At 65.2% G+C, this 41,644-nt stretch carries 43 protein-coding genes; 16 read left to right on the forward strand and 27 right to left on the reverse strand.

Annotation, left to right across the window (positions count from 1 at the left end):
- Positions 1-23 precede the first annotated feature (23 nt).
- From EKH81_RS15725 to EKH81_RS15760, 8 genes are all read right to left on the reverse strand, one after another.
- The gene (locus tag EKH81_RS15725) at positions 24-263 is read right to left on the reverse strand and encodes a DUF5816 domain-containing protein (RefSeq protein WP_132059950.1); all 240 of its coding nucleotides are present in this window, start codon (positions 261-263) and stop codon (positions 24-26) included.
- Between the two features lie 75 nt (positions 264-338).
- Positions 339-1,412: a Gfo/Idh/MocA family protein gene (locus tag EKH81_RS15730; protein WP_132059949.1), complete on the reverse strand. Its 1,074-nt coding sequence runs from the start codon at positions 1,410-1,412 to the stop codon at positions 339-341.
- 122 nt (positions 1,413-1,534) lie between these two features.
- Entirely contained in the window at positions 1,535-1,738 is a 204-nt protein-coding gene (locus tag EKH81_RS15735) for a DUF8005 family protein (RefSeq protein ID WP_132059947.1), read from the reverse strand.
- Positions 1,738-2,925, reverse strand: a complete 1,188-nt coding sequence (locus EKH81_RS15740; protein ID WP_132059945.1) for an ABC transporter ATP-binding protein — start codon at positions 2,923-2,925, stop codon at positions 1,738-1,740. Before EKH81_RS15740 ends, EKH81_RS15735 begins: the two co-directional genes overlap by 1 nt.
- Before the next feature lie 6 nt (positions 2,926-2,931).
- A complete protein-coding gene (locus tag EKH81_RS15745; RefSeq protein WP_132059943.1) occupies positions 2,932-3,855 on the reverse strand; it encodes a carbohydrate ABC transporter permease in 924 nt (307 codons plus the stop codon).
- A gap of 2 nt (positions 3,856-3,857) precedes the next feature.
- Positions 3,858-4,847, reverse strand: coding sequence for a carbohydrate ABC transporter permease (locus EKH81_RS15750; protein WP_132059941.1), 990 nt, complete (start codon positions 4,845-4,847; stop codon positions 3,858-3,860).
- 32 nt (positions 4,848-4,879) lie between these two features.
- Positions 4,880-6,349, reverse strand: a complete 1,470-nt coding sequence (locus EKH81_RS15755; RefSeq protein ID WP_368407719.1) for an extracellular solute-binding protein — start codon at positions 6,347-6,349, stop codon at positions 4,880-4,882.
- Positions 6,350-6,604: 255 nt separating this feature from the next.
- Positions 6,605-7,591 carry an aldo/keto reductase gene (locus tag EKH81_RS15760; protein WP_132059937.1) on the reverse strand — a complete coding sequence of 329 codons (987 nt, stop codon included), beginning with the start codon at positions 7,589-7,591 and terminating at the stop codon, positions 6,605-6,607.
- A 131-nt stretch (positions 7,592-7,722) separates the two neighbouring features.
- On the opposite strand from EKH81_RS15760, the gene EKH81_RS15765 reads away from it, so the two are divergent.
- Both EKH81_RS15765 and EKH81_RS15770 read left to right on the forward strand, forming a co-directional pair.
- Positions 7,723-8,688: a DUF8054 domain-containing protein gene (locus EKH81_RS15765; protein WP_132059935.1), complete on the forward strand. Its 966-nt coding sequence runs from the start codon at positions 7,723-7,725 to the stop codon at positions 8,686-8,688.
- 153 nt (positions 8,689-8,841) lie between these two features.
- Positions 8,842-9,264, forward strand: a complete 423-nt coding sequence (locus EKH81_RS15770; protein WP_238392214.1) for an HIT family protein — start codon at positions 8,842-8,844, stop codon at positions 9,262-9,264.
- An 86-nt stretch (positions 9,265-9,350) separates the two neighbouring features.
- Here EKH81_RS15770 and trmB read toward each other — a convergent pair whose 3' ends face one another.
- Positions 9,351-10,400, reverse strand: coding sequence for an HTH-type sugar sensing transcriptional regulator TrmB (gene trmB, locus EKH81_RS15775; RefSeq protein WP_132059933.1), 1,050 nt, complete (start codon positions 10,398-10,400; stop codon positions 9,351-9,353).
- Positions 10,401-10,602: 202 nt separating this feature from the next.
- On the opposite strand from trmB, the gene EKH81_RS15780 reads away from it, so the two are divergent.
- On the forward strand, positions 10,603-11,280 hold the full coding sequence (locus tag EKH81_RS15780) for a DUF4397 domain-containing protein (RefSeq protein WP_132059931.1): 678 nt from the start codon (positions 10,603-10,605) through the stop codon (positions 11,278-11,280).
- Positions 11,281-11,363: 83 nt separating this feature from the next.
- On the opposite strand, the gene EKH81_RS15785 is transcribed toward EKH81_RS15780, so the two are convergent.
- A complete protein-coding gene (locus EKH81_RS15785) occupies positions 11,364-12,113 on the reverse strand; it encodes a proteasome assembly chaperone family protein (RefSeq protein WP_132059929.1) in 750 nt (249 codons plus the stop codon).
- Between the two features lie 117 nt (positions 12,114-12,230).
- Here EKH81_RS15785 and EKH81_RS15790 point away from each other — a divergent pair, with 117 nt between their 5' ends.
- Positions 12,231-13,190 carry a mechanosensitive ion channel family protein gene (locus EKH81_RS15790; RefSeq protein ID WP_132059927.1) on the forward strand — a complete coding sequence of 320 codons (960 nt, stop codon included), beginning with the start codon at positions 12,231-12,233 and terminating at the stop codon, positions 13,188-13,190.
- Between the two features lie 10 nt (positions 13,191-13,200).
- Here the strand turns inward: EKH81_RS15790 and EKH81_RS15795 are convergent, their stop codons facing one another.
- Both EKH81_RS15795 and EKH81_RS15800 read right to left on the reverse strand, forming a co-directional pair.
- Positions 13,201-13,617: a universal stress protein gene (locus EKH81_RS15795; RefSeq protein WP_132059925.1), complete on the reverse strand. Its 417-nt coding sequence runs from the start codon at positions 13,615-13,617 to the stop codon at positions 13,201-13,203.
- A gap of 28 nt (positions 13,618-13,645) precedes the next feature.
- Positions 13,646-14,992, reverse strand: coding sequence for a bifunctional metallophosphatase/5'-nucleotidase (locus EKH81_RS15800; RefSeq protein WP_132059923.1), 1,347 nt, complete (start codon positions 14,990-14,992; stop codon positions 13,646-13,648).
- Between the two features lie 108 nt (positions 14,993-15,100).
- Between EKH81_RS15800 and EKH81_RS15805 the strand changes: the two genes are divergently transcribed.
- A complete protein-coding gene (locus tag EKH81_RS15805; RefSeq protein WP_132059921.1) occupies positions 15,101-15,301 on the forward strand; it encodes a hypothetical protein in 201 nt (66 codons plus the stop codon).
- Positions 15,302-15,713: 412 nt separating this feature from the next.
- Here EKH81_RS15805 and EKH81_RS15810 read toward each other — a convergent pair whose 3' ends face one another.
- The 3 genes from EKH81_RS15810 to EKH81_RS15820 all read right to left on the reverse strand — a co-directional run bounded on the left by EKH81_RS15810 (position 15,714) and on the right by EKH81_RS15820 (position 17,460).
- Positions 15,714-16,346 (reverse strand): uracil-DNA glycosylase, encoded by a 633-nt coding sequence (locus tag EKH81_RS15810; RefSeq protein ID WP_132059919.1) that lies wholly within the window; start codon positions 16,344-16,346, stop codon positions 15,714-15,716.
- Between the two features lie 78 nt (positions 16,347-16,424).
- Complete coding sequence (locus tag EKH81_RS15815) at positions 16,425-17,123, reverse strand: DUF7504 family protein (protein ID WP_132059917.1); 699 nt, start codon at positions 17,121-17,123, stop codon at positions 16,425-16,427.
- Positions 17,124-17,127: 4 nt separating this feature from the next.
- Positions 17,128-17,460, reverse strand: a complete 333-nt coding sequence (locus EKH81_RS15820) for a HalOD1 output domain-containing protein (protein WP_132059915.1) — start codon at positions 17,458-17,460, stop codon at positions 17,128-17,130.
- Positions 17,461-17,722: 262 nt separating this feature from the next.
- On the opposite strand from EKH81_RS15820, the gene EKH81_RS19790 reads away from it, so the two are divergent.
- Complete coding sequence (locus EKH81_RS19790; RefSeq protein WP_274380515.1) at positions 17,723-17,854, forward strand: DUF7503 family protein; 132 nt, start codon at positions 17,723-17,725, stop codon at positions 17,852-17,854.
- Here EKH81_RS19790 and EKH81_RS15825 read toward each other — a convergent pair.
- Positions 17,851-19,944, reverse strand: a complete 2,094-nt coding sequence (locus tag EKH81_RS15825; protein WP_238392215.1) for a hypothetical protein — start codon at positions 19,942-19,944, stop codon at positions 17,851-17,853. The two genes, EKH81_RS19790 and EKH81_RS15825, sit on opposite strands and share 4 nt — an antisense overlap.
- Before the next feature lie 196 nt (positions 19,945-20,140).
- Here EKH81_RS15825 and EKH81_RS15830 point away from each other — a divergent pair, with 196 nt between their 5' ends.
- The gene (locus EKH81_RS15830; RefSeq protein ID WP_132059911.1) at positions 20,141-20,746 is read left to right on the forward strand and encodes a plastocyanin/azurin family copper-binding protein; all 606 of its coding nucleotides are present in this window, start codon (positions 20,141-20,143) and stop codon (positions 20,744-20,746) included.
- Between the two features lie 28 nt (positions 20,747-20,774).
- On the opposite strand, the gene aroC is transcribed toward EKH81_RS15830, so the two are convergent.
- Both aroC and purM read right to left on the reverse strand, forming a co-directional pair.
- A complete protein-coding gene (gene aroC / locus EKH81_RS15835; protein ID WP_132059909.1) occupies positions 20,775-21,926 on the reverse strand; it encodes a chorismate synthase in 1,152 nt (383 codons plus the stop codon).
- A 529-nt stretch (positions 21,927-22,455) separates the two neighbouring features.
- Positions 22,456-23,436, reverse strand: a complete 981-nt coding sequence (gene purM / locus EKH81_RS15840; RefSeq protein WP_132059907.1) for a phosphoribosylformylglycinamidine cyclo-ligase — start codon at positions 23,434-23,436, stop codon at positions 22,456-22,458.
- 110 nt (positions 23,437-23,546) lie between these two features.
- Here purM and EKH81_RS15845 point away from each other — a divergent pair, with 110 nt between their 5' ends.
- Both EKH81_RS15845 and EKH81_RS15850 read left to right on the forward strand, forming a co-directional pair.
- The gene (locus tag EKH81_RS15845) at positions 23,547-23,786 is read left to right on the forward strand and encodes a PRC-barrel domain containing protein (RefSeq protein WP_132059905.1); all 240 of its coding nucleotides are present in this window, start codon (positions 23,547-23,549) and stop codon (positions 23,784-23,786) included.
- Positions 23,787-23,932: 146 nt separating this feature from the next.
- Complete coding sequence (locus tag EKH81_RS15850; RefSeq protein ID WP_132059903.1) at positions 23,933-25,225, forward strand: MFS transporter; 1,293 nt, start codon at positions 23,933-23,935, stop codon at positions 25,223-25,225.
- A gap of 127 nt (positions 25,226-25,352) precedes the next feature.
- Here the strand turns inward: EKH81_RS15850 and EKH81_RS15855 are convergent, their stop codons facing one another.
- Together EKH81_RS15855 and EKH81_RS15860 are read right to left on the reverse strand one after the other, a co-directional pair.
- Positions 25,353-25,994: a zinc metalloprotease gene (locus EKH81_RS15855; protein WP_238392216.1), complete on the reverse strand. Its 642-nt coding sequence runs from the start codon at positions 25,992-25,994 to the stop codon at positions 25,353-25,355.
- Positions 25,991-27,292, reverse strand: a complete 1,302-nt coding sequence (locus EKH81_RS15860) for a TraB/GumN family protein (protein WP_132059899.1) — start codon at positions 27,290-27,292, stop codon at positions 25,991-25,993. Before EKH81_RS15860 ends, EKH81_RS15855 begins: the two co-directional genes overlap by 4 nt.
- A gap of 274 nt (positions 27,293-27,566) precedes the next feature.
- Here EKH81_RS15860 and EKH81_RS15865 point away from each other — a divergent pair, with 274 nt between their 5' ends.
- Positions 27,567-28,058, forward strand: coding sequence for an acyl-CoA thioesterase (locus EKH81_RS15865; RefSeq protein WP_132059897.1), 492 nt, complete (start codon positions 27,567-27,569; stop codon positions 28,056-28,058).
- A gap of 21 nt (positions 28,059-28,079) precedes the next feature.
- On the opposite strand, the gene EKH81_RS15870 is transcribed toward EKH81_RS15865, so the two are convergent.
- Complete coding sequence (locus EKH81_RS15870) at positions 28,080-29,003, reverse strand: DUF4397 domain-containing protein (RefSeq protein WP_132059895.1); 924 nt, start codon at positions 29,001-29,003, stop codon at positions 28,080-28,082.
- A gap of 302 nt (positions 29,004-29,305) precedes the next feature.
- On the opposite strand from EKH81_RS15870, the gene EKH81_RS15875 reads away from it, so the two are divergent.
- Positions 29,306-30,196 carry a shikimate kinase gene (locus EKH81_RS15875; RefSeq protein WP_132059892.1) on the forward strand — a complete coding sequence of 297 codons (891 nt, stop codon included), beginning with the start codon at positions 29,306-29,308 and terminating at the stop codon, positions 30,194-30,196.
- Positions 30,154-30,459, forward strand: a complete 306-nt coding sequence (locus EKH81_RS15880) for a chorismate mutase (protein WP_132059890.1) — start codon at positions 30,154-30,156, stop codon at positions 30,457-30,459. Before EKH81_RS15875 ends, EKH81_RS15880 begins: the two co-directional genes overlap by 43 nt.
- Positions 30,460-30,526: 67 nt before the next feature.
- Here EKH81_RS15880 and EKH81_RS15885 read toward each other — a convergent pair whose 3' ends face one another.
- The 4 genes from EKH81_RS15885 to EKH81_RS15900 form a co-directional block, all read right to left on the reverse strand.
- Positions 30,527-30,913, reverse strand: coding sequence for a PIN domain-containing protein (locus EKH81_RS15885; RefSeq protein WP_132059888.1), 387 nt, complete (start codon positions 30,911-30,913; stop codon positions 30,527-30,529).
- Positions 30,910-31,155 (reverse strand): AbrB/MazE/SpoVT family DNA-binding domain-containing protein, encoded by a 246-nt coding sequence (locus EKH81_RS15890; protein WP_132059886.1) that lies wholly within the window; start codon positions 31,153-31,155, stop codon positions 30,910-30,912. The genes EKH81_RS15885 and EKH81_RS15890 overlap by 4 nt, the downstream gene beginning before the upstream one ends.
- 832 nt (positions 31,156-31,987) lie before the next feature.
- Positions 31,988-32,710: a ZIP family metal transporter gene (locus tag EKH81_RS15895; RefSeq protein WP_202935176.1), complete on the reverse strand. Its 723-nt coding sequence runs from the start codon at positions 32,708-32,710 to the stop codon at positions 31,988-31,990.
- 167 nt (positions 32,711-32,877) lie between these two features.
- Positions 32,878-33,558: a carbonic anhydrase gene (locus tag EKH81_RS15900; protein WP_132059884.1), complete on the reverse strand. Its 681-nt coding sequence runs from the start codon at positions 33,556-33,558 to the stop codon at positions 32,878-32,880.
- Positions 33,559-33,668: 110 nt separating this feature from the next.
- On the opposite strand from EKH81_RS15900, the gene EKH81_RS15905 reads away from it, so the two are divergent.
- The gene (locus EKH81_RS15905; RefSeq protein ID WP_132059882.1) at positions 33,669-34,133 is read left to right on the forward strand and encodes a PH domain-containing protein; all 465 of its coding nucleotides are present in this window, start codon (positions 33,669-33,671) and stop codon (positions 34,131-34,133) included.
- Positions 34,130-35,620 (forward strand): PH domain-containing protein, encoded by a 1,491-nt coding sequence (locus EKH81_RS15910; protein ID WP_132059880.1) that lies wholly within the window; start codon positions 34,130-34,132, stop codon positions 35,618-35,620. Before EKH81_RS15905 ends, EKH81_RS15910 begins: the two co-directional genes overlap by 4 nt.
- Before the next feature lie 22 nt (positions 35,621-35,642).
- Here the strand turns inward: EKH81_RS15910 and EKH81_RS15915 are convergent, their stop codons facing one another.
- On the reverse strand, positions 35,643-36,437 hold the full coding sequence (locus tag EKH81_RS15915) for a hypothetical protein (protein ID WP_162224653.1): 795 nt from the start codon (positions 36,435-36,437) through the stop codon (positions 35,643-35,645).
- A gap of 204 nt (positions 36,438-36,641) precedes the next feature.
- Here EKH81_RS15915 and EKH81_RS15920 point away from each other — a divergent pair, with 204 nt between their 5' ends.
- Positions 36,642-37,490: a phosphatase PAP2 family protein gene (locus EKH81_RS15920; RefSeq protein ID WP_132059876.1), complete on the forward strand. Its 849-nt coding sequence runs from the start codon at positions 36,642-36,644 to the stop codon at positions 37,488-37,490.
- An 89-nt stretch (positions 37,491-37,579) separates the two neighbouring features.
- Positions 37,580-39,073, forward strand: coding sequence for a globin-coupled sensor protein (locus EKH81_RS15925; RefSeq protein WP_132059874.1), 1,494 nt, complete (start codon positions 37,580-37,582; stop codon positions 39,071-39,073).
- Positions 39,074-39,658: 585 nt separating this feature from the next.
- On the opposite strand, the gene gatE is transcribed toward EKH81_RS15925, so the two are convergent.
- Positions 39,659-41,527 (reverse strand): Glu-tRNA(Gln) amidotransferase subunit GatE, encoded by a 1,869-nt coding sequence (gene gatE, locus EKH81_RS15930; RefSeq protein WP_132059872.1) that lies wholly within the window; start codon positions 41,525-41,527, stop codon positions 39,659-39,661.
- Positions 41,528-41,644 lie beyond the last annotated feature (117 nt).

The raw sequence follows: 41,644 nt of genomic DNA on the forward strand, positions 1-41,644 counted from the left end.
AGGTGCGACTCTGCGAGTCGCACCTACTCGTGGGCCGCGTCCCACTCGGTCGGCTTTCGGATGTTGCCACAGACGTTGCACTCGATGCGGCCCATCGAGTCCATCGCGTTGTCGATTCGCTCGCAGTTGTCGCAGAAGTAGCCGTAGCGATTCTCGCGGTCCTCGCCGCCGTAGACGACGAAAAAGGCACCTTTCGAACCACGCTCGGCCTCCTCGCGGGCGACGTACACCGTCCGGCCGTCTCCCGTCGTGGTCGTGTTCATCGTTCGGTCGTAGTCGGGCGCGGGATTTAGGCGTACTGCTCGGTCGGCGTCAAATACGGTCTCGGTCGGAGAAAGTCAGTCGAGTCGAATCGCGCGGTCCTCGTCGTTCGACCGGTAGATGGCGTCGATGACGCGCTGGACTTCGAGCGCCTGCTCGACCGTGTTTCGCTCGGGCGGCGACCCGCGCCGGACCGCGTCGAAGAACGCGCGCTGTTCGGCCTTGTGAGGGTCCTCGTGGCGCGTCTTGATTTCGGAGTCCGAGAAGTGGTCGGTGCCCTGCTGGCCCGTCTCGTACACCGTGAGCGAGTCGTCGGCCTTGTCGAAGGTCGCACCCGCTTCGGTCCCGCGGATGATGAACTCCTCGTCTGGAGAACGGTTGGCGGCCCACGCGACTTCGAGCGCGATGGTCTTGCCGCCCTCGCATCGCAGGAACGCGCTCACGGAGTCGTCAACCGAGAAGTCGCCCGACTGGGTGTCGTCGCCCCACATTTCGAGGTAGGCGTAATCCTCGCGAGTGCCGAACTGCGACCGAATCGTGCCCGAGACCTCCGTCACCTTCGGGAAGTCCTGGAAGTGGAGCGCGAGGTCGATGGCGTGAACGCCGATGTCGATGAGCGCGCCGCCGCCCGCGATGTCGCGGTTCGTGAACCACGACCCCCGGCCGGGAATCCCGCGGCGTCGGATGAAGTTGGCCTCGACGTGGCGGGTGTCGCCGAACCGACCCTCGTCCTGATACCCCTTGAGGACCTCGACGGGGTTGCGATAGCGGTTGTGGAAGCCGACCATGCAGAATCCCGAGGAGTTGTAGTCGGCCTCCGCGATGCGCTCGGCGCTTTCGAGCGAGTGGGCCAGCGGCTTCTCCAAGAGCACGTCGAGACCCGACTCGAGCGCCGCAATCGCGTACTCCTCGTGGAACTTGTTCGGCGTCGTGACGATGACCGCGTCCACGTCGGCTTCGTAGAGGTCCTCGTAGCTCTCGAACGACTCGACTCCGTACTTTTCGGCGAACCGGGCGCGCGCGTCGGGGTTGATATCGACACCGCCGACGATATCGACGCCGGGGATGTCCACGATTCTATCGGCGTGGTGGTGGCCGATGTTACCCAACCCGACGAACCCGACTCGAACCGTCTCATTCGAACTAGACATAGGTGCTATTGATAGCCAACCATGAGATGTTGTTAGGTTTTTCCCTTCTGCGTTCGTTCATCGCGCTGTCGCCTTTCTTTCCCGCGAAAATTGACTGAATAACGACGGAAGACGGCGTCGTCTCAGTACAACTGTCGCTCGGTCTCCTCGCGTTCGCTCTCGCGTTCGGCCTCCTTCTTGCGCTCCCTGCGAGCCGCAATCATCGCTCGAATGGCGGGGATGTACTTGTTCTTCACGTCGAGGACGAACGAGACGATACCGTACGCCCAGAAGAAAAACAGCACCGTCCCGCCGACCAGATACAGCCATCCGAGCGTCGTCACCATCAGTCGTCACCCTCCGCTTCGGTCCCGGCGGGTCCGGGTTCGACCGCGGCGAACTCCAGACTGTGACTGATGGCGTCGCCCGTCTCGGTGTCGAACAGGTGGGCGCGCTCGCGGTCGAGGACGACCTCCACGTCGGTGTCCTCGGAGATGTCCGAGGAGGGGTCCACGCTCATCAGGAGCTGATTCTGCGGCATCGCGTCGTCGGCCTCCATCGTCGGGTCGGCGTCGCCGGTCAGGAGGTAGACGAATATCTCGTCGCCCATCGGCTCCAGCACGTCGGTCCGGGCCGCAATCGGCTGGGTCGGATTCGAGACGTTCTCGCTCTTCTCGCGGAGGTACACGTCCTCCGGTCGGACGCCGAGCGTCAGCGCGTCGCCCGGCGTGACGCCCGAGAGCTGTCCGGGGTCGAACTCCACGTCGAAGTCGGGGGTCGAGAGACCGCTCGCGGTGACTTCGCCTTCGACGAAGTTCATCGACGGCGACCCGATGAATCCCGCGACGAACAGATTCTGGGGTTCGTTGTAGCAGACCAGCGGCGGGTCTATCTGCTGGAGTTCCCCGCCGTCGATGATGGCGATGCGGTCGGACATCGTCATCGCCTCGGCCTGGTCGTGGGTCACGTAGATGATGGTGGTGTCGAGTTCCTTGTGGAGTCGCTGGAGCTCGGTCCGCATGTGGACCCGGAGCTTCGCATCGAGGTTCGCCAGCGGCTCGTCCATCAGGAACACCTCGGGTTCGCGCACGATGGCGCGCGCGATGGCGACCCGCTGGCGCTGCCCGCCCGACATCTCGTCGGGCATCCGTTCGAGCATGCCCTCCAACTGGACGATGTCCGAGGCGCGCTCGACCCGGCGGTCGATTTCCTCTTTCGGGTAGTCCCGAAGTCGCAGGCCGAAGCTGATGTTGTCGTACACGTCCATGTGCGGGAACAGCGCGATGTTCTGGAACACCATCGCGATGCCCCGGTCTTTCGGCGGGAGGTTCGTCACCTCCTTTTCCGCGATGGTGATGGTTCCCTCCGTGGGCTTGGTCAGCCCCGCGATGGTCTCCAGCGTGGTGGACTTCCCGCACCCCGACGGGCCGACGAGCGTGACGAACTCGCCGTCCCTGATGTCGAGGTTCATGTCGTTCACTGCCGTTACGTCCGCGTAGCGTTTCGTGACGCCGTCTAAGATTACTTTACCCATTGTGAATCACTCCTTGAGTGCTCCCGCGGTGAGTCCGCTCACGATTTTCTCCTGTGCGACCACGACGATGATGGCGACCGGGAGGACGCCGACGATGCTCGCCGCGGCCATGAGGTTGTACAGCTCGGAGTACTGGCCCTGATAGCTCAGGATACCCCAGACCAGCGGTGCCCACTGGTCGGCCTCCCCGGTCGTCATGATGAACGAGAAGAAGAACTCGTTGTACACCGAAATAAAGGTTAGTACGCCCGCGGTGGCGACGCCGGGTGCCGACAGCGGCACGATGACCCGGAACAGCGCGCCGAGCCGCGTCGTCCCCTCGATTCTCGCGGCGTCCTCCAGGCCGTCCGGAATCTGGCCGTAGAACGTCGAGAGGATGAAGATGGACAGCGGCATGAACAGCGCGCTGAACGGGAGTATCATCGCGAACGGCGTGTTGAACAGTTCAGGTGGAGCGACCCCGAACAGCGTTACGTTCCCGGTGAACAGTCGGAACAGCGGGATGACGAACGCGGCTGGCGGGAAGTACGACACCGCGAGGATGAGCAACATCAGCGGCGCTTTCCCGGGGAAGTCGAGCCTGCCGAACACGTAGCCCGCGAGGCTCGCCAGCACCAACACGACCGCGGTCGTGACGATGCCGAGCACGAAGCTGTTGAACACGTAGAGGTGGAACGGCACCTGTTGGAACACCTCGATGAACGCGCCGGGGTTGAAGCCGTTCGGCACCGGCGGGAAGCCGAAGTTGGCGATGGCGTCGTTCGGCGTGAGCGCCAGCACCAGCAGCCAGTAGAACGGGAACAGCGTCGTGAACAGGAAGAAGATGGTGGCGACGTAGAACATCGCTCGGTACACCTTCTCGGGGTTCTGGATTGACGAGTCGACCCACCGCGAGAGCGGTCCTTGCTCGGTTTCTGATTCTGTAGCCATGGTTATCCGGAAGCCTCCTCGGTATCCGCGTATTTCACGATGTACACCGAGACGACGACGCCGATGAGCGCCGCGGTGATGAACGCGATTGCCGCCGACGTGCCGTACATCCGCGAACCGCGGAACGTCGAGACGACGAGACACGACAGCGACGGCACCGTGTTACAGCCCGAAACCGTCTCGATGATGCCGTACACCCGCATCGCGCCGATGGTTCGGAACAGCATCGCGACCAGCACCGACGGCAACACCAACGGCAGGGTTATCATCTTGAACTGCTGGAACTTCGACGCGCCCGCGACCCTCCCGACGTCGTAGAGGCTCCTATCGACGCTCTGGAGCCCCGCGAGGATGATGAGCGCCATGAACGCCGACGTCTTCCACACGTCGGCGACCACGAGGATGATGACCGAGTCAACCGAGTTGGTCAGCGGCGTCGCGGTGAATACGCCCCAGTTCTGGAGCGGTTCGACGAGGAAGCCGATGTTGGGCTGGAACAGCAGGAAGAAAATCATCCCCTGAATCACGATGGGCACCGCCCACGGGAGGATGATTGCGACCCGAACCCACCGCCGACCGCGGAACTCCTGGTCGAGGACGAGCGCCTGTCCGAATCCGACGATGGTCTCGAAGAAGACGCTCACCGCGGTGAAGATGAGTGTCACGGTCAGCGCGCTTCGGAACGGGGCGTTCAGGTCGAGGAACGGCCGGACCAGCACCACGTCGCGCTGGCCGGTCAGCAGCTCGACGTAGTTCTGCAGGCCGACGAACTCCCCGAGCGCGCTCGCCCCGACGAGGCTGTCGGCGTACAGCGACATCCGAAACGTGCTCAACAGCGGCCAGAACGCGATGAGCGCGAGCAACAGCAGGACCGGCGTCAACAGCAGGTACGCGAACTGCGTGTCGCTCAGGTTCTCCATCCAGCGAACGACGGCGACGTACGGTCCCGAGCGTCGAGTGTCCCGGACGTCGTCTTCGGTCGAAGTGGACATAAAAATCGTGTAAGATTTGAAGCGCCTTATGTTTATGCGCTCTGCTCGATTTCCTCGAGCTGTTGTTGGAGCGTGCTCATCGCCGAGACGGGGTCACCGCTCTCGGAGTAGGCGTCGTTGACCTGCTGGGCGATGCGTTGGGACTGGTTTGGCCATATTGGCGTGACGGGGCGCGGAATCGCGTTCTCGCCAGCCACCTTGAGCTGCGGGAGGAACTGACCCATGATGGGCACCTCGCCGGCTCGGTCGGTGTCGAGCAGGTCGGGCTCCGGCGGTAGGAAGCCGAGTTCTTCGAACAGCGCGAGCTTGAACTCCTCGCTCATCATCGCGGTGAGCACTTCGAGCGCGGCCTCCTTGTTCTCGGAGTTCGGATTGATGGCGTTGTGCCACCCGCCGAGCGCCGCGACGGGACCGCCCGTTCCGGGGTACTCGGCCTCGTCTTCGGTCACGGCGTACGGAATCGGCATCACTCCGAGGTCGTCGCCGAGGTTGTCTTCGGAGGCGCTCGTGTTGATTGCGTACGGCCAGTTGCGGTGCATCACCGCGTTTCCGTTCGTGAACGGCTTTCGCGACGGCTCCTCGGTCCACTGGAGGACCGCGTCGGGCGAGATGTCGCCCGCGTAGTCGTCGAGGGTTTCCTCGGCGTCCGAGCCGTGGATGAACGTCCGAATCATCCGAACCGAGTCCACGACCTGGTCCTCGCCGACGGTGACCGGTCGGTCGCCAATCGGGCCGAAGAGGTTCTCCTCGGGGTTGCCGAAGTACGCGCCGCCCCAGCTCGTCATGAACTCGTTGAAGTCACAGCACGCCAGTCCCTCGTAGGAGTCGGCCTGGAACGTGAATCCGTAGTCCACGTCGTCGTTGGCGTCGAGCGCCTCGCTGGTGACGTTCGAGAACTCCTGCCACGTCATCGACTCCTCGGCCCACGTCTCGAAGTCGTCTTCGCCGTACCCGGCCTCCGAGACGTACGACTTGTTGTACTGCATCGTGGGGAAGTCCGGGAACAGCGGAATCGCGAACAGGTCGCCGTCCGGCCCTCTCGCGGTCGAGACGCTCGCCTGGAAGTAGTCGTCTTCGAGTTGGGAAATCCGGTCGCTCCCGAGCATCCCGCTCAGATTCTGAAGTTGGTCGCGCATGATGAACGGAATCGTCCACCCGCTGTCCACGTAGAGGATGTCGGGCTTGCTCCGACCCGCCGAGAGCCACTGCTGGTACTGGGCCTGCCGGTCGTCGGTCACGCTCGACCCCGCGAGAATCTCCACTTCGATGTCGTTCGACAGGCCGTTCTCGTGGAGCACGTCCTGAAGCGTGTCCCAGACGTCCTCGAAGTCGGGGTCGGTGGCCCACTGGAGGGTGGTGGTGCCGCCGTCGTTGTCCACGCTTCCCGTCGTCGTGCCCGAATCGTCGCTCCCGCCCTCGGTGGTCGTGTCCTGACTCCCGCCACCGTCGCCCGTACAGCCCGCGAGACCGACCGCCGCGCCGGACGCGCCGACCGCTCTCACGAAGTTCCGGCGAGAGACGGAACCCGTTCGTCCATCCGAGTCGTGCGAATTATTATCTACCATTTCAGTTAGTATCACGGTGTTTGCCCATTTATATCTTAGTGTTAGTAACTACTGCAGTTGTTGTAACTTTTTAGACGTTATTGAGCGCGTTACGCCTGAAAACACCAGTACGGTGCGGCGATAATTCGAACTACTCTAGCTATCAACTAATCCGAAGTAGAGTGTTATTTTCCTGTCAAAAGTCGCGGGCGGCTACAGGTTGGCGATGGCGCGCGCCCAGACCGGGTCCTTCGGCGCTTCGAGGCGGGCCACCTCGTCGTCCGAGAGCGTCACGTCGAGCGCGCCGACGTTCTCTTCGAGGTGGTCGATAGTCCGCGGGCCGATGATGGGGGCGTCCACCACCTCCTTGTGGAGGAGCCACGCGAGGCTGACCTGCGCTGGGGAAGCGCCCTTCTCGTCGGCGAGGGTTCGAACCTCGTCGAGTACGGCCCAGTTCTCGTCGGTGAACCGTTCGCGAGTGTGCTCGTCGGTGGCGGCCCGCCCCTCGTCGGGGTCCTCGTCGCGGTCGTACTTCCCGGTCAGAAAGCCACCCGCGAGCGGACTCCACGGAACGACGCCGATTCCCTGGTCGGCACAGACCGGTAGGACGTTCTCCTCCTCGTGGCGGTCCACGAGGTTGTACTCGGGTTGCATGCACGCGAAGCGCCGATAGTCGTTCACGTCGCTCTCGTAGAGCGCCTTCGTGAACTGCCACGCCGCCATCGTGGAGGCTCCGAGATACCGGACTTTGCCGGTCTCCACGAGATGGTCGAGCGCGTCGAGGGTCTCCTCGACGGGCGTGGTCTCGTCCCACCGGTGAATCTGATAGAGGTCGATGTAGTCGGTACCGAGTCGCTCCAGACTCGCTTCGGCTTGGTCCAAGATGTGCTTGCGCGAGAGGCCCTGCGAGTTCGGACCGTCGCCCATCGACCCGTACACCTTCGTCGCGACGACGAGTTCGTCGCGGTCGTACTCCTCGATGGCTTTCCCGACGATTCGCTCGCTCTCGCCGCGCGAGTAGACGTTCGCGGTATCGAGGAAATTGATACCGAGGTCGATTGCGCGGTCGATGAGTTCGACGCTCGCCTCCTCGTCGTTCATCATCCACTCCGTATCGCTCCCGAAGTTCATGCACCCCAAACAGAGTCGCGAGACTTCGAGACCTGTGTCGCCGAGTTTCGTGTAGTCCATCTCCGTCATGCACCGAAGTACGGAGCGCCGCGACAAAACGGTAGGGGACCGAACCGGGCGAACCCGGAAATCGGGACGTGACTCGCAAAACCGGACGAGACCTGCAAAGGCTGAAGGCCCGCCTCTCCGTTTGGGGACGTATGCCTTCGCTACTCGACCGGCTTCGAAACCCGGCATACACCGGCGAGGGGCGGTGTTGGCCGTGTACCGTCGCGAACGCGATATTCCTGCTTCTCGCGTGCGCAGGCATCTCGCGGCGGCGCTCGCGCGCGAGCGCCGCCGCGCTCGGACTCGTCGGTGCGGCGGTCATCACGCTCCGGGGGTACCTCGTCCCGTACACCCCGCGGTTCGCGCCGCGCCTCGCGGCGCGGCTTCCGGGCGACCCGTTCGAAGTCGCACACTCGAAACCGACGCCGCCGACAGCGACGCTCGCGCCCGCGACGCCGCCGACAACTGACGGTGGGGAGTCGTCGAGAGCTGACGACACGGACGACGATGACACGGGCTACGACGCCACCGACGATTCCACCGGCGATGCCGACGCGACCCCGACGCCCGAGGCGTCGGGGTCGCTCGTGGACGACGAGGAGACCGGCGAGCGCGTGCTGACCGCGCTCCTCGAACGCGGCGTGGTGGTCGCCGACGACGAGACGCTCTCGCTCGACGGGGAGTTCCGCGAGGCGTGGCGCGCGCAGGTCCGCGACCTGCGCGAGCGCGACGACTCGTACCTCGCGGCGACGCTCGAAGCCGCCGCGCCCGAGGGACTCGTCGCCGAAGTGGTCGAACCCCGAGACGAGGTCTGGGTCGTCGTCTCCGACGGGAGCGACGACCCGGCCAACGAGCGATGGCTGGCCCGCCCCGTCGCGGTCGCGGACGCGGCCGCGGCGCGGGCGCTCGCCGACCGGACCGACCTCGCGCCCGACGTGCGCGCTCGCGTCGTCGGGCCGCTCCGGACGTTCCTCGAATCGTGTCCCGCGTGCGACGGCCCGGTCGAGGAGACGACCACCATGAACTGCTGTGGCGGGCCGAGCGGCGCGCGCGTCGATGCGCCCGACGACGTGCTGGCGTGCGCCGACTGCGGCGCGCGCCTCTACACGTTCGAGTAGTTCGACGGCGATTCTCCGAAAAGGCGGCCTTGTCGAAATTCACAGTCGTTGCTGAGAACGGCGTACCGAATACCGCGGATACGTTCTGCACGGGGTGAACACGTGGCACCGAAAGTCGGTGGAACTTTCGTCGGCGCGGAGCACTGGCACGTTGTGTCAGATTGTGTATTCTGCTCGATTGTCGCCGAGGATTCGCCCGCATATCGGTTGTATGAAGACGAGCACTCGCTCGCCTTCCTCGATATCGAACCTGCGACTCGGGGCCACGCGCTCGTCGTTCCGAAGGCACACTACGAAACGGTAACCGACATGCCGAACGCGCTCGCCGGAGCAGTGTTCCAGACGGTACACCGCGTTGCAGGTGCGCTCGAATCGGTCTACCGACTCGATGGCTTCAACGTCCTTCAGGCGAACGGCGTCGCCGCAGGACAAGAAGTCTTCCACGCTCACGTTCACGTCATTCCTCGATACCGAGACGATACCGTAGACCTGGGGTGGAGTGGCAAGCCTGCCGATGAAACGATACAACAGGAGGTTGCCGCGACGGTTCGAGACGAATTAGCTTCCCGGTCGTGACCAACACGCGCTCCGATTCAGCACGACTGTAGAAACTCAACATCGAGCGAGGAGTTCAACGGAGCCCAAAAAGCAACTTCGCCGACTCAGGGCGGCGTGATGCGCGCGACCTGAATCTCGTGGGCTTCGATGTCTTCGAGCGCGGCGACCTGCCCGCCGACCGTGACCTCACCGTCGTCGGTCTCGATAGTCATCCCGGCTACGCGCTCGCCGCCCTCGAACGAGAAGCCGACGACCGTTCCCTCGACCACGCGGGACGCCCCGGTCTCGATGTCGCGGCCCTCGATGGTGGCGCGGAACTCGCCGTCGAGTTCCTGTAACTCTTTGACGCACCGACGGATGGAGGCGTAGCGTCGGGGGAACGGCCGGTCCTCGCCGTCGGTCGAGAGGGTGCGCTCGGCGGTGGTCCACAGCACCGTGCCGAAGAAGCCCGAGACGAGGAAGCCGAGCGCCGACCGATTGAAGATGACGCCGTATCGGTCCTCGTCGTCCCGGAGCGCGTCTTGGGTCGCGTACATGGAGTACTCGCCGTCGGCGACGGCGACGACCGGCGTGGTGATGCCCCGGCGGGCGCGCACGGTGGTCGCGACGCGCTCGTAGTCGTACTCGTCGGGACCGGGGACCTCGGAGGCGGGCGTGATGAGGAGTTCGATGCTCACGCCCGAGTCGATGGCGCTGGCGAGTTCGTCCTCGAACCGCCCGAGCAGGTCGGGCGTCAGCGAGAGCGCGAGTTCGAACTCCGCGGTCTCGATAACGTCTTCGAGATAGCGCAGGATAGTCGAGCGCGATTTGACGAGCGAGACGGCCTCCGTCTCGCGGGCGGGGGCGGTGTATCGGGCCTCCAACTCCGAGACCATCTCCATCAGCGACGACTGAATCCCCGAGAACGCCTCGTCGGGGTCTACCGCGATGACCTTCATCGGACGCGACTCCCGGAGTTCCACGAGTCCGCGGTCGCTGAGGCTTCGAACCGTGTCGTACACCCGCGGTTGGGGGATGTCGGTCCGGTCAGCGATTTCGCTCGCGGTCAGATTTCCGTGTTCGAGCACCGTGAGATAGGCGTCGATTTCGTACTCGCCGAGGTCGAATCGGTCGCCGACCCGTTCCATGCTCGCGCGCAAGTCGTCGGAGGTCATATGCGTGGAGTGTGTCCCGCGGGGTAAATGATTTATCCGGTTTCGAGTAGCACGGAGTTCCGAAAACGGGTTTTATTATTCTCGTACAAGAGTCGAACCAACGCAAGACCCCGGTGAGGCCCGCGAAATCGGTCGCGTGTCGTGACAAGTATCGGCCAAAGCAATTATTGAGAAACTGTCCTAACCGTTCCCCGGGGGGAATATGACAGCAAATCAATCCCGACGTACAGTACTGAAAGCCCTCGGTGTCGCGGGTTCGGCCGCACTCGTGGGGGGAAGCGCGACCGGGTCGGTCGTAGCGGCAGACAAACAAGCCTACGTTCGTGTTGCACACGCGTCACCCGACGCACCGGCCGTTGACGTGTTCGTCAACGGAAACGCGGTCCTAGAGGGCGTCGAATTCGGCACGATTAGCGACTACCTTGAACTCGACCCCGGCGAGTACACGTTCGAAGTGGCTCCCGCGGGCGAGGGCCGAGACGCCGCCGTGCTTCAGGCGAGCGCGTCCGTGAACGCGGGGACGTTCTACACCGTCGCGGCAATCGGAACGCTCGACCAGATAGACGCCGCGGTCTTGACCGACAACACGACCAGACTCCGCGCGGTTCACTTCGCGCCCGACGCACCGGCGGTGGACGTGGCGGTCGTGGACGGGCCGACGCTGTTCGAAGGCCTCGAGTTCGGCGACGCGAGCGGCTACCGAGAGGTGAACGCCGGAACGTACGACCTCGCGGTGCAGGTGTCCGAGAGCGGCGACACGGTGGCGACGTTCGAAGGCGTCACGCTCGCGCCGAGCACGACGTACTCGGCGTTCGCGCTGGGGACGGTCGCGGACGACGACGCACCGTTCACGGTGGAACTGGTGTGCGACGAGGCGTAGGAGCGATTCGGGGCGGCGGCCGCTGAACGACGCGGCGAACGGGACCGTCGTTCCATTTTTGCGGCGGTGTCAGCGTTCGAGAGCTACATGTACATCCGGTCTTCGGGCATCTCGGCGTCCGCACGCTCGGAGAGCCGATTCGAGAGTTCCTCGTAGTACTCGCGGACTTCCTCGGCGAACGACTCCAGCGGCTCGGTGTCGATGTCGAGGTCGTAGGTGCGCTCGACCGCGTCGAGCAGTCGAATCGCGGCGTCCACGTCGGGGGCCTGCGCATGGACGGGCGTGACGAACACCGCGGTTCGGAGGCTCGATTCCAGCCCTCGGGCCACGAGTTCGGCGTTCACGCCGTCGAGAAACCCCTTCCCCATCGGCGGGATGTCGGTGTCGGTGAGGCGGTGGTCGTGGTAGTCGTCGGTAGCGACGTAGAACGTCTGGTGCTCTTCGGGCGCGTGGGGAATCGTGACCCCGTTGAGGACCGCGACCTCCTCGACCCCGTTGGTCTCGGTCCAGTCCAGAACCGCGTCACTGAACGGCTTGGCCGCCCATATCGGGACGAACAGTTCGCCGACCAGCACGGTCAAATCTCGGCCCTCGTGGGAGAACAGCCGCGTGTGGTGACGTGGACGACCCTCTTCGAACGGCGTTATCGCGGGCAACTGCTCGGCGGTGATGTGACCCACCTCCTCGAAGTCGAGGTGGTCCACGAGGTAATCGACCGCCGTGAGTCCCGCGAGACCGAACTGCGAGAACCCTGCGAGCAGGGTTTCGTCCGGACTCTCGGCGGTGATTTCGAACGAGGCACTCGTCTGTTTCGACGGTTGCGCTCCCGGCATACGACCGGGTACGGCGAACGCTGGCTTAGGTCTTTGTGGCGAGCAGCGTGCAGAGGCGGGTCGGCGGCCGATTCGACAACCCCTAGCGTTTTGCCAGCGCCGAGAGAGGGTGGACGCATGGCGAGCGCAGAGGCCGTGGTCCGGCGGGTGGTGAACGAGATACTCGCATCGCAGGCCGCGGACTGGTTCACGGCGATACTCCTGCTGTTCTTGGGGTGGTACGCCGGGCGAGTCGTCGTCAGACTCGTAGGTCGGTCGGTTGCCCGCCGATTCCAGCGCCCGAGCCTGACGAAGACGGTCCTCGGAGGAATCCGCGCGGGGGTGTTCATGCTCGGCGTGTTCGCGGCCGCCAGCACGCTCGACTTTCAGGCGACCGACATCCTGCTGTCGGTGACGGTGTTCTCCGCCGTGTTGGGTCTCGTGCTCGCGCCCATCATCGGGAGCGTTATCAACGGCCTGTTCGTCCTGGCCGACCAGCCGTACGAAATCGGCGACATGATAGAAATCGTGGACCTCGATACTCGGGGGTACATCGAGGACATCACCATCCGGTACACCAAGGTGTTCACGCTCGAAAACACCTTCCTCGTGATTCCGAACGCCAACATGCGCGACCGCGACATCATCAACTTCTCCGCGGAGGACACCCGCTCGCGCCTCTCGCTCGAAGTCCTCGTGACCTACGAGGGCGATGTGGAGGAGGCCCGCGCGATTATGGAACGGGCCGCCCGCGAGACTCCCGACGTGGTCGAGGGCGGTCCCGACATCCGAGTCGGCGGCGCGCGCTACCCCTCCGCCCCGGTGTCGTACATCAAGGAGTTCGCCGACCACGGCGTCCTGCTCGACCTGCGCTACTGGGTGAAAGAGCCGTACTACATGCCTCGAATACGGTCGAAAATTCAGGAGAAGGTGTGGGACCAACTCGACGACGCCGACGTGGAAATCGCGTACCCCCACCAGCACCACGTGTTCGACGAGAACAGCGGCGTCGCGCGCGTGGATGTCGGCCGCGAGCGCGGACCCGAGACTCGACCCAAAGACCGAGGCTCGCCCGAGGAGTTCGAGTCGTCGGACTGAGACTCGGCGGCTACTCCGCCCGCGACGGCCCGCCGACCGTGATGACTTCGGCGTCCAATTTCCCGCGGAGGTACGTCTCTACGTCGGGGTCCTTGGTCAGCTTTCGGAGCATGCGCCGCCAGCGACCCGCCTGCTTGTGGCCGATGACGACCACTTCGGCCCCCTCGGCCGCGACCTCTTCGAGGATGGTCTCCTCGACCAGAAAGCCGTCTCGAACGACGTATCTGGACCGCGGGATGCGACCGAACTCGGATTCGACCGCGCGCTTGAGTTGGGCGCGGGTCACGTCGTGTCCCTGTTGATAGAGATTCACGTGGAGGATGGTCAGCCCCGACTCGCGCTCCTCGGCCACGCGGATGGCCTCCTCCACGGTCCGCCTGGAGTGAGCGGTCAGCGGGTACCTGACCGGAACGATGATGCGTGCCATTGTCGAAACTCACGCCGCCCGGGCCTTTCTACCTCTCGATTACTCGCCCGTCTGCCACGACGTCGATACCGACCTCGCGGGCGTACTCGACCAGCACCTCGTACTGGATGCCGTGGCGCTCGACCCGGAGGTCGGGGCCGAGCGACGGAAATTCGTCGTCGGTGTGGAGGATGTAGTCCGAGAGCGCGACCGTGTACTCCCGGTCGGGGTCGAGGGCTTCGCCCCCGGCTCGCACGGACTCGACGGTGCAGGCGTCGGGGTCCCACGCGATTTCGACCCCGCTGACCTGTGCGTGCCACCAGTCGGGTTCCGCGAAACCGAGGTCGGGTCCGGCGGCCCACTCGAACGCCGCCCGGAGGGCCGCGCCCGGAACGGCCGCGACGACCACGCGCTCCTCGAACGGCGTGACGCTCACGATGTCGGCCGCCGAAACCTCGCCCGCGAGGGCGTCTCCGGTCCGGACTCCGCCGCTGTTCTGAAGCCCCACCTCCGCGCCGGTCGCCCACCGGTAGGCGTCGGCGACGAAGTTTCCGAGGCGACTCTCGCCGCCGAACAGCGTGGTCTCCGCGCGGTCGATGGGGTCCGAAACGGTGGCGACGACCTCGGAGAGTCCGGTGTCTGCCATCCGGGCGCGCATCGCGTCGGCGACCGACTCGTCCACGGGAAACTCCGCGACCTCGTGGCGCGCGACCGCGCCCGTTCCGAGGTCGATTTCGAGGACGACCGAGCCGCCGTCGCCAGGACGAGTCAGCAGCGTGCCGTCGATTCGGTCGCGGCGCTCGGTCGGGACGTGCCCCCCGAGGATGGCGTCGGCTTCGACTTCGCGCGCCAGCTCCTCGTCGCCTCTACCGAGGTGCGAGAGGACGACCGAGTAGTCGGCGTCGAGGTCCGAGAGCGCCTCGCGTGCGGCCGCCACCGGGTCGGTGAATTCGAGGTCGATGGCGAAAGGATTGAGCGAGGCGGTCCGCGGGGTCGTGACGCCGACGAAGCCGACGCGCTCGCCGCCAGCCTCTACGACCGTCGCGGGCGCGACTCCGGCGTCGGCGGCGAATCGGTCGCCGTCACCCTCGAAGACGTTCGCGCTGACCCACGTCTGAGGCGAGTCAGCCACGAGTCGCCGGAGCGCGGCCGAACCGTGGTCGAACTCGTGGTTGCCGAACGTCTCCACGTCGGGCCGGACCGCGTCGTAGAAGTCGAGCGCCTGCGCGCCGTCGGTGACGAGCGCCAGCACGCCCGGCGAGGTGTTGTCGCCCGACCCCGCGAGGATAGCGTCGTCGCCGTCGAGTTCGCCGAGCAGTCCGGCGAGTCGGCCGACGCGCTCGGGCGAGTCGTAGACGTTCTCGATGTCGGAGTAGTGGAGGAGACGGGGAGTCATTACTCTGGGTTGTCACAGCGGGGGTTTGGTTCCTTCGAGACGCCCCGACTGCGGAGTACAGCGACTGCTCGGCAGTTACTTTTTGCCCGAGCGCACGGTTGGTCTCGTATGAACTGGTGGAAGCCACTCGCCGCGCTCTCGGTCGCGCTACTCGTGTTCGTCGCGGTCGGCAGTCTCCTCAGACTCGTCCGGGCGGCGACCGCGAGCGCCGCGGCACTCGCGGTCGCCGGGTTGCTCGTCATCGCCGTGCTGGCCGTGATTCGGTGGGGTTCGCGGCCGCCGCGGTTGCTCTCGACGCCGTACTGGTAGCGAGAGTGGCACGGTTTCTTATTTCGAAGTTTGAAGTGAAACGGCGGTCGAATATAGAGGTCTAACAGTCCGCACAGCTGGGTGACACTACTCTTTTGTTATTCCTCCTTATAGAGTAAGATGTGTCGAGAAGAGACGCAACGGAAAACGGACTCCGCAAAAGAGAGACGGTGCTGTCTCTCGTCGCTATCGGGTACGTTCTCGTCCTTGCAGGCTTATCTTATAGTATTGTCTCTCAATCGTGGAACGCATTCTCCGGACTACTACTTCTCGGGGTTCTCCTCACAATCCCGTTTATGCTACTGACGTGACTGGTCAGTTCGCGTCATGTACTTATCGAATCACTCGACCGAGCTTCGAACTCCTCCCTGAACAACGAACTCACATCACTAACAGTCAATAATCGAACGCCTCACCGCCCGCGCCGACCCTTCGTCTGGCGGTAGTCCCGACCCATCAGCCCCTCGAAGTGGTCGAGAAACGCCGCCTTCTGGTCGTCGGTCAAAGTCTTGGGGTCGGCCATCGGCACGATTTCGAATCCTCGGCCGCGAATCGTGGTCGCGTGAGCGTCCGGGAGTTCGAACTCATCTGCTGGCGTCGTGGTGTACTCCGTCGCAATTTCGGCGAGCGCGCGCTCGCCCACCGGCACGAGGATTTCGGGGTTTATCATCCGAATCTCGGCGTTGAGGTAGGGTTCGCACGTCCCGACTTCCTCGTCGGTCGGCGGCCGTTCGGGGTGGCGACACCGCGCGAGGTACGTCACGAACGCGTTTTTGAGTTCGGGGTCGTCGGCGCTCGGCAGGGAGTCGTTGAGTCCGAGTCGGCCCAAGATGTCCTGCAGTCGCTCGCCGCGCTCGTCGCCCGTGAACGGCACGCCGGTCCGGTCGGCACCCTCGCCCGGCGTCTCGCCGACGAACAGGAAGTCCGCGCCCACGTCGCCGTAGCCGTGGACGACCCGCTCGCGGGTCGTACAGAGCGCCGGGCAGTTCTCGCAGTCGGCGTCCATGCCGAAGGGGTTCGAGCGGGTCTGCTGGTTCGCGTCCATCGTTGGTACCGTGGGACTCGTGAGATAAAAACGGGTCGGAGCTATCGGGCCGAATCGAACGCACGTCACCGCTCCGAACTACTCGCTCTCGTCCGACTCCCCGACGCACTCGATGACGGTGTCGAACGCCGACGTGACCGCGCGGACGCTCGTCGGGTCGTGGACCGAGCGTGTCAGACAGAAGTAGCCCACCGCGTTCTGCTCGGTTAGCGTCCGGCGAAAGTCCGCGAGAAAGCCGACGGCCGCGGCCGGGTCGAGTCGGTCGAGGAGCGTCCCGAGAGAATCGATGTACGCGACCGTTTCGCCGTGGTCGGGCCACACGTCGAGATAGCCCGCGGCGGCGTCGTGTATCGCGACGGTGTCGGCCGGGTCAGCGACGCCTCGGACGACGTTCCGGCCGGGCGAGTCACGGCCGGGCGAAGCGCGTTCGGACGAACGCGCTTCGCCCGGCTTCCGACCCGGTGGACCACCGGCATTCGATGGCGTCTCGGCGGTCGCCGACCGCATCCGGTTGCCGACGCCGACCACGCCGACGTTTCGGGGTGCGGTCCCGACTCGGTCGCGCCACGAGTCGAGGAACGCACCGGGACTGTCGTCGGTCACCGCGAGTACGTCGTCGGCGTCGTCGCCCGAGAGCGACCCGAACGGGATGGGTTCGTCGAGCGTCTCCCGGACGACGAGCGCGTGGGAGTCGCCGCCGACGCGCGTTCGCACCAGTTTCGTATCGCGGTTCGCGGCGCGGTTCGTGTCGTCGTCGTTCGCGTCGTGGTCGCTCATCGTCTCACTCGTCGGCTACCGATTCGTTGGCGATTCGAATCCGGCCGTCGCTCCGGACGAGGACCCGGAGGCCACACACCCGAAACGTCACGCGGGCCAGACCCTCGTCGCTCGCGAACAGCGCGTCGAGCGCGTCGGCATCGACGCGCTCGCCGATGGGGACGACGGTGTTCGTCGGGTCGATGTCGGCGACTTCGGCGATTGAGTTGATAACCGTCTCGCTGACGGTCCGCGGACCGTCCGGGTCGTGACGCGCGCGATACACGCCCGCCGTTTCGCCCGGTTCGGTCAGTCCCGAATCGTCGTTCGCCTCGCCGCTTTGATAGCTCTTTGACATCTTCCCTTCCTCACGTAATATACACTCTCCATCAGTAATAAATTTGTGCCTAACTCAAGAGGTATGTTCGGAACCGCGAGGTTCCGGGGCGCGACTCGCGAGTCAAGCGTTTCGCCGACGCGTCCGTCTGAAATCGGTGTGTATCGGAATATAGCCCGCGCGTACCCGTCGGCAACCGGCGTTTGTTCCGGAGTAGGTGGCGTATATCGAAATGGGTCGGCACCGTCGTTCGCGTACGGCGGTCGGACCGCCGGATGCAACCATGTCGGATACACTTCGCTCGAAACTCGCGGACGAACCGCGACTCGTCGGCGCTCTGTTCGCACTGCTCGCACTGCTCGCGAACGCGGGGGGAGCCGCCGCGGTCGGAATCATGGCGACTCACGGCCCCTAAAGGCCGAGGTCGTCGGCGTTCCAGTACAGCTCGCCCTCTTTTTTGACGGGGTAGCGGTGGCGGTCGAGGTACTCCCGAAGCCCATCGGCAGACAGCCGAAACGGGCCGAGCGGCCCGGGCGCGAGGTAGTGGTGGTCGTCGTCGTTTACCGTCGGCCGCGCGAGCGTCCCCATGCCGCCCTCTCGGGGCGGGTACGCGTAAATCGTGAGCGCGTGGTCGGTCGCGCCGTCCGTTTCGTTCGCGCCGTTCGCTTCGTCCGGGGTTCCCTCGACCCCACAGAGCATCGAGAGGCCGCCCTCCTCCTGGACGACCGCGGCGCGTCCGTCGCCGACGACGGTGTAGTGGCCGCCCACGATGCTCTCGCCGCGCGCGACTTCGAGGCTCGCTCTGAGCGGGAAGCCGAGGTTCAGCAGGCGGGCCATCGTCCGGCCCACCCGGAGCGCGCCGCTGTCGATGACGTCGCTGAGCGTGACCACGCCGCCGACGCTTCCGGCCTCCACGAGCGCCAGACCCTGGTCGTACGACCGGCAGGCGTTGAGCAGGAACGCGCCCACGTCCACCGAGTCGAGCGTCGCGGCGTCGAGGAAGCCGTCGGCGCACTCGAATCCCGCGTCGTCCACGTGGCCGACGTAGTGGAGGAAATCGACGCCCGACGCCAGCAGGTCCCGAAGGTCCGCTGTCGTCGTCTCCCGGTGAACCGTCACGTCGAACGGGAGGTCGTCGCGCGCGCCGTATGCCGCGCGCGCCGCGTCGTTCTCCGCACCCATTGCCGAGTCGTTGGTGACGACCGCGATGTCGATGTCGCCAGCGTCGGGCCTGCGCGAGAGCTTGTTTCGGAACGCGGTCGGGGTCGCCTTGGTCGCGCCGACCGGGACGCCGTCGCCGAACCACGCCACCTCGACTGCGTCTCTCGGCGGCGGTCGGACCAGACGCGGGCGGTCGGAACCGGCGTCGGTGTCGCGGTCCGCCGAATCCTCCGTCCGCGTGCGCTCGCCGAGGAAGCCGTCGAGGACCGCCGACCGGAGTTCAGACGCGGAAACTGTCTCGCCGACCGCGGGCCGAACGACGGCGAGGTCGCCGACCACGAACGGGAGCGCCTCGATTCCGTCGGGGTCGGGCGAGACGTACGCCGCGAGGTTCCACCGGGGAAGCGCGTCGGCGACAGTCTCGAAATCGGCCGAGAGGTACGCTTCGAGTCGGTCGTCCAGCGACTGGTCGTAGAGCGCGGCGAACTCGAGGTCCACGAGCGACTCGACCGCCTCGCGCTCGTGGAGTTCGACCGGGTACAGTCCCTCGGTTCGGGTCACGCAATCGAGGAGGAACGACTGCTTGAGCGCGCGCTCGACCCCCGTCTCGAAGTCGGGGTTTCGGAGTCCGAACTCGAAGCCGTCGGTCACGATTCGCGGGTCGTCGCCCGCGACGAGGTCCGCGCCGAGGTAGAACGCGAGCGGTGCGACCACCGCGGCCGCCCGGTGGGTCGGCGGCACGACGATTTCGACGCCGGTGTCGGGCGGGGACACCGCATCGGGAATCTCGAACGACTCGCCGACTTCGATGGTCGGCGGATGGCCCCGGAGCGTGGGGTACGACCGCTCGGGCGAGGTCGTCTTGAGCGCCGACCCGAGCGCCGACACCGCGCGGAGGGCGTCCTCGGGGTCTGAAGTGACCGTAATCGTCGCCGCGGGCCGCTGGTGGTACGACCGCGCGCCCACCAGCACCTCGCCCGCGTCGAACGAAAATTGCATCCGGTCGTCGCCCACCGTCGCGGCGAGCGCGCCCGCGCCCCGGAGGTAGCACTTCACCGGGGCGTTGATTTCGACCTCGTAGCCGTCGGCCGGGAGTTCGGCGTCGAATCCGGGGCCGAGGTCGGCGACCATCGACCCGTCCGCGCGCCGGACGTACGCGTCCACGACCCGCTCGACGGTTATCTCGGCCGCATCGACGGCGACCGCGGCGTCCACCGGAAATCGGAATCGGTCGGGGTCGACGAGTGCGGGTTCGATTGGCGAGTCGAAGTCGAGGCGGTAGCGCCGCCGCTCGATGGGGTCCGCGATTGCGAGACCGCGTCCGTCTGTGTCGAACGAAACCACCCTTCCACCTTCGAGACACCGCAGTAGTGCGATGCTTGTCTGAAGATGGTTCCGGACTGGTAAAAAACTACCCGGTGGCCGGAGTTCGGCCGTGTAACGACGGATACGCTGGCGAAACGAACCGTTACTCCGTTCGGAATTCGGAACGAAAGGGCTATTTTAACCCCCTCGGGACGGTCTGTCTTCCGGGGGTTTCATGACACGAAAGACATCCCGCCGCCGCTTTCTGAAAGCGACGGCGGCAGTTGGCGCAGCAGCGGGCCTGAACGTCGCGGTACTCGCACAGGACGGCGGGGACGAGAACACCATCCTGCTCGGCGGCCTGACCGAAGGCTGGCAACCGTACCGACTGCCGGGCGAGGACGCGGGCGAGGCCGACCAGAATCCCACGCTGACCCTCGAAGCAGGAGCGACCTACACGCTCGCGTGGAAGAACGTCGATGGTCAACCGCACAACGTCGCGTTTCAGGACTCCGAGGGCGAGAATCTCCAAGTCCTCGAAGTCATCGAACTCGATTCGGAGGGGTTCGAGGAACTGAATCAGACCGACGCCGACGGGACGGCGACACCCGAGAACGAGACCGACGGAAACGAGACCGACGGCGAGACGACCGTCGGCGGCGAGGACCTCGTGGACGTGACCGAGAACGTCAGCGAGGAGGGCGCGATTCAGGCGGTGCGATTCACCGCGACCGAGGAGATGACGACTTACATCTGCACCGTCCACCCGACCACGATGGTCGGCGACGTCGAAATCGAGGGCGGCGACGGCGAAGACGGCGGCGAGAACGAGTCCGGATAGCGACTCGCGCGACTACTCGCTTCGCGGATTACTCGTTTCGCGGACTGCTCGGATGGTAGTCGGTGTCGTACTCGCCGACCTGCCCGTCCGCGCGGTCGGGGTTGACCCGACCCGACAGGAGCATGAAATCCACGAGCGTGAGCGCCAGCATCGCCTCCACGACCGGGACCCCGCGGGGCGGAAGCACGGGGTCGTGGCGGCCGATGACCTTCTCCTCTTTCTCCTCGCCGGTCTCCCAGTCCACCGTGGTCTGGGTCTTCGGAATCGAGGTGGGCGCGTGGAGCGTGACCTCGCCGTAAATCGGCTCGCCCGTAGTGATGCCGCCCTGAAGCCCGCCGTGGTCATTTTCGGTGGGAACTGGGTCGCCATCCGAATCGAACTCCCACTCGTCGTTTCGGTCCTTGCCGGTGTACTCGCGCGCTTCGCGGCCGAGTCCGAACTCGAACGCGGTCGAGGCGGGCACGCTCATCATGGCCTGGCCGAGGCGCGATTCGACGCCGTCGAATCGCGGCGCACCCAAGCCACGCGGGACCCCGCGGGCCTCGAAGTAGATGGACCCGCCGATGGAGTCGCCCTCCTGTTGGTACTCGTCGATTCGCTCGCGCATCTGCTCGGCGGTCTCGGGGTGGGCACACCGGACTTCGTTCTCCTCGCTGTGTTCGAGCATCTCCTCGAACGAGACCTCGGGCGCTTCGATGTCGCCGATTTGGTTGACGTGCGCCTTGAGTTCGATTCCCTCGCGCGCGAGAATCTTCTTGGCGATGGCTCCCGCCGCGACCCAGTTCACGGTCTCGCGCGCCGACGACCGCCCGCCGCCGCCCCAGTTGCGCGTACCGAACTTCGCCGAGTAGGTGAAGTCGCCGTGGGACGGACGGGGCGCGGTGATAAACGGCTCGTACTTCTCCGAGCGAGCGTCCTTGTTCTCGATGACCATCCCGATGGGCGTTCCCGTGGTATAGCCGTCCTGTACGCCGGACTTGATGGATACTGCGTCTGGTTCGCCCCGACTCGTGGTTATCATCGACTGGCCGGGCTTTCGTCGGTCCAAATCGGCCTGTACGTCCTCCTCGGAGAGTTCGAGACCCGCCGGGCATCCGGACACCGTGACGCCCATCGCCTCGCCGTGGCTCTCGCCGAACGTGGCGATTTGGAACAGGCGTCCGAAGCTGTTTCCGTTCATTATCCGTGGTTGGGCGGTCCGGACATATAGTGTTTGCAAAAGCCGCAAGGTTGGGTGAGGGATGGATGGAGAATCACAGTTGTTCGAGATGGCTGAGAATATACGACTAAGCAGTTCTGGAAAGCCTCCATCGACGCCTCGCACAACGGCGTCGAAGCTAAGAGCACCAAGCAGTTTCAGAAAGCCCCCGCCCGGTCACGGTCGCTCCAGCGGATATTCGCGGCTCTCCGCACAGCCCGCCGCGAATAGGGCCGCCGGAACCGACCACACCCATTCGGGCGCGACCGGGCGGCCCCTTTCAGTCCCACCCCACCCCGCACCGCAACCGCGACAGCCACACGCCTCCCCAACCGATTCGCTCACTCGCTCCCTTCGGTCGCGCGCTCACTCATCCCTCGCGCGCATGGGCGTGACGCCAAACCACGGCGTCACGCCAGCGCGCGCCGGGAAGATTGATTCACTCCTCGCCTGAGACTTTATAACCAAAGCCGGGACCAACTCCCCTCGTGCCCACCCGAACCCCGAAAACTCAGTCAGCCAGCGTCAGTCCGCGAATCGCCACCTCGTCGCCCTCGCCGACCTTGCCGATGATTCGCCCGTCCGTCTCGTCTGCCAGCGATTCCGCGTCGGCCTCCGGAAGCGCGACCACGAAGCCCGTGCCCATGTTGAACGTCCGGTGCATCTCCTCGTCGCTCACGCTCCCCTCGTGCTGGACGAACTCGAAGACCGGCTGAGCCTCGAACGGGTCGGCGATTTCGTACCGGTTCGCGCCCATCCGCGAGAGGTTCGTCCACCCGCCGCCCGTGACGTGGGCCGCGGCGTGGACCTCGCGCTCGCGAAGCGCGGGGAGGAGGTACGTGTAGATTCGCGTGGGTTCGAGCAGGACTTCGCCCACCGTCCGACCTTCGCCCGAGTCGAGCGGGAAGGGGTCGTCGTAGTCGTGATTCCGAGTCGCGGCCTCTCGCGCGAGGGTGAGACCGTTCGAGTGGATACCGCTCGACTCGAATCCGACGAGTACGTCGCCGACTTCGGCCTCGCCGGGGAAGATGGCGTCCTTCGGGGCGAGTCCCGCGCAGGCACCCGCGAGGTCGAGACCCCGAATCACGTCGGGCATCACCGCGGTCTCGCCGCCGACGAGCGCGATGCCCGCCTCCTCAGCGCCTTGCGAGAGGCCCTCGCCGACCTGCTCGGAGAACGTCTCGGTGGGTTCGTCCACTGCGAGGTAGTCCACGAACGCGACCGGTTCGACCCCGCTCGCGACGAGGTCGTTGACGTTCATCGCGATGCAGTCGATGCCGACCGTCGAGTAGTCGGAGAGTGCTTCGGCCACGAGCAGTTTCGTGCCCACGCCGTCGGTCGCCAAGGCGAGGTAGCGGTCGCCGATGTCGAGCAGTCCCGCGAACTCGGTCTCGTCGATGTCGCCCACCGCCCCGACCAGCGCGGCGGTCGCGGCCTCGCTGGCCTCGATGTCCACCCCGGCGTCGGCGTAGGTGAGTTCGTCGTCGCTCATGTGAGAAGGCGCGCGCGCGGCGAGTAAAGTTCCGTCGTTTGCGGGCGCGACCCGCCTCGTGTCAGCGCGCGCCCACAGCGCACTTGCCTCGTCGGGTCGCCACTCGCCTCATGGACGAAACCCTGACCCAAGACGACGAAGGTAAGCGAGTCGTCGGTTCCGAGGGCGAGATGCTCGGAACGGTGGACAAAGTGGACCACGGCATCGCCCACGTCGAACCCGACGCGGGCGACTACAAGAGCGTGAAGCGGTATCTGAACTGGGAGGACTCGGCGGACGACTACACCTTTCAGGAGAGCGCAATCGAGCGGCGGACCGGCGACGAAATCGTCCTGCGCGCCGAGGAGTGAACGCGCGAGCGTTCGCGACTCACGACGAAGTCGAGACCGGACGACGTGACTCCGATTCGAGACCCGAAATTCCGCTTTCACAAACATATTGAGTGCCGACGCCCGACTCGGAGTATGAGACGCCAGCGCGTGGTGAGCGACGGATAATGTCGAACAGATTGGGTGTGGACCCGCAAGTGGTCACGCTGGCGCTGGCACGCATGACCGAGTCCGTCGGAAATTCGTTTCTCATCGTCGTCCTCCCGCTGTTCATCGGGAGCGAGGTCATCTCCGGAACCACGTTCGGACTGACTGAGGTCGCTGTCACGGGCGTCGTTCTCTCGCTGTTCGGATTCGTCAACAGCCCGCTACAGCCGTTTACGGGCCGACTCTCGGACAGAACGGGTCGGCGAAAGATATTCGTGCTCGCTGGCTTGGTGCTCATCGGCGCGGCGAGTTTTCTGTACTCGCTGGCGTCGAACTACTGGCACCTTCTCGGACTCCGCACGCTTCAGGGGGTCGCTGGCGCGCTGATAATTCCCACCACGGTCGCGCTCGTCAACGACCTCGCCACCTCGTCGAACCGTGGCGGAAACATGGGGACGTACAACACCTTCAGACTCGTCGGATTCGGCGTCGGTCCAATTGCGGCGGGGGCCGTGGTGTCGGCGGGTCCCTACGCGGTCGATTTGGGCGGGCTACAGGTTTCGTTCAGCGGCTTCGACGCCGCGTTCTACTTCGCCACGCTGACCGCCACGGTCAGCTTCTTCCTCATCCTATTTCTGATTCGGGACCCCGACGCGTCCGAAATCGACGCCGACGACGAGGGCGAGGGCTTCGGCGGGGTCGCGGTTCTCGACCGGTCGGGGACGGGCGTGCTCGACCCGGTGTTCACGCTCGGCGTCGTCTCGTTTTTCATGGCGGTCGGAATCGCGCTGTTCGCCACGCTTGGCGACATCATCAACGCTCGACTCGACCAGGGACCGACGCTGTTCGGTCTCCAATTCGCGGCGTTCGTGCTGGCTCAGATACTGCTACAGGTGCCAATCGGCCGGGCCACCGACTTCTACGGCCGGAAAATCTTCATCGTCGTCGGGACGGTGCTGTTGGTCCCCACGACGTTGGTGCAGGGGCTTCTGTACGACCCGTGGCTGATGTTTTCGGCGCGCTTCGTGCAAGGGGTCGCGGGAGCGATGGTGTTCGCGCCGGCGCTCGCGCTGGCGGGCGACCTCGCGCCCGAGGGACGCTCCGGTTCCACGCTCTCGGTGCTGACGATGGCGTTCGGCTTCGGTGTGGCGTTCGGGCCGCTCGTCTCCGGGTTTCTGGTCGCGTTCGGGTTCGCGGTCCCGTTCGCGTTCGGTGCGGTCCTCGCCGCATTCGGCGCGGTGCTCGTCTGGACGCAGGTCGAGGAGCCGAACCCGCCGCGTCGGTCGCTCTCGGCGCTCTTTTCGTCGGACTGACCGAAAGCGAGGCGGACCCGGTTGACCGACCGGAATCGCGACAAGCGCGACTTGACCGACCGGAATCGCGACAAGCGCGACTTGACCGACCGGAATCGCGACGAGCGCGGCGCAAGCGCCGCGCTCGTCAGAACGAGAACAGCGCCCACACCGCGAGTCCGAAACAGGGGAGTCCTGCCCCGAGGAACGCCGCGAAACTCCAGTCTTTGACCGTCTTCCCGTCGAGCGGCCCGAACGGAATCATGTTGAACCCCGCGAGCAGGAAGTTGATGACGACTCCGAGGTGGCCGACTTCGCCGAGGAGCGACGGCCCGAACAGGTAGAGCGGGAAGAAGGCGACTCCGAGCGCGACGTTCGTCGCTGGTCCGGCGAGCGCGATGAGACCGTGCTGGCGGAGGGTCGCTCGACCGCGGTGGTACACCGCCCCCGGCGCGGCGAACAGGAATCCCGCGAGGCCGCTCGCGACCGCGAGAAACAGCATGCCGTAGTCGGCCCGGAACTCCGCGACCTGCCCGAACCGAATCGCGACCACCTTGTGGGCGAGTTCGTGGAGCAGGAAGCCGACGCCCGCGGTCACGAGACTGAGGACGAACGCGACGGCGAACGCCGTCGCGTCGATGGTCCCCGGCGCTTGGAGCACTCGCGAGACCAGCGAGCGGTTCAGGAAGAACGTGAACGCGAGGCCGAGCGCACCCCACGCGACGAGCAAGTCCCGTATCTCGCGCTGGCTGAACCGAATTGTCGCGCTCATCGGGACCTCTCGGCTCATGTGAGCGTGCCGACGATGAGGTCGGCGCTGTTTCGCGCGCCGTCCAGCATCAGTTGCGTAATCTCGTTCACGCCGCCGACTTCCGACCCGAGAAGCGGCAGGACGACGAACGGGAACAGCAGGCTCGCAATCATGCTCCCGACGTTCGTCATCGCCACGATGGCGATGAGTCGGAACAGCGGCACGTCGAGCATCTGGCCGATAAGGTCGCGAATCGGCGTCTCCTCGTCGGACATGAGTTCGTTGAGCCTCGTGATGTCGCCGACGTTGACCGCGGTGTGCCGAAGTTCGACGTAGCCCGCGAACCATCCCGGCGCGAGCAGGGGGTTGACGCTGGTGAGCCACGCGACCGCGCCGCCCACGCCCGCCGAACTCCAGCGCGCGCCCGCCAGCTTCGCGAGACCGAACGCGAAGACGCCGTTGAACAGGAACCACGCCGCGAACACTTCGAGCAGGAAGCCCTGTCGGACTCCCGCCATCGCGAGCAGGACGAAGAACGCGAGGAAGCCGAGCGTGAAGACGTAGCCGAACAGTTTGAACAGCGAGAAGCGACTCCCCGATTCGGTGCCCACGAGGTCCTCCATCGGCGGGAGAGATTGGGGGTTCGAGAGGTACTCCTCGATTCCGGCCTGATGGCCCGCGCCGACGACTGCGACCACGCTGTGGCCCGCCTCCCGGAGCGCCACCAGTTTATGCGCGATGAAGGCGTCGCGCTCGTCGATGAGCGCCTCCGCGCCGCCGGGCGAGAACTGTCGGAACTCCTCCATCATCGCGGTCACCACGTCGCCGTCGGTGAGTTCCTCGATGTCGAACTCCTCGTCTTCGGGTTCGCCGCCGACGCCGAACATCGCGAGACCGAGTTCCCACACCATCCGTAGCTTCTCGAAGAACGACATCCGGGCCCAGAACCGCTGGATAGTGGTCTGGATGTCGCGGTCCACGAGCGCCACGCCGCTCCCGACGCGCTCTGCGGTCTCGACCGCGGCCTGCATGTCCGCGCCGGGTTCGATGTCGAATCGGTCGCCCATCCGGGCCTGCACGTACGACAGCATCCAGTACGCGATGAACTGGAAGACGGTGTTTCCCTTGAGCAGGTCGGTGGGTTCGAGGTCGTCGGCGACCTCGCCCTGCATCTGGCGGTATCGTCCCTCGTCGAGTTCGACCGCGACCACGTCGGGGCGCTCGGTCTCGACGACCTCGCGGACCTCCTCGACGCTGTCGGCCGAGACGTGTGCGGTCCCGACGACCCGGACGCTCCCGTCACCGCCCCCGGCGTCCAGTTCGGCTGAATCGGTCATTGGTCGGGTTACACGCCGTCGCTTTTTACCGTTGTCGGTGCGAGGAGAATTACCTGCTCGCCGACAGCAGACGGTCGAACTGTCGAGAATCGTGATATTACCTCGGGAACCGAGAAATCACGTCGGGAATCGAGAAATTACCTCGGAGAAGGCTCGGAATACCGCACGCCGCGGGCCGATTCGCGCCGCGAATCGGACCGCGGCGTGCCAAGAACCGGCTCGAGGCGTACCGAAGGCGAAAACGGCATTGTCCCGGGACGCGAGGGTCGAAGCGATGCCAGACACCGCCACGCTGATGGACTCGTACACCGAGATGACGGAGTTGCTCTTACCGAACGACACCAACAACCTCGGGCGGGCGCTCGGAGGCGCGGTTCTCCACTGGATGGACATCTGCGGGGCCATCTCGGCGATGCGGTTCTCGAACTATCAGTGCGTGACCGCGTCGATGGACCACGTTGATTTCATCTCGGCAATCGACCTCGGCGAGGTGGCCGTGGTCGAGGCGTACGTCTTCGACACCGGCCGGACCAGCATCGACGTGAAGGTGGACGTGCGCGCCGAAGACCCCCGGACGGGCGAGGAGCGCCAGACCACCACCTCGTTTTTCACGTTCGTCGCCCTCGACGACGACGGCAGGCCGACGCCAGTGCCCGACCTCGACTGTCCGACCGACAATCAGCAGGCGCTCCGCGACGCCGCGCGCGAACAGCGCCGCGAGCAGTTGGCCGCGGTGTCCGAGCGCATCGAAGAAAACGGCGACTGAACCGAAAATCGGTTCGTCAGCCTACGCTTCCGCAGTCGTCTCCTCGTCGTCTATCGTCGTGGTTTCGAGAGCGTCCGCGGTCTCGTCTTCGGTTTCTTCGGTCGTTTCGTCCTCGACTTCGGTTTCCTCATCCATGTCGGTCTCGTCGTCCGCAGGCGTTCCGACCAGGAGACCTTCAGGGTTGTTCGTCACATCGACGGCCGTGAACAGGTCGAGCGAGGTGTTCGCCGGGGCGTCCTCGGGCGCAGCGTAGCCAGCCGCGAACGCGGTGTAGCTGGTCTCGTTCACGAGGCTGACGTTGAACGACTCGACTATCGTCCCGTCGTTGTCCTCGGTGGCCTGCCGAACGTTGAGCGTGTAGACGCCCGAGGGGACGGTCACGTACTCGGTCTCGTTACCGAACGTCGCGTTGTCGAACAGCACGTCGCCGGTCTGATTGACGGTCACGTCCACCGGCCCGGCGTCGGGCGAGACGTGGACGAGTCGGACCGACGCGTCGTCACCCTCCGGGGGTTCGGTGGCGTCGGTCAGCGCGATGGGTTCGAACGCTTCGGTGCCGTTCTCCGAGACTTCGCCCGCGGCGGTCACGGTGTAGTTCGTTCCCGCTTCGAGCGTCAATTGACCGTCGAACACGGTCTGCTCGTCCTCGACGGACACGAGCGTGACTTGGTGGTCACCCGCTTCGACCGCGAGGTAGTCGCTCACGTCGCTGAAGCCGACGTTCTGGAGGACGGTCTCGTTGTCCACCTGCACGTCGACGTCCGGCGCGTCGGGCGACATGTGGGCGACCCGGACGTTCGCGTCCGCCTCAGTCGTCGTCTCCTGTTCGTCGTCTTCGTCTTGGGCCAGCGTCAGCGCGGACCCGCCCACGCCGACGAGGCCGACGACGACGAGCATCGCGACTGCGAGCGCGGCGATTCGCGTGACTCTGTTTCTTTCTACCATGCGAACGCGAATGCGAGCGACTCGTCAATAAAGCGCGACGACCGTCCACCCGCGTAATCCGACGCGACGCCGACCTAACGACTCGATTCCCGACGGTATCGACGGACGAGGCGTTCGAAACGTGGCTTACTACCGGGGTCGAACCCCGAACAGGAGGTGGTCCGAGACCTCAGCCTCCGGAAGGCTGTAGCTACCGTCCTCGCGCGAGTCGGACCGGTGGCTCGCGCGTCGCAGACGTCGAACCTATCGCCCGATTTGCAGCAACCACCAGCGTCAATACCCCCCGCGAGAGACGGGCAGACATGGACGGCCGCGCGAGCGCACCAGCGGCGGGGACGGTACTCAACGCCTTAGCCTCCGGTAAAGGCTCGGCGTTCGCCATCGATGCCGAAACCGTCGCCGAAGTGTCGCTCGATGATTCGGGGACCGTCGTCGGAGAAGTTGAGGGCGCACCCGACGCCGACACCACGCTCGTCGAGCGATGCGTCGAACTCGCAGTCGCCGAGTACGCCGATAGCGAGGCGCTCGACCGACTCGGCGTGGACGACGCCGACGCCGCTGGCGGCCGCGTCCGGACCGAGAGCGAGGTGCCGATGGCCGCCGGACTCAAGAGTTCGAGCGCGGCCGCGAACGCCACCGTTCTCGCCGCGCTCGACGCGCTCGGGGTCGCCGACTCCGTCCCGCGAGAGGACGCCTGCCGACTCGGCGTACGGGCGGCCCGAGACGCCGGAGTCACGATTACCGGCGCGTTCGACGACGCGAGCGCGAGCATGCTCGGCGGCGTCACCGTCACCGACAACACTTCCGACGAACTACTCGCCCGCGAGGAGGTCTCGTGGGACGTGGTGGTGTGGACCCCGCCCGAGACGGCTTACAGCGCCGACGCCGACGTAGAGCGGTGTAAGCGAATCGCGCCCATCGCGGAGTTGGTCGCCGACCTCGCGCTCGACGGCCGGTACGCCGACGCGATGACGGTCAACGGCTTCGCGTTCTGCGCGGCGCTCGGCTTCTCGGCCGACCCGATGGTCTCGGCGCTCCCCGACGCGGCGGGCGTCTCGCTGTCCGGGACGGGTCCGAGCTTCGTCGCGGTCGGCGACCGAGACGCGCTCGAAGCGGTCGAACACCGGTGGAACGAACTTGAGGGTACGACATGGACGACCACGACACGCAACGACGGCGGCCGGACGAGATGAACCTCGCGGAGCTCCGCGACGAGATAGCCAGCATCGACCGAGAGATAGTCGAGCTCATCGCTCGGCGGACCTACGTGGCCGAGACGGTCGCGCAAGTCAAAGCCGAGCAGGACATGCCCACGACCGACGAGGGCCAAGAACAGCGCGTGATGGACCGCGCGGGCGAGAACGCCCAGAAGTTCGACGTTGACGACAATCTGGTGAAGGCGATATTTCGGTTGCTCATCGAACTGAACAAGGTCGAACAGCGCGAGAGTCGGTAATCAGGTGGACGACTGTTTTAGACACTCTACCGGAGAATAACGCGTACGATACTCTCTCAATCCGAAGTCATTCTTGGTTGGTCGGTTCTAGTGGCACTCTCGCCACCTCGATGTCTTCGTAGTCTTTCTCGGAGGAGAGTACGTCCATCCCTCGCGTCTCCGCAGTCGCCGCGTGGAACGCGTCGAACGGAGTCATTCCCTCGTCGTAGTAGTTGACGGCTTTCAGCACTACCTGTTTCTCTCCTTCGTCTCGCACGGGAACTAGTTCAAGCAGGTTCGCTGCCAGCGGAACATAGTCGAACTCGTAGCGTTCCCGGGCGAGCAGGAGTTCGAGATACGAGAACGGTGACGTTTCGACATCGTACTCGGTGAGGGCGTCCTCCGCGGACCCCTGCAACCAATCGGAGTCTTTGGCGAGCGCAAGCAGGAAATCCGTCTCGACGTACACCGTCATCTGTCACCGTCGGTTTCTCCGGCTTCGTCTTTTGCCTCCGCTTCGATGTCGGCTCGGATGTCTTCGACCGACGCATCCCGGAGGTCGCCCGCTGCCTCGCGGACAGCGGTGAGGGGGTCGTCTGCAACCGGAATTAGCTCGATTTTCTCTTCGTACGTGACGATGTGATACTTTTGACCGTACTTCTCACGCAACTCTTTTGGGAGGTACAGCCGTCCCTGCCCATCGGTTTTCGCTGACATGGAAGACAGTATGTTACCACGAATAAAGAATCTTACCACCAGAGATCATATAGTGGTATTAAACTGAACGCCTCAGTAGGCCGTACGATGGACTTCAGGCAACTGAACAAGGCCGAGAAGTGTGAAACGCACTACGCAGGAGCAGTATGCTCGCTCTCAGCTACCTATCGGTTTCTTTTCTGGGGCGTCTTGACGAATTTCCGTCCGAGCACCCAAACGTATCGCCGAATTCGTCTTCCCGGAGTAGTGAAGACAAGTCCGGCCGCGAGTCCTACCGAGAGACTGCGAGATACAACTTCGTGCCACGGTGATAGTGGCCCCTCAGCGAGGAGAAACAGACTGGCACCGAGAACCACCAGAAAGTGCAAGCCCATCTCAGCGATAAAGTATCCGCCACTGGCCGAGATTGGGGGACGGAACCCTGCTGTCCAGAGCAGGCTGACGACTACAGTCCCGAAGAGCAATCCGGCTTCCATCGAAGAGAGAGGAATCGAGACGGGAACTACATCGGCTATGTCCCATCCGAGGCCGAAGAACGATGACCCGACGAGAAACCAGACGAGGAGTAAATGAAGCAACGAGGAGTCACTCCGCGAGGAGTTGGACGAGAACTGTTGCATTATAACGTCCTCGTGAGGAGCATTTTAAGAATTTTTGGGTAGATAGTGTGTCCACTCTTCGGCCAAGCCATCTACCAGAATACAGAATCCGCAATTTGGACAGAATCTGTAACGCCAGTCCGAGACCTGAACAAGGTGGAAAAGCGAGAATCGCCGAAACAGCAGCAATTTACGCTGACGCATCAAACTTTCTCACTGACGCTCGTCCGCCTTCAGTGCAGCATATCGAGGAGAAAGATGAGGAGAAAGCCGACGAAGAACAGCGTCGTAGACGTCGGCGTTTCCGGCACCTTTTGGGCCTTGACGAGGAGTTCCTCGGTCACGAGGTAGAGCAGGGCAGCAGAACCGAATGCGAGCACGAGCGCGATTGGCGCGCCCGTCACACCGCCGAACACGGATACGCCAGCGGTCACGCCACTCAGTAGTAGCACACCGAACGCACCGGGGACAGCGAGTTTCTTGAGCGTACTCGTTTTTTCGGGCAGTGCGATGACACCGGTCACGCCGAGAAAGAGGACCTCGATGGCGAGCGCGACGGCGATGAGAACTCCCGTGGCCGCTTCCGTCAAGAAGGTCACACCGATTAGGACGCCGTCTATCAACATGTCGATGCTCACGGTGATGAGCAGGCTGGCGGCACCGGCCATCTTCCCGCCGATTCCTCGCTTTTCGATGTACTTGCTGAATCGATGGATGGCGAGCATCGTGGCGACCCCGAGCGCAAATCCGATGACGACCACCGCCGGAGCCCGAGTGTGAACGTCCGGGAGGAGTTCGGCCGCGACGGCCGCGAACACCACGCCTGCTGCGAAGTGCTGGACGTTGCTCTCCATCTGTGCCCCCGGCGTGCGATAGATTGCGATGAGTCCCCCGACGAGTGCGGCCACAACCGCCAACATCGTGTACGAAAGCGCCTGAACTAGGATACCGGGCATTCCAGTAGGGATTGTATCTCAAGTCGGGTGAATGTACTTGCCCTCGCGCTCGGCGACGAGAGGCACCGTCCTCGAACGGATGGATTTCTCGCCGACGCAGTCGAACTCGACTCCCGTTCGGTATCGCGACTCCGTTTCCGGGACGACTCACCCGACGCGACACTACGTCAGTACTCCCAGAGTCGCTCGATTCGCGACTCGATTTCCGGATGTTCGTCCCGAAGCGTCTCGACGCTCGTCTCGCCGCCGACGTTGACGACGTGAATCTCTCCTCGACTGCCGGAATACACGTCCTGAAAATCGTACACGACGCCGATGACGTCCACGTTCGGTGGAACGTCGTCGCTCTCTACGAGCGCATCGACCTGTCTATCGACGTTGTACTCCACGAGTCGATTGATGACCTCGTCGCGCGATAGGTCGGCGGGAAGCGCCTCGACGCCCGGTTCGAGTCCCGGTCCCAGTAAGTCGAGACAGTGCTCGATGCCAGCGGGTTCGGAGAGTCCGTCGGTCAGGTCGTCGTAGGTCGCCGTGACCGCGCCGCACCCGGTGTGGCCGACCACGACGGCGATTTCGGTCCCGGTGTGTTCGACCGGGTAGAGGACGTCGCCCGAGACCACGTCGCCGGTCTCGGTTCGCTGGACGACCCGGTTTCCGATATTGCTACACGTGAAGATGCGTCCGGGGTCGTCGTTGCCCCAGATATGGTCCTGCAGGACGCGCGAATCCGAGCAACACACCGTCACTGCGTCCGGGTGCTGGGAGTCTTGGACGGCGTCGAATCGGGACTGATACTCGCTGGCGTGGTCCGAATTTCGCTCCAACAGTTCGACGAATCGCGGATGCATGGATGAGAGAGGTGCGCGTTCGAATATATTCGTTGGGGACCAGACCGAGGTCGTCCGTCGTCTCGCCCACACCGTGGAAATTTATCAACGGCGAGCGAGTTCGTACGCGCATGGAAGTTCTGAATCCGAGGGTGCGCTTCGTCTGGGTCGTCGGCGCGGCGGTCTTCGCGCTTGTGGTCGGCGGCGGCGCGTTCGTCGCCGACCGATTCGTGTTGGGCGTCGGCGTCTGGGTCGCGGCCGTCGCCGCCGCGCTCGCGCTCGTTCTCGGGGTGGTCCACGCCCTTCTCAAGTACCGAATCTGGCGGTTCGAGGTGCGCGGCGACGACCTCTATCTCGAACGCGGCGTGGTGACGCGGGTCAACACGGTCGTCCCGTTCGTCAGGGTCCAGCACGTCGATACCCAGCGCGGACCGGTCGAGCGCGCCGCGGGACTCGCGAGCGTGGTCGTCTACACCGCGGGGTCGCGCGGCGCGGACGTGACGATTCCGGGACTGACGCCCGACCGGGCCGACGCGCTCCAAGAACAACTGCGAAGCCTCGCAATCGAGAGCGAAGGCGAATACGACGCCGTATGAAACTGCATCCGCTCTCGGTGCCGTATCGCGCGATTTCGCGGGGTCTCAGTCTCGGCACTACGCTGGTCTTTATCGGAATCACGCTCTCGGGAACCGGGACCATTCCCCGACTCGCGCTCCCGGCGCTCGTCGCAATCGCAATCTTCGGCGTGCTCGCGACCGCGGCGTGGCAGGTCGCGTACTACCGGCGCTTCGAGTACAAACTCAGCGACGAGGGTCTCGACATCGCTTCGGGCGTGATTTCGCGGCGAAACCGCGAAATCCCGCTTCGCCGGATTCAGAACGTCGATATCTCCCGGAACGTGGTCCAGCGCGCGCTCGGTCTCGCGGCGCTCGACCTCGAAACCGCGGGCGGCGGCGAGACCGAGGCGAGTCTCCGATTCGTGGGCTACGACGAGGCCAAGCGCCTCCAGCGCGAGATTCAGCGGCGCAAGCGCCGCGTCAACGGTCGAGCGGTCGCGGGCGACGAGGCCGAGGAAGTCGAGGCGAGCGCGGTCGAACGCCCGCCCGAAACCGAGGAGCAACTGTTCGAACTCTCGGCGACGGAGTTAGCCATTCTGAGCGTGCTGTCGTTCGATTTGCGCTACTTCTCGCTGCTGGCGTTCGGGCCGGTCGCGTTTCCGTTCGTGCCCGGTATCACCGAACTCGCGTTCGTGGGCGGCGTGATGCTCGCGGCGATGCTGGCCGTCGCCCTCTGGGCAATCGGCGCAGTGGTGACGTTCGGGCGCTACTACGGGTTCCGACTCTCGCGCGTCGGCGACGAACTCCGGTACGAGCGCGGCCTGCTCCAGCGATACGACGGGTCGATTCCGCTGGAGAAGGTCCAGACGCTCACGATTCGGGAGAACGTCCTGATGCGGCGGTTCGGCTACGCCGCGCTCGCGGTCGAAACCGCGGGGTACGCGCCGGGCCAGACTCCCTCTGGCGGGTCGGAGGCGGCGGTGCCGCTGGCGACCCGCGAGCGCGTCCTCGAACTCGCTCAGGAGGTCGAACCGTTCGACCCGCCCGAGTTCTCGCGCCCGCCGAAGCGCGCACGAAGGCGGTACGTCGCCCGGTACTCGCTCGCGCTCGCCGGACTCTCCGGCGTGCTGTTCGGTGCGCAGGCGGTGTTCGGATGGCCGGACCCGTGGTACCTTCCGCTCGCACTCGTACTCCTTACCCCCGTCGCTGCCCACCTGTCGTGGGCGAACCGCGGGTACGACGCCCGAGACCGCCACGTCGTGACGCGAAACGGCTTCTGGCGCAGGACGACCAAGGTCGTGGCCTACGACCGAGTTCAGACCGTGATTCAGGCCCAATCGCCGTTCCAGCGACGCCGGAGGCTGGCGACCGTGGTCGTCGATACCGCGAGTTCGGCCGGATTCGCCGGCCGAGAGGCCCGTGCGGTGGATTTGGATACTGAGGACGCGGCGGCGCTCCGTGAACTGGTGGGCCGTCGATTGCAGGAGCGACTCGGCGAGCGACGGAGCAATCTCGACGCTCGGTGAGTCTCGGTTCTCTCGGTGAATCTCAGACGTTTCGGCTCCCTTCGAGGTAGAGGTGTCCGACCGCGAGACCGAACAGCGGCACCAGCACCGACGAGACGACCGCCCGGACACCGGCGTTCGGGAGGCTGTACGCCTCGCCGAAGGCTCCGCTGACGGCCCCGAGGGTTCCGACGAGAACGCCGTACACCAGCGTCGCGCCGAGTATCTTCCAGACGTTTCCGCGGGCGGCGTGCCAGCCTCCCCGGACGCTGGCGACCGGTCCGCGCCGGTCCACGACGCACGCCGGATACGCCAGCGCGAGTCGGAAGAGGAGGTAGACGCCCGGAATCACGAGCGCGACGAGACCGACCGAGACGAGCGCCGAGAGCAACAGCGTGACCCCGGCCAGCGCCGGGAGTCGCTTCGCGGCGACGGCGACCCGGCCGCGAAACGACTGCTTGCGCTCGGCGACCGCGTTCGCCGCGGTCAGATAACAGACGCCCCACACCACCCCGAGTCCGAGGAGATAGGCGACCGACACCGGCCACACCCAGTCGGCGACTTCGGGGGAGGGAGGAGCCTCGACGGCGTCGGCGGCGTCGGCGGCTTCGGAGGGTTCGCCGACGGCGGAGATTTCGGGGGCTTCGACCGCAGACGACGAGGGTTGCGTGACGCCGGTCGCTCCGACGACTGCGAGGAGTTGGACGACGAAGGTGAGCGCCACCAGTTCGCGGTGGTCGGCTAGCACGCCCCACGCCCACCGGAAGGTGTCGGCCACGTCGAGGCGACGGACGTGGACTCGCTCGCTCGTCGCGACTCCTTCGGCTTCGACTTCCATGAACCGAGATTCACAGACGCCTGATATAAAATCCGGGGAGAGAAACGCGGTGTGGCCTCCGGTGTGAGAGAGGGGCGGGACGGTGCACACTCGTGCGCGCCGTCCCGCCCGAACCGTGCTGGTCCCGACGGGACGAACCGTTCCGGTCCCGACGGGAGCGTGAGTCAACTCATTTATACGACGAGGGTGTAGCTACCGGCGAGTATGTTTCCCGTCGCCGAGCTGAGCGCGGCGTTCTCCTCGCTCCAGTTGGGGACTCAGTTCACGCTCCTCGTCGCGGTCCCGAGCATCGCGGTCATGCTCGTCGGAAAGCGGCTCTTTCTCCCCGACGAGCGATTTCGGACGCTGGTGGTCGAGTTCGTTCGAACCGACTGGAAGTACCTCGGCGTGGCGTGGGTGGTGACCCAAATCGTCAACACGCTCGCGATGCACTTCCACGCGCCCCGGACGTTCACGAGCGCGGTGTACGCGGTCGAAGGCCCGACCGTCGTGGCGTTTCAGGCGGTCACGTTCACGTCGCTAACGGTGTTCGCCACCGCCATCTACCTCGTCGGATTCCCGTTCGTGGTCCTCTTCACGTACTTCAAGCTGAAGGCCCACGACGAGGAGGAGGCCCATCGCTACGCGCTCGCCTACATCCTCGTGGTCGTCTCGGCGGTGCCCTTTTTCCTCCTGTTTCCGGTGAAGGTGTCGTCGCTCTACCTCTCGGACGTGGAGCCGCTAATGTACGAACTCAGCCCCGCGATTCAGTACGGCATCTTCTCGACCGACACGCTCGTAAAGGCGTTCCCGAGCCTCCACACCGGCCTGTCGGTGCTGGCGGCGGTGTACGCCCGGAAGGCCGGTGGCTGGTACGCCAACACGGTGCTGGCGCTGACGGTCGGTATCGTCCTCTCAACGCTGTACCTCGGGATTCATTGGGTCGTGGATGCCGCCTTCGCGGTGCTCATCGTGTGGCTGGCGTACCGGCTCTCCCAGCGGGTCAGCGACCCCCGCTGGACGATGCTCTCGCGCGAGGTGGTGTCGGGCGTGCGTCGGTACACCTCGCCGTGACAGTACACCTCGCTGTGACCGCGCCGCCTTCGTTCTCAAGCGTGAGAATCCGCATAAATCGTAAATGTACCCGGTGACTTCTGGCGGTTATGAACGGTTCCGCGGGCGAGGCGAAGTTTGCGAGTCGTATCGACGGTGAATCGTTGCTGGCCGACCTCGACATCGACGACGACGAGATACGCTGGCGGAAGGACTTCACCGGGTTCGGCGACGACGACGCCGAGCGACTCGACGGACTGTCCGACCTGTTCGAGTCCGTCGCCGACGAGGCCGTCGAGGAGTTCTACGACCACCTGACCGCGCGCGAGGAGACGATGGCGGTTCTCGACCGCTCGACCCGGACCGTCGAACAGCTCCAGCGGACCCAGAGCGAGTACCTCGTGTCGCTGGCCGACGGCGAGTACGACCGGTCGTACTTCGCCGACCGCGCCCGAATCGGCAAGATTCACGACATGCTGGAGATGCCGATGCACCACTATCTCGGGGCGTACATGCTGTATCTCAACATCCTCGTTCCGAAAATCCGCGACCGAACAATCGACCGGGCCACAGAGCGTCTCGGCGACGACGCCGCCGAGGTGGTCCGCGAGGAGTTCCACGACGGGATGGAGGACATCCTCTCGCTCTTCCGCGCGGTGAACCTCGACATGCAGGTGGTGACCGACACCTACATCGACTCGTACAACGACGAGATTCGCGAGTCGAAAGCCGAACTCGAAGCCCTCCAGCGGCGCATCTCCGAGGACGTGCGCCACGACCTCGACACGCTCTCGTCGTCCGCCGAGGACGTGGCCGAGAGCGCCGACGAGATACACGAACTCACCCGCGAGCAGGCGACCGACGTGGACGAAATCGCGTCCGAGACCGAGAACATGAGCGCGACGGTCGAGGAGGTGGCCGCCAGCGCCGAGGAGGTCGAGCAGACGAGCCGTCAGGCCCAGCAGTTGGCCGAGGACGGCCAGCGCACCGCGGGCGAGGCGATGGACGCCATGGCCGACATCGACGAGGCTCGGAAGGGCGCGACCGATGACATGGCCGACCTACAGGAGACGGTCGCCGAAATCGACGAGGTGGTAGATGTCATCAACGACATCGCCGACCAGACGAATTTGCTCGCGCTCAACGCGTCCATCGAGGCCGCCCGCGCGGGTGACGCGGGCGACGGCTTCGCGGTGGTCGCCGAGGAGGTCAAGAGCCTCGCCGAGCAGTCGAAATCCCAGGCGAGCGAAATCGAGGAGATGGTGGGCGAGATACAGACCAACACCCACGACACGGTCGAGAGCCTCGAACGGACCGAGGACCGAATCCAATACGGCTCCGAGAGCGTCGAGTCGTCGCTGGAAACGCTCCAGGACATCGTGACCGCGGTCGGCGAGACGGTCCACGGCATCGAGGAGGTCGCGCAAGCGACCGACGAGCAGGCGGTGACCGCCGAGCAGGTGTCGGCGATGGTGGACGAGGTGTCGCGCCACGCGACCGAAATCGCCGAGGAAGCGTCGTCGGTCGCGGAGGCGACCGACGAGCAGGCCGAGAACGTCGAGCGAATCGAATCGGCGGTCGAGAAACTCAGTTCCGGAGACTGATTGGGTTCGGGGAGCGAACGAATCACTTTCAGCCTTCCACGCCGGCCGCGGTCTCCTCGCCCGAGAGTGCGGCGTGGCCGTAGTTGAGGAGCGCGACGAACACCGCGCCGAAACTCAGGGTCAACCCCGCCGACAGCCCGAGAGGAACAGTCCGGCGTCGGGTCGCGAGATTTCTATCATCGAGTTGTCTATCTCGCGCTGGAGGATGTTGCCGTACGAGAGCGTCGCGCCGGAGGTTCGGAGTCGTCGCCGTCGCTGGCGCTCACGAACAACTCACCCGGATGGGATTTTCGGGTACGTGAGCCACGGTTCAGCGGATGAAACGACAGAGTGGTTTCAGAAAGCCCTCGCCCGCTCGCGGTCGCTGACGCGGGATATTCGCGGCTCTCCACAACGCCCGCCGCGAATAGTTGCCCGCGCAGGCGACCACGGGCCTGCGGCCCGCCGGAAGACAAACCGCGTCTTCCGAGGTCACACTCGCGTTGCTCGCGTGACCGCGAGCGGGCGACCCCTTTCAGTCCCACCCACGGTGCCTTGCGTCCCCGAGAGATACAAATCGAACGCGCCCTGAGGCTATGAACTGACTTACGCTCGCGCTTGAATCTCCTCGCGGAGAATCTCGCTCACCGTGTCGCCGTCGGCCTTGCCGCCGAGCGCCCCCATGCACTCGCCCATCAGCCCGGAAAACGCCTGCATCCCCTCCTCGGCGACCTGTTGCTCGTTTCGCTCGACGACCTCGACGACCGCCTCCCGAACCTCCTCGTCGCCCGCGCTCCCGAGGCCCTCGCGCTCGACGGCCTCGGCGGCGGTGAGGTCGGGAGTCTCCGCGAGCGCGGTCAGTACGTCGCCGACGTTGCCCTTCGCGGTCTCCCCCTCGGCGACCAGTTCGAAGGTGCCGACGAAGTGGTCGTCGGCCAGATTCTCGACCGGCACGCCGTCGCGCCGGAGTTCGGTCACGGTGCTTTCGATGGTGCCCGCCGCGAGCGTCGGGTCGGTGCCCATCTCGACCACGCGCTCGAACAGGGCCATCCGCCTCCCGTAGGCGACCTGTTCTGCGAGTCCCGCATCGAGACCGTACTCGTCCTGATAGCGTTCGACCTTCTCGGTCAGGAGTTCGGGCGTCTCGACCTCGGTGGGGTCGGGTTCGACCGGCGGCACGTCGGTCTCGGGATACATCCGGGCCGCGCCGGGCAGGGGTCGGAGGTAGCGAGTCGTCCCGTCGTCGTTCGCGCCACGGGTCTCCTCCGGAACGCCGTCGAGCGCGGTCCGGGCGCGCTCGGCGGCCGCCTCGATGGCGAGGTCGGCCGTTTCGGGGTCGGCGGCCACGATAGCGACTGCATCGTCGTCGCCCGCGTTCACGGCATCGCGGAGCGCGGCCACTTCCTCGTCGGTCACGCCGTAGGCCGGGAGTTCGTCGGTGTGGAAGATGCCGCCCGCGCCGTGGCGCTTGGCGTGGTCCGAGAGTTCGGTGCCGAGTCGTCGGTCCGGCTGGAGTTCCGCACCGACGAGTCCGTCGAAGCCGTAGAGAGGGACCGCCGTGACCTTTCCGCCGGAGTCTAAGGCTCCGCGAATCACTCCCGAATCGGTGTCGGCGAAGGTGTCGGTCACCTCCGTCACGTCGCCCACGCTCGCGTCGCGTTCGTGGAGTTCGTCGCGGACTTCGAGCAGGCGGACCTGCCGGTGAGCCTCGTTTCGCACGAGGTCGTCGATGTCGTCCAAACTCTGGACGCCCTTCACCTCGACGCGCGCGCCCTCCGCGATGGAGATGTTAACGTCCTGACGGATTGTGCCGAGTCCGCGCTTGACCTGCCCGGTCGAGCGCAGGAGCATCCCGATGGTCTCGGCGGCCTCGCGGGCCTGCTCGGGCGAGCGGATGTCGGGCTTGGTGCCGATTTCCACGAGCGGGATGCCGAGGCGGTCGAGGCTGTAGAGGACGCCGTCCTCGCGCTCCTCGACGCGCTGGGCGCTTTCTTCTTCGAGCATCAGGTCCTCGACGCCCACCGGACCGTCGCTCGTCTCGATTTCGCCGTCGGTCGCCATCAGGGTCGAGCGCTGGAACCCCGAGGTGTTCGAGCCGTCCACGACGATTTTCCGCATGACGTGGGCCTGGTCTATCACGTCCATGTCGAGGAGCTGGGCGATTTCGAGGACGACTTCTTGGGCCTCGTCGTCCAGCCTGTGGGGCGGTTCGTCGTCCTCCTCGACCAGACACGTCGAGTCGTACGCCAAATACTCGAACTCGCGCTCGACTCGGCTCTCCTCGACGGCGGCGTCGTCGAGTTCGCCGAGTTCGCTCTTGGTCGGGTGGAGGAATCTGGTGAATCGCCGGTCGGACGCCTCGGGGTCGCGGAGGTCGGTCGGACAGTTGCAGAACAGCTTCGTCTCGGTGTCGAGCTGTTGGTGTATCTCCAACCCCGCGACGAGGCCGAGGTCCTCGTAGTCGTGTTCGGTCATTACTCGCCAGTGAGACACGGAGGGGTAAAAAACCGTTCAGTCTGGGGCGGGGGGGGGGGGGGGGCGCCGCCCCCCCCCCCCCCCCGGGGGGTGTTTGAGTCGCCCGCCAACCCCCGG

Origin of the sequence: Halorussus amylolyticus, from assembly GCF_004143485.2 — an archaeon.
GTDB lineage: Archaea > Halobacteriota > Halobacteria > Halobacteriales > Haladaptataceae > Halorussus > Halorussus amylolyticus.

Coding starts and splice junctions, on each gene's coding strand:
- EKH81_RS15845 (WP_132059905.1), top strand. CDS start 23,547: ATGGACGAAACCCTGACCCAAGACGACGAAGGTAAGCGAGTCGTCGGT.
- EKH81_RS15735 (WP_132059947.1), bottom strand. CDS start 1,738: ATGGTGACGACGCTCGGATGGCTGTATCTGGTCGGCGGGACGGTGCTG.
- EKH81_RS15915 (WP_162224653.1), bottom strand. CDS start 36,437: ATGGAAGTCGAAGCCGAAGGAGTCGCGACGAGCGAGCGAGTCCACGTC.
- EKH81_RS15790 (WP_132059927.1), top strand. CDS start 12,231: ATGGCGAGCGCAGAGGCCGTGGTCCGGCGGGTGGTGAACGAGATACTC.
- EKH81_RS15925 (WP_132059874.1), top strand. CDS start 37,580: ATGAACGGTTCCGCGGGCGAGGCGAAGTTTGCGAGTCGTATCGACGGT.
- EKH81_RS15850 (WP_132059903.1), top strand. CDS start 23,933: ATGTCGAACAGATTGGGTGTGGACCCGCAAGTGGTCACGCTGGCGCTG.
- EKH81_RS15855 (WP_238392216.1), bottom strand. CDS start 25,994: ATGAGCCGAGAGGTCCCGATGAGCGCGACAATTCGGTTCAGCCAGCGC.
- EKH81_RS15760 (WP_132059937.1), bottom strand. CDS start 7,591: ATGACGGAGATGGACTACACGAAACTCGGCGACACAGGTCTCGAAGTC.
- EKH81_RS19790 (WP_274380515.1), top strand. CDS start 17,723: ATGTCGGATACACTTCGCTCGAAACTCGCGGACGAACCGCGACTCGTC.
- EKH81_RS15890 (WP_132059886.1), bottom strand. CDS start 31,155: ATGTCAGCGAAAACCGATGGGCAGGGACGGCTGTACCTCCCAAAAGAG.
- EKH81_RS15875 (WP_132059892.1), top strand. CDS start 29,306: ATGGACGGCCGCGCGAGCGCACCAGCGGCGGGGACGGTACTCAACGCC.
- EKH81_RS15905 (WP_132059882.1), top strand. CDS start 33,669: ATGGAAGTTCTGAATCCGAGGGTGCGCTTCGTCTGGGTCGTCGGCGCG.
- purM (WP_132059907.1), bottom strand. CDS start 23,436: ATGAGCGACGACGAACTCACCTACGCCGACGCCGGGGTGGACATCGAG.
- EKH81_RS15780 (WP_132059931.1), top strand. CDS start 10,603: ATGACAGCAAATCAATCCCGACGTACAGTACTGAAAGCCCTCGGTGTC.
- EKH81_RS15820 (WP_132059915.1), bottom strand. CDS start 17,460: ATGTCAAAGAGCTATCAAAGCGGCGAGGCGAACGACGATTCGGGACTG.
- EKH81_RS15795 (WP_132059925.1), bottom strand. CDS start 13,617: ATGGCACGCATCATCGTTCCGGTCAGGTACCCGCTGACCGCTCACTCC.
- EKH81_RS15745 (WP_132059943.1), bottom strand. CDS start 3,855: ATGGCTACAGAATCAGAAACCGAGCAAGGACCGCTCTCGCGGTGGGTC.
- EKH81_RS15860 (WP_132059899.1), bottom strand. CDS start 27,292: ATGACCGATTCAGCCGAACTGGACGCCGGGGGCGGTGACGGGAGCGTC.
- EKH81_RS15920 (WP_132059876.1), top strand. CDS start 36,642: ATGTTTCCCGTCGCCGAGCTGAGCGCGGCGTTCTCCTCGCTCCAGTTG.
- EKH81_RS15865 (WP_132059897.1), top strand. CDS start 27,567: ATGCCAGACACCGCCACGCTGATGGACTCGTACACCGAGATGACGGAG.
- EKH81_RS15895 (WP_202935176.1), bottom strand. CDS start 32,710: ATGCCCGGTATCCTAGTTCAGGCGCTTTCGTACACGATGTTGGCGGTT.
- EKH81_RS15910 (WP_132059880.1), top strand. CDS start 34,130: ATGAAACTGCATCCGCTCTCGGTGCCGTATCGCGCGATTTCGCGGGGT.
- EKH81_RS15740 (WP_132059945.1), bottom strand. CDS start 2,925: ATGGGTAAAGTAATCTTAGACGGCGTCACGAAACGCTACGCGGACGTA.
- EKH81_RS15810 (WP_132059919.1), bottom strand. CDS start 16,346: ATGGACGCGAACCAGCAGACCCGCTCGAACCCCTTCGGCATGGACGCC.
- EKH81_RS15815 (WP_132059917.1), bottom strand. CDS start 17,123: ATGAGCGACCACGACGCGAACGACGACGACACGAACCGCGCCGCGAAC.
- EKH81_RS15900 (WP_132059884.1), bottom strand. CDS start 33,558: ATGCATCCGCGATTCGTCGAACTGTTGGAGCGAAATTCGGACCACGCC.
- trmB (WP_132059933.1), bottom strand. CDS start 10,400: ATGACCTCCGACGACTTGCGCGCGAGCATGGAACGGGTCGGCGACCGA.
- EKH81_RS15765 (WP_132059935.1), top strand. CDS start 7,723: ATGCCTTCGCTACTCGACCGGCTTCGAAACCCGGCATACACCGGCGAG.
- EKH81_RS15830 (WP_132059911.1), top strand. CDS start 20,141: ATGACACGAAAGACATCCCGCCGCCGCTTTCTGAAAGCGACGGCGGCA.
- EKH81_RS15750 (WP_132059941.1), bottom strand. CDS start 4,847: ATGTCCACTTCGACCGAAGACGACGTCCGGGACACTCGACGCTCGGGA.
- EKH81_RS15785 (WP_132059929.1), bottom strand. CDS start 12,113: ATGCCGGGAGCGCAACCGTCGAAACAGACGAGTGCCTCGTTCGAAATC.
- EKH81_RS15730 (WP_132059949.1), bottom strand. CDS start 1,412: ATGTCTAGTTCGAATGAGACGGTTCGAGTCGGGTTCGTCGGGTTGGGT.
- EKH81_RS15805 (WP_132059921.1), top strand. CDS start 15,101: ATGAACTGGTGGAAGCCACTCGCCGCGCTCTCGGTCGCGCTACTCGTG.
- EKH81_RS15725 (WP_132059950.1), bottom strand. CDS start 263: ATGAACACGACCACGACGGGAGACGGCCGGACGGTGTACGTCGCCCGC.
- gatE (WP_132059872.1), bottom strand. CDS start 41,527: ATGACCGAACACGACTACGAGGACCTCGGCCTCGTCGCGGGGTTGGAG.
- EKH81_RS15870 (WP_132059895.1), bottom strand. CDS start 29,003: ATGGTAGAAAGAAACAGAGTCACGCGAATCGCCGCGCTCGCAGTCGCG.
- aroC (WP_132059909.1), bottom strand. CDS start 21,926: ATGAACGGAAACAGCTTCGGACGCCTGTTCCAAATCGCCACGTTCGGC.
- EKH81_RS15885 (WP_132059888.1), bottom strand. CDS start 30,913: ATGACGGTGTACGTCGAGACGGATTTCCTGCTTGCGCTCGCCAAAGAC.
- EKH81_RS15880 (WP_132059890.1), top strand. CDS start 30,154: ATGGACGACCACGACACGCAACGACGGCGGCCGGACGAGATGAACCTC.
- EKH81_RS15800 (WP_132059923.1), bottom strand. CDS start 14,992: ATGACTCCCCGTCTCCTCCACTACTCCGACATCGAGAACGTCTACGAC.